This is a genomic window from Sphingomonas phyllosphaerae (assembly GCA_036946405.1).
In the GTDB taxonomy this organism is placed as follows: Bacteria; Pseudomonadota; Alphaproteobacteria; order Sphingomonadales; family Sphingomonadaceae; genus Sphingomonas; species Sphingomonas phyllosphaerae_D.
This window is the reverse complement of sequence record JAQIJC010000001.1, coordinates 3,133,459-3,189,363: the sequence shown is the minus strand read 5'-3', so window position 1 is coordinate 3,189,363 and position 55,905 is coordinate 3,133,459. Positions and strand designations below refer to the sequence as shown.

The 55,905-nt window shown below is 67.8% G+C and carries 56 protein-coding genes, 1 tRNA gene and 1 riboswitch (2 of these 58 cut by a window edge); of the genes, 26 read left to right on the top strand and 31 right to left on the bottom strand.

What is annotated here, in order from left to right:
- Positions 1-575, top strand: the 3' portion of a protein-coding gene (locus PGN12_14910; protein ID MEH3105177.1) for an outer membrane protein transport protein. 727 nt of this gene lie to the left of the window's left edge; 575 of the gene's 1,302 nt are visible here — the last part of the coding sequence; its start codon lies beyond the left edge, outside the window; it ends in the stop codon at positions 573-575.
- Between the two features lie 261 nt (positions 576-836).
- Here PGN12_14910 and PGN12_14905 read toward each other — a convergent pair whose 3' ends face one another.
- The gene (locus tag PGN12_14905; GenBank protein ID MEH3105176.1) at positions 837-3,989 is read right to left on the bottom strand and encodes a helicase-related protein; all 3,153 of its coding nucleotides are present in this window, start codon (positions 3,987-3,989) and stop codon (positions 837-839) included.
- Between the two features lie 133 nt (positions 3,990-4,122).
- Between PGN12_14905 and PGN12_14900 the strand changes: the two genes are divergently transcribed.
- A complete protein-coding gene (locus PGN12_14900; protein ID MEH3105175.1) occupies positions 4,123-4,521 on the top strand; it encodes a hypothetical protein in 399 nt (132 codons plus the stop codon).
- An 18-nt stretch (positions 4,522-4,539) separates the two neighbouring features.
- Here the strand turns inward: PGN12_14900 and PGN12_14895 are convergent, their stop codons facing one another.
- The 8 genes from PGN12_14895 to PGN12_14860 form a co-directional block, all read right to left on the bottom strand.
- A complete protein-coding gene (locus PGN12_14895) occupies positions 4,540-4,719 on the bottom strand; it encodes a hypothetical protein (GenBank protein MEH3105174.1) in 180 nt (59 codons plus the stop codon).
- Between the two features lie 34 nt (positions 4,720-4,753).
- Complete coding sequence (locus tag PGN12_14890) at positions 4,754-5,932, bottom strand: VWA domain-containing protein (GenBank protein MEH3105173.1); 1,179 nt, start codon at positions 5,930-5,932, stop codon at positions 4,754-4,756.
- Complete coding sequence (locus tag PGN12_14885; GenBank protein MEH3105172.1) at positions 5,932-6,783, bottom strand: MoxR family ATPase; 852 nt, start codon at positions 6,781-6,783, stop codon at positions 5,932-5,934. Before PGN12_14885 ends, PGN12_14890 begins: the two co-directional genes overlap by 1 nt.
- Positions 6,784-6,855: 72 nt before the next feature.
- Entirely contained in the window at positions 6,856-7,515 is a 660-nt protein-coding gene (locus PGN12_14880) for a hypothetical protein (protein MEH3105171.1), read from the bottom strand.
- A gap of 177 nt (positions 7,516-7,692) precedes the next feature.
- Positions 7,693-9,720 (bottom strand): RNA polymerase sigma factor RpoD, encoded by a 2,028-nt coding sequence (gene rpoD / locus PGN12_14875; protein MEH3105170.1) that lies wholly within the window; start codon positions 9,718-9,720, stop codon positions 7,693-7,695.
- Positions 9,720-11,615, bottom strand: a complete 1,896-nt coding sequence (dnaG, locus tag PGN12_14870) for a DNA primase (protein MEH3105169.1) — start codon at positions 11,613-11,615, stop codon at positions 9,720-9,722. Before dnaG ends, rpoD begins: the two co-directional genes overlap by 1 nt.
- Positions 11,612-11,986 (bottom strand): endonuclease domain-containing protein, encoded by a 375-nt coding sequence (locus tag PGN12_14865; GenBank protein MEH3105168.1) that lies wholly within the window; start codon positions 11,984-11,986, stop codon positions 11,612-11,614. Before PGN12_14865 ends, dnaG begins: the two co-directional genes overlap by 4 nt.
- A 44-nt stretch (positions 11,987-12,030) precedes the next feature.
- Positions 12,031-12,486: a GatB/YqeY domain-containing protein gene (locus PGN12_14860; GenBank protein ID MEH3105167.1), complete on the bottom strand. Its 456-nt coding sequence runs from the start codon at positions 12,484-12,486 to the stop codon at positions 12,031-12,033.
- A 95-nt stretch (positions 12,487-12,581) separates the two neighbouring features.
- Between PGN12_14860 and carA the strand changes: the two genes are divergently transcribed.
- From carA to PGN12_14835, 5 genes are all read left to right on the top strand, one after another.
- Positions 12,582-13,850: a glutamine-hydrolyzing carbamoyl-phosphate synthase small subunit gene (gene carA, locus PGN12_14855; protein ID MEH3105166.1), complete on the top strand. Its 1,269-nt coding sequence runs from the start codon at positions 12,582-12,584 to the stop codon at positions 13,848-13,850.
- Entirely contained in the window at positions 13,847-14,188 is a 342-nt protein-coding gene (locus tag PGN12_14850; GenBank protein ID MEH3105165.1) for a hypothetical protein, read from the top strand. Before carA ends, PGN12_14850 begins: the two co-directional genes overlap by 4 nt.
- Positions 14,181-17,549, top strand: a complete 3,369-nt coding sequence (gene carB, locus PGN12_14845; GenBank protein MEH3105164.1) for a carbamoyl-phosphate synthase large subunit — start codon at positions 14,181-14,183, stop codon at positions 17,547-17,549. Before PGN12_14850 ends, carB begins: the two co-directional genes overlap by 8 nt.
- 87 nt (positions 17,550-17,636) lie before the next feature.
- Positions 17,637-18,113, top strand: a complete 477-nt coding sequence (gene greA, locus PGN12_14840; GenBank protein ID MEH3105163.1) for a transcription elongation factor GreA — start codon at positions 17,637-17,639, stop codon at positions 18,111-18,113.
- Positions 18,113-18,898 (top strand): aminoglycoside 3'-phosphotransferase, encoded by a 786-nt coding sequence (locus tag PGN12_14835; protein ID MEH3105162.1) that lies wholly within the window; start codon positions 18,113-18,115, stop codon positions 18,896-18,898. The genes greA and PGN12_14835 overlap by 1 nt, the downstream gene beginning before the upstream one ends.
- Positions 18,899-18,995: 97 nt before the next feature.
- Here the strand turns inward: PGN12_14835 and PGN12_14830 are convergent, their stop codons facing one another.
- The 5 genes from PGN12_14830 to PGN12_14810 all read right to left on the bottom strand — a co-directional run bounded on the left by PGN12_14830 (position 18,996) and on the right by PGN12_14810 (position 21,072).
- Positions 18,996-19,226: a DUF4170 domain-containing protein gene (locus tag PGN12_14830; protein MEH3105161.1), complete on the bottom strand. Its 231-nt coding sequence runs from the start codon at positions 19,224-19,226 to the stop codon at positions 18,996-18,998.
- A 185-nt stretch (positions 19,227-19,411) separates the two neighbouring features.
- Positions 19,412-19,861, bottom strand: a complete 450-nt coding sequence (locus PGN12_14825) for a hypothetical protein (protein MEH3105160.1) — start codon at positions 19,859-19,861, stop codon at positions 19,412-19,414.
- Entirely contained in the window at positions 19,858-20,190 is a 333-nt protein-coding gene (locus PGN12_14820) for a phosphatase (protein ID MEH3105159.1), read from the bottom strand. Before PGN12_14820 ends, PGN12_14825 begins: the two co-directional genes overlap by 4 nt.
- Positions 20,187-20,525: a phage holin family protein gene (locus PGN12_14815; GenBank protein MEH3105158.1), complete on the bottom strand. Its 339-nt coding sequence runs from the start codon at positions 20,523-20,525 to the stop codon at positions 20,187-20,189. Before PGN12_14815 ends, PGN12_14820 begins: the two co-directional genes overlap by 4 nt.
- A 16-nt stretch (positions 20,526-20,541) precedes the next feature.
- A complete protein-coding gene (locus PGN12_14810) occupies positions 20,542-21,072 on the bottom strand; it encodes a hypothetical protein (protein MEH3105157.1) in 531 nt (176 codons plus the stop codon).
- Positions 21,073-21,206: 134 nt separating this feature from the next.
- Here PGN12_14810 and eno point away from each other — a divergent pair, with 134 nt between their 5' ends.
- Both eno and PGN12_14800 read left to right on the top strand, forming a co-directional pair.
- Positions 21,207-22,487, top strand: a complete 1,281-nt coding sequence (gene eno / locus PGN12_14805) for a phosphopyruvate hydratase (protein MEH3105156.1) — start codon at positions 21,207-21,209, stop codon at positions 22,485-22,487.
- Positions 22,488-22,532: 45 nt separating this feature from the next.
- Entirely contained in the window at positions 22,533-22,847 is a 315-nt protein-coding gene (locus PGN12_14800; GenBank protein ID MEH3105155.1) for a septum formation initiator family protein, read from the top strand.
- 166 nt (positions 22,848-23,013) lie between these two features.
- On the opposite strand, the gene PGN12_14795 is transcribed toward PGN12_14800, so the two are convergent.
- The 3 genes from PGN12_14795 to PGN12_14785 all read right to left on the bottom strand — a co-directional run bounded on the left by PGN12_14795 (position 23,014) and on the right by PGN12_14785 (position 25,690).
- Positions 23,014-23,838 carry an alpha/beta hydrolase gene (locus PGN12_14795; GenBank protein ID MEH3105154.1) on the bottom strand — a complete coding sequence of 275 codons (825 nt, stop codon included), beginning with the start codon at positions 23,836-23,838 and terminating at the stop codon, positions 23,014-23,016.
- A gap of 191 nt (positions 23,839-24,029) precedes the next feature.
- A complete protein-coding gene (gene aroB / locus PGN12_14790; GenBank protein ID MEH3105153.1) occupies positions 24,030-25,130 on the bottom strand; it encodes a 3-dehydroquinate synthase in 1,101 nt (366 codons plus the stop codon).
- A complete protein-coding gene (locus tag PGN12_14785; GenBank protein MEH3105152.1) occupies positions 25,127-25,690 on the bottom strand; it encodes a shikimate kinase in 564 nt (187 codons plus the stop codon). Before PGN12_14785 ends, aroB begins: the two co-directional genes overlap by 4 nt.
- Positions 25,691-25,788: 98 nt before the next feature.
- Between PGN12_14785 and PGN12_14780 the strand changes: the two genes are divergently transcribed.
- The 4 genes from PGN12_14780 to PGN12_14765 are packed head-to-tail and all read left to right on the top strand — an operon-like array spanning position 25,789 to position 29,532.
- Complete coding sequence (locus PGN12_14780) at positions 25,789-25,926, top strand: hypothetical protein (GenBank protein ID MEH3105151.1); 138 nt, start codon at positions 25,789-25,791, stop codon at positions 25,924-25,926.
- Positions 25,907-27,679, top strand: coding sequence for a hypothetical protein (locus tag PGN12_14775; GenBank protein MEH3105150.1), 1,773 nt, complete (start codon positions 25,907-25,909; stop codon positions 27,677-27,679). The genes PGN12_14780 and PGN12_14775 overlap by 20 nt, the downstream gene beginning before the upstream one ends.
- Positions 27,676-28,572, top strand: a complete 897-nt coding sequence (locus PGN12_14770; GenBank protein MEH3105149.1) for a tyrosine-type recombinase/integrase — start codon at positions 27,676-27,678, stop codon at positions 28,570-28,572. Before PGN12_14775 ends, PGN12_14770 begins: the two co-directional genes overlap by 4 nt.
- A gap of 9 nt (positions 28,573-28,581) precedes the next feature.
- Positions 28,582-29,532, top strand: coding sequence for an acetyl-CoA carboxylase carboxyltransferase subunit alpha (locus PGN12_14765; GenBank protein ID MEH3105148.1), 951 nt, complete (start codon positions 28,582-28,584; stop codon positions 29,530-29,532).
- 202 nt (positions 29,533-29,734) lie between these two features.
- Here PGN12_14765 and PGN12_14760 read toward each other — a convergent pair whose 3' ends face one another.
- The gene (locus tag PGN12_14760) at positions 29,735-29,896 is read right to left on the bottom strand and encodes a Flp family type IVb pilin (GenBank protein MEH3105147.1); all 162 of its coding nucleotides are present in this window, start codon (positions 29,894-29,896) and stop codon (positions 29,735-29,737) included.
- Between the two features lie 146 nt (positions 29,897-30,042).
- Positions 30,043-30,243, bottom strand: a complete 201-nt coding sequence (locus PGN12_14755; GenBank protein MEH3105146.1) for a Flp family type IVb pilin — start codon at positions 30,241-30,243, stop codon at positions 30,043-30,045.
- Positions 30,244-30,288: 45 nt separating this feature from the next.
- On the opposite strand from PGN12_14755, the gene PGN12_14750 reads away from it, so the two are divergent.
- The 4 genes from PGN12_14750 (at position 30,289) to PGN12_14735 (ending at position 33,502) form a co-directional block, all read left to right on the top strand.
- On the top strand, positions 30,289-30,675 hold the full coding sequence (locus tag PGN12_14750) for a (deoxy)nucleoside triphosphate pyrophosphohydrolase (GenBank protein MEH3105145.1): 387 nt from the start codon (positions 30,289-30,291) through the stop codon (positions 30,673-30,675).
- Positions 30,657-30,854: riboswitch (cobalamin riboswitch) on the top strand. (Overlaps the previous gene by 19 nt.)
- Before the next feature lie 82 nt (positions 30,855-30,936).
- Positions 30,937-31,770, top strand: coding sequence for an ABC transporter substrate-binding protein (locus PGN12_14745; protein MEH3105144.1), 834 nt, complete (start codon positions 30,937-30,939; stop codon positions 31,768-31,770).
- On the top strand, positions 31,767-32,729 hold the full coding sequence (locus tag PGN12_14740) for an iron ABC transporter permease (protein MEH3105143.1): 963 nt from the start codon (positions 31,767-31,769) through the stop codon (positions 32,727-32,729). Before PGN12_14745 ends, PGN12_14740 begins: the two co-directional genes overlap by 4 nt.
- Complete coding sequence (locus PGN12_14735) at positions 32,726-33,502, top strand: ABC transporter ATP-binding protein (protein MEH3105142.1); 777 nt, start codon at positions 32,726-32,728, stop codon at positions 33,500-33,502. The genes PGN12_14740 and PGN12_14735 overlap by 4 nt, the downstream gene beginning before the upstream one ends.
- A gap of 10 nt (positions 33,503-33,512) precedes the next feature.
- On the opposite strand, the gene PGN12_14730 is transcribed toward PGN12_14735, so the two are convergent.
- Positions 33,513-33,586 (bottom strand) — tRNA-Cys (locus PGN12_14730).
- A 218-nt stretch (positions 33,587-33,804) separates the two neighbouring features.
- Positions 33,805-35,160, bottom strand: coding sequence for an O-antigen ligase family protein (locus PGN12_14725; GenBank protein ID MEH3105141.1), 1,356 nt, complete (start codon positions 35,158-35,160; stop codon positions 33,805-33,807).
- Between the two features lie 346 nt (positions 35,161-35,506).
- Between PGN12_14725 and PGN12_14720 the strand changes: the two genes are divergently transcribed.
- From PGN12_14720 to PGN12_14705, 4 genes are all read left to right on the top strand, one after another.
- On the top strand, positions 35,507-36,181 hold the full coding sequence (locus tag PGN12_14720) for a protein-L-isoaspartate O-methyltransferase (GenBank protein MEH3105140.1): 675 nt from the start codon (positions 35,507-35,509) through the stop codon (positions 36,179-36,181).
- An 11-nt stretch (positions 36,182-36,192) separates the two neighbouring features.
- Positions 36,193-37,722, top strand: a complete 1,530-nt coding sequence (locus PGN12_14715) for a TolC family outer membrane protein (protein ID MEH3105139.1) — start codon at positions 36,193-36,195, stop codon at positions 37,720-37,722.
- Positions 37,723-37,752: 30 nt separating this feature from the next.
- Positions 37,753-38,349, top strand: a complete 597-nt coding sequence (locus tag PGN12_14710) for a DUF2497 domain-containing protein (protein MEH3105138.1) — start codon at positions 37,753-37,755, stop codon at positions 38,347-38,349.
- A gap of 307 nt (positions 38,350-38,656) precedes the next feature.
- The gene (locus PGN12_14705; GenBank protein ID MEH3105137.1) at positions 38,657-40,687 is read left to right on the top strand and encodes a S9 family peptidase; all 2,031 of its coding nucleotides are present in this window, start codon (positions 38,657-38,659) and stop codon (positions 40,685-40,687) included.
- On the opposite strand, the gene PGN12_14700 is transcribed toward PGN12_14705, so the two are convergent.
- Positions 40,684-41,025, bottom strand: a complete 342-nt coding sequence (locus PGN12_14700) for a hypothetical protein (protein ID MEH3105136.1) — start codon at positions 41,023-41,025, stop codon at positions 40,684-40,686. The two genes, PGN12_14705 and PGN12_14700, sit on opposite strands and share 4 nt — an antisense overlap.
- Positions 41,026-41,170: 145 nt before the next feature.
- Here PGN12_14700 and PGN12_14695 point away from each other — a divergent pair, with 145 nt between their 5' ends.
- The 3 genes from PGN12_14695 to PGN12_14685 all read left to right on the top strand — a co-directional run bounded on the left by PGN12_14695 (position 41,171) and on the right by PGN12_14685 (position 45,492).
- Entirely contained in the window at positions 41,171-43,918 is a 2,748-nt protein-coding gene (locus PGN12_14695) for a valine--tRNA ligase (protein MEH3105135.1), read from the top strand.
- A 64-nt stretch (positions 43,919-43,982) separates the two neighbouring features.
- Positions 43,983-44,390, top strand: a complete 408-nt coding sequence (locus tag PGN12_14690; GenBank protein ID MEH3105134.1) for a response regulator — start codon at positions 43,983-43,985, stop codon at positions 44,388-44,390.
- A gap of 100 nt (positions 44,391-44,490) precedes the next feature.
- Entirely contained in the window at positions 44,491-45,492 is a 1,002-nt protein-coding gene (locus PGN12_14685; GenBank protein MEH3105133.1) for a PAS domain-containing protein, read from the top strand.
- Positions 45,493-45,753: 261 nt separating this feature from the next.
- Here PGN12_14685 and PGN12_14680 read toward each other — a convergent pair whose 3' ends face one another.
- The 7 genes from PGN12_14680 to uvsE form a co-directional block, all read right to left on the bottom strand.
- Positions 45,754-46,023, bottom strand: a complete 270-nt coding sequence (locus tag PGN12_14680; protein ID MEH3105132.1) for a hypothetical protein — start codon at positions 46,021-46,023, stop codon at positions 45,754-45,756.
- Complete coding sequence (locus PGN12_14675; protein MEH3105131.1) at positions 46,020-46,700, bottom strand: class I SAM-dependent methyltransferase; 681 nt, start codon at positions 46,698-46,700, stop codon at positions 46,020-46,022. The genes PGN12_14680 and PGN12_14675 overlap by 4 nt, the downstream gene beginning before the upstream one ends.
- Positions 46,697-47,350 (bottom strand): PIG-L family deacetylase, encoded by a 654-nt coding sequence (locus PGN12_14670; protein MEH3105130.1) that lies wholly within the window; start codon positions 47,348-47,350, stop codon positions 46,697-46,699. The genes PGN12_14675 and PGN12_14670 overlap by 4 nt, the downstream gene beginning before the upstream one ends.
- Positions 47,347-48,321, bottom strand: a complete 975-nt coding sequence (locus tag PGN12_14665) for an acyl-CoA dehydrogenase (GenBank protein MEH3105129.1) — start codon at positions 48,319-48,321, stop codon at positions 47,347-47,349. The genes PGN12_14670 and PGN12_14665 overlap by 4 nt, the downstream gene beginning before the upstream one ends.
- On the bottom strand, positions 48,318-49,364 hold the full coding sequence (locus tag PGN12_14660; protein MEH3105128.1) for a glycosyltransferase: 1,047 nt from the start codon (positions 49,362-49,364) through the stop codon (positions 48,318-48,320). The genes PGN12_14665 and PGN12_14660 overlap by 4 nt, the downstream gene beginning before the upstream one ends.
- Entirely contained in the window at positions 49,361-49,795 is a 435-nt protein-coding gene (locus PGN12_14655) for a pyridoxamine 5'-phosphate oxidase family protein (protein ID MEH3105127.1), read from the bottom strand. Before PGN12_14655 ends, PGN12_14660 begins: the two co-directional genes overlap by 4 nt.
- Before the next feature lie 91 nt (positions 49,796-49,886).
- The gene (gene uvsE / locus PGN12_14650) at positions 49,887-51,080 is read right to left on the bottom strand and encodes a UV DNA damage repair endonuclease UvsE (GenBank protein MEH3105126.1); all 1,194 of its coding nucleotides are present in this window, start codon (positions 51,078-51,080) and stop codon (positions 49,887-49,889) included.
- Between the two features lie 159 nt (positions 51,081-51,239).
- Between uvsE and PGN12_14645 the strand changes: the two genes are divergently transcribed.
- Positions 51,240-52,385 carry an acyltransferase gene (locus PGN12_14645; GenBank protein MEH3105125.1) on the top strand — a complete coding sequence of 382 codons (1,146 nt, stop codon included), beginning with the start codon at positions 51,240-51,242 and terminating at the stop codon, positions 52,383-52,385.
- Between the two features lie 413 nt (positions 52,386-52,798).
- Here the strand turns inward: PGN12_14645 and PGN12_14640 are convergent, their stop codons facing one another.
- Together PGN12_14640 and PGN12_14635 are read right to left on the bottom strand one after the other, a co-directional pair.
- Positions 52,799-53,431 carry a PEPxxWA-CTERM sorting domain-containing protein gene (locus PGN12_14640; protein ID MEH3105124.1) on the bottom strand — a complete coding sequence of 211 codons (633 nt, stop codon included), beginning with the start codon at positions 53,429-53,431 and terminating at the stop codon, positions 52,799-52,801.
- Between the two features lie 179 nt (positions 53,432-53,610).
- Positions 53,611-55,644, bottom strand: a complete 2,034-nt coding sequence (locus PGN12_14635; protein ID MEH3105123.1) for a TonB-dependent siderophore receptor — start codon at positions 55,642-55,644, stop codon at positions 53,611-53,613.
- Between the two features lie 238 nt (positions 55,645-55,882).
- On the opposite strand from PGN12_14635, the gene PGN12_14630 reads away from it, so the two are divergent.
- Positions 55,883-55,905, top strand: the start of a protein-coding gene (locus PGN12_14630; GenBank protein ID MEH3105122.1) for a M14 family metallopeptidase. 1,729 nt of this gene lie beyond the right edge of the window; 23 of the gene's 1,752 nt are visible here — the first part of the coding sequence; it begins with the start codon at positions 55,883-55,885; the stop codon falls past the right edge of the window.

Genomic DNA, 55,905 nt, shown 5'->3' with positions numbered 1-55,905 from the left:
TTAAGGGTGACCTGACCGTCAGCGGGCTGCTCGGGCCGCTCGCCGGGCAGAACCGCACGGTGAACGACGTCGAGGCGAGCTTCTACACGCCCGCGCAGATCATGGTCGGCGGCCGCTTCCGCGCCACCGACCGGCTGACGCTCAACGCGCAGACGATCCGCTCGACCTGGGAGAAGTTCGATGCGATCCGGCTTGGCGCGCCGCTCAACGCCGCGCTGCCCGAGAACTACCGCAGCATCTGGAGCTATGCCGCAGGCGTCGACTATGCCGTGTCGCCCCGCCTGACGCTGCGCGGCGGTGCGCAGCGCACGCTGACCCCGACCCGCGACGGCGAGCGCGACGCGCGCGTGCCCGATGCGAACCGCTGGAATTACGCGCTGGGCGCGTCGTTCGACGTGACCCCGCATTTCTCACTGGATGCCGCCGCGAACTACGTCGACTTCGCCGACACGACGATCGACCGCACCACGGCGGCCTATGCCGGCACGGCGGTGCAGACGCCGATCCTCGTCAACGGCCGGCTGGAGGACGCCCGCGCCGTGGTGCTGTCGCTCGGCGGCCGCGTGCGCTTCTGAGGATTGTAAAGGGGGGGGGCTCGCTTCCTCCCCGTCCCGTCATTCCCGCGAAGGCGGGAATCCAGAAACTCTGACGTTGCGCCTCCTGCGACGACCTGCGCGTCTGGATTCCCGCCTGCGCGGGAATGACGAAAGCCGTTTGAGAATCGCTGTCCTACACGGCCCAACAAAAGCTACCATCAAAGCGCCTGCGCTAAAGCCAGCGCCACAGCGCGCGCTTCAACCCGCCGTTCTGCGCAACCTTCGCCAACATCGGCGCGCTCACGCCTCGGCCATCTCGCGCACCAGCTCGCCGGCGCGCTCCAGTCGGGCGAACGGATCGTCAATCCGCTCGCGCAGCAGGAAACGCCGCTCCTTTTGTTCCAGCCCGAACGCCGCCGCATCGATCGCGGTGCCGTTATGCGGCTCCAGCGCCACCGCCGCCGGCCCCGCGCTGACCTTGGCGATCCCCGCCGCCCGCGCATCCACCCGCAGCCGCGCGGTCGTCAGCAAGGTACGCGCCACGTCGGGCAGCGCCCCGAATCGGTCCTCAAGCTCGTCTTCGAGCGCATCAAGCGCCGCCGCCTCGGTAATCCGCGCCAGCCGCGCATAGGTCGTCACGCGCAATTCCTCGTCGGGGATCCACGTCTCAGGCAACCGCCCCTCGATCCCGAGGTGCAGTTCCGGGGTCCAGCGCTCGACCTCCTCGCCGCGTGCACGACGCAGCGCGCCTTCGAGCAACTGCTGATAAAGATCGATCCCGATCAACTTCATATGCCCGGCCTGCGTCTCGCCGAGCAGGTCGCCGGCACCGCGCATGTCGAGGTCGCGCGCGCTGATCGCGAAGCCGGCGCCGAGCCGGTCGAACGCCTCCAGCGTCCGCAGCCGCTTGAGCGTGCGCGGCGCAATTGCGTGGTCGGGATCGGTGAACAGCAGCACTTGCCCGCGCCGGCTGCCACGCCCGACGCGCCCGCGCAGCTGGTGGAGCTGCGACAGCCCAAAACGGTCGGCATGCGCGATCACCATCGTATTGGCGCGCGGCACGTCGAGCCCGGCCTCGATGATGTTGGTCGCGAGCAGCACGTCGCCTTCGCCACGCCCGAATCGCACCATCGCCGCGTCGAGATCGTCGGCGGGTAATTTGCCATGCGCCTCGATCACCTCGAGATCTGGGACGAGCGTGGCGAGCTGTTCGGCGAGCGGCGCCATGTCCGCGATCCGCGGCACGACCACGAAACTCTGCCCGCCGCGGCTTTTCTCGCGCAGCAGCGCGGCGCGCAGCGTCTCGGGGTTGAAGCTGCCCACGGCGGTGCGGATCGGCTGTCGGCGCGCTGGCGGGGTGGCGATGATCGACAATTGCTGCAGCCCGACCAGCGCCGATTGCAGCGTGCGCGGGATCGGCGTCGCCGACAGCGTCAAGACGTGGCCGGCCGACAGACCGCGCAGCTTGTCCTTGTCGGCCGCGCCGAACCGCTGCTCCTCGTCGATGACGACCAGCGCAAGATCCTTATAGGTCACGCCCTTGCCCGCGACCGCGCCGGTCCCGACGACGATCTGGATCGAGCCGTCCGCCAGCCCGGCCCTGACGCGCTTCTTCTCGGCGGCGCTCGACAGCCGCGACAGGCCGGCGACCGCGGTGCCGCTACCCTCAAAGCGCGTGGTGAAGGTGTCGAGATGCTGGCGCGCAAGCACGGTGGTCGGCGCGGCGATCGCAACCTGCTTGCCGGCCAGTACCGCGAGCGCGGCGGCGCGTAGCGCGACCTCGGTCTTGCCATAGCCGACATCGCCGATCACCAGCCGGTCCATCGGGCGTCCGGCGGCAAGATCTGTGCGCACCGCGGCGATCGCCTTTGCCTGGTCGGCGGTCTCGGTAAAGGCGAAGCCGGCCGCGAACCGCTCATAGGCGGCGGGATCGGGGTCGAGCACAGGGGCATCGCGCGCGGCGCGCTCTTCGGCGAGCGCGGTCAGGTCGCGCGCACTCTGCGCGATCGCGGCGTCGATCTCGCCGCGCCGCTTCTGCCAGCTCGAGCCGTCGAGCCGGTCGAGCGTCACCGCATCCGCCTCCGCGCCGTACCGCCAGATGCGATCGGCTTCACCGACCGGCACCAGCCGCACCCCGTCCTGCGCATAGGTCAGCTTGATCGCGTCGCCCCCCTCGTCAGGCAGTTGCTCCAGTCCGGCGACGACGCCGATCCCGTGATCCTCGTGGACGACGACGTCTCCGATCCGGATTTCGCCGAAGTCGAGCAGGCCGGCATCGCTCGGCGCGCCGGCGAGTTGCTCGCGCTCGGCGCGGCTCCCGAGCAGGTCGGCGGCGGCAATCGCGAGCACGCCCTTGCGCCGAAAGCCGCGGTCGGCGGCCCATTCGAGCGTCAGCAACGCGCCGCGCTTTGCCTTGCCGACCCTGGCCCAGGCATCGACCGCAGCAGGTTCCTCCCCAAGCGCCTTGGCGACCCGCGCACGCAGGAACCGCAGGTCGCGCGCGCTGCCGAGCAGCACGACGCGCTCACCCGCCGCGCGCGCCTCCTTGGCCAGTTTGGCGAAGGCGCGCAACGGGGCCTTATGCTCGGCGAACCGCGGCGGCGGCTCGCCCTCACGCGCCAGCGTCTGGCGAGCGCGCGAGGCGAGCGCCTTCTGCCATGTGGCGTCATCGATCACGTCGCGCGCGGCGCGCTTGGGCGCGCGGCGGGTCGCGTCGGCGACGAGCGTCAGGAAGCGGCGGCGGCGGTCGTCGGCGGCATCGTCGATAACGACGGTTGCGCCAGGCAGATGGTCGAGCAGGGTGGTGCGGTCATCGCCGGGCGCGGGTTCGGCGACGCGGCCGAGTTCGCGCTCGGCGACATCATCGATCGAGCGCTGGTCAGCGGGATCGTAGCAGCGCAGCGCGACCACCTTGCCATCGGCGACCTCGATGCGCAGTGGCAGCGCCGCATCGGCCGGGAAGACATCGAGCACCTGCCCACGCAACGCGACTTCGCCGGGTTCGTCGACGCGTTCGTCACTGACATAGCCGAGCTCCTCGAGTTCGGCGAACAGCGCTACGAGGTCGAGCGCCGCGCCATGCCTGATCGTCGGCGGCACCGAGTCGAACGCGGGCGGTGCGGGATAGGCGCGCGCCAACGCTTCGCCGGTGGTGACGAGCGCGATTCGCGGCGGCCGCTTCTCCGCGCCAAGCCGGCGTGCGCGACGCAATGCAGAGACGCGCTGCCCGACGTTGGCGGGCGAGGGGGGCGCGTCCTCGCCGGGCAGGGCGTCGCTGCCGGGACAGAACAGCACCGCCGCGGCTGGCATCGCCGCCTCCAGCGCCTGCGCCACCGCGGCGGCGCGGACGTCGTCGGCAAGCGCGACGATGAGGTTCTGCTTTACCAGCAGTTCGGCGAGCATCGCGGCCTGTTCGGCGACGGAAAGCGGGGCGGCCGGAGCGACGGCAGGCATCAGCGGGAAGCGTCCATAGGCCGCACGAACGGGCCGCGGGCCTTTGCCGTTCCGGGGCATCCGCTTGCTTCAGATCAGCCGTGGATCGACAAGGGTCAGCGCTGGTTCAGCCAATATGTGTCAGGAGGGTTCCATGAAGAAACGGATCGTCGCCGCGGCGCTGGTCGCCGCCCTTGCCGCCCCCGTGCAGGCCGCGCGGTCGACCCCCGATGAGGATCTCGCCAGATTGCTGAAAGGGAGGGTGGCGGAGGCGCCGGTACGCTGCATCCCGGTCAGCCCGACCGATCTCGGCTCGGTACAGATCATCTCGGAGCGCGCGCTCGCGTGGCGGATCGGCTCGCGCATCTACGTCAACGTACCGCGGGCGCGTGCCGAGACGCTCGACGATGACGATATCCTGATTACCGAGCCGTTCGGCGGGCAATTGTGCCGCAACGATCAGGTGCGACCGCTCAACCGTATGTCGCGCATTCCGAAGGCGTCGCTGCTGCTCGGCAACTTCACGCCTTATGTGCGCAGCACCGCCAAATAGGCGCTGCGCGGTCGCGGATCAGGCAGCGCGACGAACGTCGGTGTCATTGGCGGGCATGGCGCGCGCGCGGGTCTGGTTACGGTACTGGGCGATCAGATAGACGAGGTAGAGCATCACGGCCTCACAAAAAATGCTGGTTTGCTGCGGCGCAGCGTGTGCCAGCCATTTGGTGAAGGAAGCGTGTTGCAGCAATTGCAACCTGCGCGATCGTGGGTGCGTGAAGCGCAACCGTTCAGCGCTTGCGGGTTAGCTCGCGCATTGCCGCATCGAGCCCGTCCAGCGTCAACGAATACATGCGGCCACCCATCAGCTCCCGGATCATGCCGACCGAGGCGGTATAGTCCCAATGCGCTTCCGGTAGCGGGTTGAGCCACGCCGCGGCCGGATAGGTGGCGGTCAGCCGCTGCATCCACACCGCGCCGGGCTCATCGTTCATATGCTCGACCGATCCGCCGGGTTGCGTGATCTCATACGGGCTCATCGACGCATCGCCCACCAGCACCAGCTTGTGATCGTGCCCGAAGCGGTGGAGTACGTCCCAGAGCGGTGTGCGCTCCTGAAAGCGGCGGCGGTTGTCCTTCCACACGCCCTCGTACGGGCAATTGTGAAAGTAGAAGAATTCGAGGTGCCGGAACTCGGCGGTGGCGGCCGAGAACAGATCCTCGCACAGTCGGACATAGGGATCCATCGACCCGCCGACGTCGAGGAAGAGCAACAGCTTTACCGCGTTGCGCCGTTCAGGTCGCATGGCGACGGCGAGCCAGCCGCGCCGCGCGGTGCCGGCGATGGTCGCTTCGATGTCGAGTTCGTCCGCCGCGCCCTCGCGGGCGAAGCGACGCAGCCGGCGCAGCGCGACCTTGATGTTGCGCGTGCCCAATTCGCGGCTGTTGTCGAGGTCGCGGAATTCGCGCTGCTCCCAGACCTTGATCGCGCGGCGATGGTGTGACTCGCCGCCGATCCGCACCCCGGCGGGATTGTAGCCGCCGTTGCCGAACGGGCTGGTGCCGCCGGTGCCGATCCACTTCGAACCGCCCTGGTGCCGCGCGTGCTGCTCCTCCAGCCGCTGGCGGAGCGTGTCCATGATCTCGTCCCACGAGCCGAGCGCAGTGATCTTCGCCATCTCTTCCGGCGTCAGATAGCGTTCGGCGATCGCCTTAAGCCATTCGTCGGGGATCGCCGCGCCGGCTTCGGCGAAGCTCGTCTCCAGCCCGTTGAATACCTGTGCGAACACGCGATCGAAGCGGTCGTACAGACCCTCGTCCTTGACGTAGATCGCGCGCGACAGATGGTAGAATTGCTCGGGGCTGCGCTCGATCACCTCGGCCTGCAGCGCCTCGAGCAGCAGCAGATGCTCCTTCATCCCCGCCGGGATGCCGGCGGCGCGCAGCTGGTCGAGGAAGCCGAGGAACATCAGCCGCGAGAGCCCCGGCGCGCCATGAACGCCAGCCGCTCGAACAGCATCACGTCCTGCTCGTTCTTGAGCAGCGCACCGTGCAGCGGCGGAATCGCCTTGGTGGGATCGCGGTTCTGGAGGACGTCGAGCGGCATGTCCTCGTGGAGCAGCAGCTTGAGCCAGTCGAGCAACTCGCTGGTGGAAGGCTTCTTCTTGAGCCCGGGCACCTCGCGCACCTCGTAGAAGATATCGAGCGCGCGGCCGACGAGCAGCTTCTGGATGCCGGGGAAATGGACGTCGACGATCGCCTGCATCGTTTCGCGATCCGGGAAGCGGATATAGTGGAAGAAGCAGCGGCGCAGGAACGCGTCGGGCAGTTCCTTTTCGTTGTTCGAGGTGATGACGACGATCGGGCGTTGCGCGGCGCGCACCGTCTCGCCGGTTTCGTAGACGTGGAATTCCATCCGATCGAGTTCCTGCAACAGATCGTTGGGAAATTCGATGTCGGCCTTGTCGATCTCGTCGATCAGCAGCACCGGCGGGGTGGGGCGGGTGAACGCCTCCCATAATTTGCCGCGACGGATGTAATTGGCGATGTCGTGGACGCGCGGGTCGCCCAATTGCCCGTCGCGCAGCCGGGCCACCGCGTCATATTCGTAGAGGCCTTGTTGTGCCTTGGTGGTGGACTTGACGTTCCACTCGATCAATTCGGCGCCGACCGCGCGCGCGATTTCCTGCGCGAGGACGGTCTTGCCGGTGCCCGGTTCGCCTTTGACGAGCAACGGCCGTCGCAACGCGACCGCGGCGTTGACCGCGACTTTCAGATCGTCGGTCGCGACATAATCCTGCGTGCCCTCGAAGCGCTGCATCGCTCAACCCGTTCCTCATCGAAGATCGGGTATGGGATAACGGCAGCGCGCGGACGCGCAAGCGGCGAAGCGCTACATGCCTCGCCGCGCGGCGGCACGTGCTTCGAGCAAGTGCCACAGCCCGCGGTGCTGCGCGAGCATCTGCTGCGCGCCAAACGCCATCGCGCGCTCGACCGAGGCGGTGGCCTCGATGGTCTTGAGCAAGGCGATCGCCTGATTGGCAGCGGCAGTGAACGGCTCGCCGACCGGCAGCGCCATGCGGCGCGCGCAGCTGTCGAGCACGCCGCGCACCGCACACCAATCGAGCACGAAGGCGATCGCGGTGCCGGTCGCACAGCCGGCGCGATCGGAGCGCGACAACATTTCCAGCGCATTGCGTTGCCCGAGGATCGCCGTCTGCGAGGCGGCCTGTCCCGGCGTCGAGGGAAGCGGCCCGACAGCCGCGGTCAGCCGCACGAGCAACGCGCGTTCGCCGCTAACCGCCACCGCCGCTTGTTCCAGCCACCCGCGCGCGAACGGGTCGGCGCAACCGTTACGGGCATGGTCGACGATGCCTGGAAAGGTGCCGTGGATGACGCACAGCGCATGGATCGCATCGGCGATGTCGCGCAGCGTCGCAGCCGGCTGCATCAGCGCGGCGGCATAGGGCGCCGTCGCGGTGCCGTCGCTCGCGACCATCGCAAGGATCGTGCCGGCGCAGCCTTTCGGCTGCTTGTCGATGGCGATGGTCACGCTTTCCTCCGCTCGATGCGTGCCCTCCGTGCCGGCAGTGGCCCGGTGGTTGGCGATGAGGATAGAGCGGGGGTGTGAAGAGGCGGTTTACGACGGAGATGGTCCAGTCGACCCGCGGCACTTTGTGACCCAGATTGACGAGGATGGAGAGCGGGAACATCCGCTCTCCACCACAGCCTATTGGTCGAGGAAGCTGCGCATCTTGCGGCTGCGCGACGGATGCTTGAGCTTGCGCAGCGCCTTGGCCTCGATCTGCCGGATCCGCTCACGCGTGACCGAGAATTGCTGGCCGACCTCTTCCAGCGTGTGATCGGTGTTCATCCCGATCCCGAAGCGCATGCGCAGCACACGCTCCTCACGCGGGGTGAGCGACGCCAGCACGCGCGTGACCGTCTCCTTGAGGTTCGCCTGGATCGCGGCGTCGACCGGGATCACCGCATTCTTGTCCTCGATGAAGTCGCCGAGATGGCTGTCTTCCTCGTCGCCGATCGGCGTTTCGAGGCTGATCGGCTCCTTGGCGATCTTCATCACCTTGCGGACCTTCTCCAGCGGCATCGACAGGCGCTCGGCCATCTCCTCCGGGGTCGGTTCGCGGCCCTGCTCGTGCAGGAACTGGCGGCTGGTGCGGACCAGCTTGTTGATCGTCTCGATCATATGGACCGGGATGCGGATCGTGCGCGCCTGATCCGCGATCGAGCGCGTGATCGCCTGGCGGATCCACCAGGTCGCATAGGTCGAGAATTTGTAGCCGCGGCGATACTCGAACTTGTCGACCGCCTTCATCAGCCCGATGTTGCCTTCCTGGATCAGATCGAGGAACTGCAAGCCGCGGTTGGTGTACTTCTTGGCGATCGAGATCACGAGCCGCAGGTTCGCCTCGACCATCTCCTTCTTGGCGATGCGCGCCTCGCGCTCCGCCTTCTGGACCATGTTGACGATGCGCCGGAACTCGCTGAGCGCCATGCCGGTCTGCTGCGAGATCTCGCTGATCTCGGTCCGGATGCGATCGACCGCTGCGACCTCGTTGGTCGCGAATGCCGTCCACTTCTTGTCGAGCCCGGTCACCGAAGCGAGGAAACCCTCGTCCAGCTCATGCCCCATGTAGCGCTCGAGGAAATCCTTGCGGTTCACCTTGTGGCGCTCGGCGAGGCGCAGCATCTGCCCGCCCAGCGTCGTCAGCCGGCGGTTGTAGCTGTAGAGCTGGTCGACCAGATATTCGATCTTGGTCTGGTGGAACTGGACGCTCTCGACCTCGGCGGTGAGGTCCTCGCGCAGCTTCTGGTACTTGCGCTCCTCGGCGGCCGACAGCTCGATCCCGCCGCTCATCGCCTCCAGCCGGCTCTCCTGCATCTTAGAGAACTTGCGGTAGATGGCGGTGATGTTGGCGAACTTCTCCAGCGCCTGCGGCTTGAGCGTCTCCTCCATCTGCGCGAGGCTGAGGGTATTGTCTTCCTCTTCCTCGTCGGAGGGACGCGGCGCACGACGCTCGGTCATGTCGTCATCGTCGTCGGCGGGCGCTTCCTCGGGCTCGTCCTCTTCCTTGAACTGCGGCCCGGCGTTCGACGCGCTGATCTCGCCCGAATCGTCCTCGGCGCCCTCGACCTGCTCGGCCGACGGTCCCTTCGACAGCATCGCGTCGAGATCGACGATCTCGCGCAGCTGCATCGTGCCTTCGTTGAGCGCGGTCGACCAGTCGATGATCGCGTTGAAGGTGATCGGGCTTTCGCACAGCCCGAGGATCATCGTGTCGCGACCGGCCTCGATGCGCTTGGCGATCGCGATCTCGCCCTCGCGCGACAGCAGCTCGACCGCTCCCATCTCGCGCAGGTACATGCGGACGGGATCGTCGGTGCGATCGACCGTCTCCTTCTTCTTCTCGACCGCGGGGGCAGAGCCGTCGGACTCACCGTCGACCGCCTCCTGCTCCTCGTCATCGGCGCGCTCCTCGCTCTCGCCGTCCTCGCCCTGTTCCTCGTTCTCGACGATGTTGACGCCCATCTCGTTGAGCGCCGACATCACGTCCTCGAGCTGATCGGACGACATCTGATCCTGCGGGAGCGCTTCGTTGAGCTGGTCGTAGGTGATGTAGCCGCGCTTCTTGGCGCGCGCGATCAGCTTCTTGATGTTCGCGTCGTTCAGGTCGATCAGCGGAGCATCGGCCACTTCCGCGCCTTCGTCAGCACCGCCACCGTTCATCTTCGCCATCAATCGTCCTCGGGTCCAAGCGCGCGGGCGTCTTCGTTTGCCTGCACCAGATTTGCAAGCCGCTCGTCGAGCGCACGCTGTTCGTTCACCAATGCCACCTGTCGTTCGAACGCTTCGGCGGTCAAATGCGTCTGCATCGCCGAGGTTGCTTCGGCGAGCGCTGCATCCACCTCCGGCCGCGCGATCAGCACCGCAATCGCCTCGTCGAGGTCCTCGCGCGCCTGTTTCTCGTCGCCGCCGGCGCGGGTAAACGAATAGGGCATCGTATCGGCTCGCAGGAGATCGTGGGCGATCGCCTCGAAACCGGACCGCGCCAATATGGTGACGAGCCCGCCGCTATCAAGCGGCGCAGCGCGGCGGTCCTCCAGCGCGACGTCGACGACCGCCTCGAACAACCGTCCAAGCGCGCCGTCGGCGAGCTTGAGGCTGCCCAGCACCTCCATATGCCGCGCGATCTCCGCGGGATGGCGGATCAATCCGGCAAGCACCGCCTTGGCGAGCACGCGGTCGATATTGCCGGCCGCCCCGACTTTCTTGGCGTCCTCGGTGACCGGGGGCGGGGGCGGCGACCATTTCTGGCCGGGCTTACGCTGCCCCATCGGGTAGAAAGGCTGGCGCTGCTGGAACGGCTGGCGCTGGCGCGCGAACCGCTCGTCGAAGCGGTTGCGGAACTCGGCCTTGTACTCTGCCTTCACCGACGGGTCGGCGATCGTCTCGGCAAGATCGTTCAGCCGCTTCCTCAGCCCGGCGCGCTGCTCGGGTGTATCGAGCGGCTCGGCGGCGAGTTCGTGCTTCCACAGGCGATCGACGAGCGGCTCCGCCTCGCGCACCAGCGCCTCGAACCCCTGCGCGCCCTTCGCGCGCATCAGGTCGTCCGGGTCCTGTCCCTCTGGGAGCGTCGCAAAGCCGAGGCTGCGGCCGGGCGCGAGCATCGGCAGCGCGCGGTGCGCGGCGCGGATCGCGGCCTTCTGCCCGGGCTTGTCGCCGTCGAAGCACAGCACCGGCACGTCGACGACGCGCCATAGCCGCTCAAGCTGCTGCTCGGTCAGCGCGGTGCCGAGCGGGGCGACGGTCTCGCCGATCCCGCCCTGCGCGAGCGCGATCGCGTCCATATAGCCTTCGACCACGAACAGCCGCGCGGTCTTGCGCGCGGCGGGCAGCGCACGATCGAGATTGTAGAGCGTGCGCCCCTTGTCGAAGAGCGGGGTGTCGGGCGAGTTGAGATATTTCGGCTCGCCCTCGCCGATGATCCGCCCGCCGAACGCGATCACGCGCTCGCGCGGGTCGCGGATCGGGATCATCAGCCGGCCGCGGAAGCGGTCATAGGGCTCCTTGCCCTCGACCTGGATCAGCAGACCGGCCTCGACGAGCATCTCGTCGCCGAAGTCCTTGAGCGCGGTGCGCAGCCGGCCACGCGCATCCGGGGCATAGCCGAAGCCGAACGCCTTGCGCGTCGCGTCCTTGATCCCGCGGCGTTCGAGCAAGGCGCGCGCCTCCGCGCCGTCGATCCCGCCGAGTTGCTGCGTGAACCAGTCGGCGGCGGCCTGCATGACGTCGTGGAGTGACTTGGCCTTTTCGGCGCGCTGCGCGGCGCGCGCGTCGGGGGCGGGTACCTCCATGCCGGCCGCGGCGGCGAGTTCCTTCACCGCGTCCATGAACGGCAGGCCCTGATGATCGGTCAGCCAGCGAATCGCATCGCCATGCGCCGAGCAGCCGAAGCAATGATAGAAGCCCTTGTCGTCGTTGACGTAGAAGCTGGGCGTCTTCTCGTTGTGGAACGGGCAGCAGCCCTTCGACTCGCGGCCGGCGCGGGTGAGCTTCACCGTCTTGCCGACGAGCGCGGTCAGCGAGGTGCGCGCGCGAAGTTCGTCGAGGAAGGCGGGGGTGAGGCTCATGCGCTCCCCTCCCGCTTGCGGGAAGGGTTGGGGGAGGGAAGGGTCGCCAGCGCGGCCTCGATACGCTCCACCACGCCTTCGGTTCGTTCCGTCACGTCGTGGTTCCAGAAGCGTATCACTGTGTAACCAAGACCTTCTAGAAAGCGCGTCCGAGTCGCGTCTTTATCATCCTGCCATCCATGCTGCCCGCCATCCACCTCGATAACGAGCCTGACCGACCGCGCCACGAAGTCGCAGATATATGGTCCAACCGGCACTTGGCGGTTGAAGCGCGTGCCTGCAACCTTTCTGGCAGAGAGGTGCTGCCACAGCAGGCGTTCGGCCGGCGTTGGGGCACGGCGAAGCTGTTGCGCCTTTGTCCGTTGCTCCATCTGCCCTCCCCCAACCCCTCCCGCAAGCGGGAGGGGAGATTTGGTCACCCTGCCAACGCCGCCTTCACCAGCCCGCTCGCCTTGCTCATGTCGAGCGTCGTGGCGTGGCGGGCCTTCAGTTCGGCCATCACGCGGCCCATGTCCTTCATGCCGCTCGCGCCGAGATCGTCCTTGATCGACTCGATCGCCGCCTTCGTCTCGTCCTCGCTCATCTGCGCGGGGAGGTAGCGCTCGATCACCGCGACCTCGGCGGCCTCGGCGGCGGCGAGTTCGGCGCGGCCGCCCTGTTCGTACATCGCGATCGATTCGCGGCGCTGCTTCACCATTTTCTGCAGGACCTCGATCACCAGCGCATCGTCGTCCGCCGGCGCCGATCCGGTGCGCGCCTCGATGTCGCGATTCTTGATCGCCGCCTGAATCAAGCCGATAGCGCCGCGCGCTTCCTTGTCGCCGGCCTTCATCGCCGCGATCTGCGCTGCCTTGATGTCGTCGCGAATCATCTACTCGTCCTTAACAGATTGACGCATCGCCGATGCGTCTCTAGCGGGCGGGGCTTAGCGACATTGCCGACCCTTTCAAGGAGTGCCCGCCCATCATGGCCGAGCCTGAGTTTCCGCACGCCCCCATGCCCGAAGGCGCCACCGGCGTCCTCGTTCTGGCCAATGGAGAGGTCGCGTGGGGGCGCGGCTTCGGCGCGGAGGGCGCCGCGGTCGGTGAGGTGTGCTTCCACACCGCGATGACCGGCTATCAGGAGATCATGACCGACCCGTCGTTCGCGGGGCAGATCATCACCTTCACCTTCCCGCACATCGGCAACGTCGGCGCGAACCCCGACGACGTCGAGGCGGACAATCCGCACGCGCTCGGCATGATCGTCCGCGAAGACCCGACCGCGCCCAGCAATTTCCGCGCGATGGAGAATCTCGACGGCTGGATGAAGCGGCACACGCGCATCGGGCTGGCCGGCATCGACACGCGCGCGCTGACGCGACGCATCCGCTCGGGCGGCGCGCCGAACGGCGTGGTGGCGCATTCGCCGACCGGGGAGTTCGACCTCGACGCCTTGCTCCAGATGGCGCGCGGCTGGCCGGGGCTCGAGGGCATGGACCTCGCCAAGGACGTGACCCGCGAGACGCACGGGACGTGGGCGGGCGGCATCTGGAAGCTCGGCTTCGGCTATGACCTTGAAAAGCCCTTCCCCCTCGGGGGAGGGGTTGGGGTGGGGCAGTCTGGAGTCGGTTTCGATGAGACCTCCCCCACCCCCAACCCCTCCCCTGAAGGGGAGGGGCTTGCTGCGCGCGAGCGTCCGCACGTCGTCGCGATCGACTATGGCAGTAAGTTCAACATCTTCCGCAATCTGGTCCAAGCCGGGGCGAAGGTATCGGTCGTACCGGCGAATGCGACGTTCGACGAGATCATGGCGCTGAACCCGGACGGCATCTTCCTGTCGAACGGCCCCGGCGATCCCGCAGCGACCGGGGAATATGCGGTGCCGGTGATCCGGCAGTTGCTGGAGACGGGCAAGCCGCTGTTCGGCATCTGCCTCGGGCATCAGTTGCTGGCGCTGGCGGTGGGCGCGCGGACGACCAAGATGTTCCAGGGGCATCGCGGCGCGAACCATCCGGTCAAGCGCGTCGACGACGGCGCGGTCGAGATCACCAGCATGAACCACGGCTTTGCGGTCGAGCGCGACTCGCTGCCCGCGAACGCGCGCGAGACGCATGTGTCGCTGTTCGACGGGTCGAACGCGGGGCTGGAGCTGACCGACCGGCCGGCGTTTTCGGTGCAGTATCACCCCGAGGCGAGCCCGGGGCCGCAGGATAGTTTCTATCTGTTCAAGCGGTTTGTTGTGGGGCTGGGATGACGTTCGTTGCCGACGAGGATGCGGGGCGAACCTATGATGCTGAACGCGGCGCTGAGTTATTTTTGATCTCTGGCGGTTCGGATGGCTCGAAGCATTTTGAGTTGCGGTATGCCGACAGGACGAGCCCCTTCTCGGCGGAGCTACTGGTCGTCGCAAGTGACGATGGCCTGAGTTGGTGTGTTCGGCTCTGCGAGGTCGAGGATCGTACGATAATCGCCGAAGCACTTCGAGCATACGGTTGGGGTCACGGATTTTGGGCTGACAAAATCTGCGGGGTGAAATTTCTGGAGCGGCGCAAACGCCTCTTCAGCACAAGATATGAGTGGATCGATGCCTAAACGTACTGACATCTCCTCCATCCTCGTCATCGGCGCGGGTCCGATCATCATCGGGCAGGCGTGCGAGTTCGATTATTCGGGCACGCAGGCGATCAAGGCGCTCAAGGAAGAGGGCTATCGCATCGTCCTGGTCAATTCGAACCCGGCGACGATCATGACCGATCCCGAGCTGGCCGACGCGACCTATGTCGAGCCGATCACCCCGGAAGTTGTCGCGCGCATCATCGAACGTGAACGCCCCGATGCCGTTCTCCCCACGATGGGGGGACAGACCGCGCTCAACACCGCGCTGGCGTTGTTCCGCGACGGCACGCTGGAGAAGTTCGGCGTGACGATGATCGGCGCCGAAGCCGATGCGATCGACAAGGCCGAGGACCGGCTCAAGTTCCGCGACGCGATGGACAAGATCGGGCTGGAAAGCGCGCGCAGCCATATCGCGCATACCGAGAAGGAGGCGCTGGAGGGGCTGGAGAAGGTCGGGCTGCCCGCGATCATTCGCCCGAGCTTCACGCTCGGCGGCACCGGCGGCGGGATCGCGTATAATCGCGAGGAATTCATCGAGATCGTCCGCAAGGGGCTCGACGCGTCGCCGACCACCGAGGTGCTGATCGAGGAATCTTTGCTCGGCTGGAAGGAATATGAGATGGAGGTGGTCCGCGACCGCGCGGACAATTGCATCATCATCTGCTCGATCGAGAATGTCGATCCGATGGGCGTCCATACGGGCGACTCGATCACGGTCGCGCCGGCGCTCACGCTGACCGACAAGGAATATCAGATCATGCGCAACGCCAGCATCGCGGTGCTGCGCGAGATCGGCGTCGAGACCGGCGGGTCGAACGTGCAGTTCGCGGTCAATCCGAAGGACGGCCGCCTGATCGTCATCGAGATGAACCCGCGCGTGTCGCGTTCGTCGGCGCTGGCGTCGAAGGCGACCGGCTTCCCGATCGCCAAGGTCGCGGCCAAGCTGGCGGTCGGCTATACGCTCGACGAGATCGAGAACGACATCACCGGCGCGACCCCCGCGTCGTTCGAGCCGACAATCGACTATGTCGTCACAAAGATCCCGCGCTTTGCCTTCGAGAAGTTCAAGGGTGCCGAGGCGGTGCTGGGCACCGCGATGAAGTCGGTCGGCGAGGTGATGGCGATCGGCCGCAACATCCACGAATCGATGCAGAAGGCGTTGCGCGGGCTGGAGACCGGGCTGTCGGGCTTCAACCATGTCGAGCGGCTGGTCGGCGCGCCGCGCGCCGAGATCGAGGCGGCGCTCGCCTCGCCGACCCCCGACCGGCTGCTGGTCGCCGCGCAGGCGCTGCGCGAGGGCTTCACCGTCGCCGAGGTGAACGCGATCGCCAAATACGATCCGTGGTTCCTCGAGCGGATGGCGGAGATCGTCGCCGCCGAGAACGAGGTGATGAAGGACGGGCTGCCGATCGAGGCGGCGGGAATGCGCCGGCTGAAGGCGATGGGCTTCTCCGACAAGCGGCTGGCGTGGCTGGCGCTGCAATCGGCGAACCTGCGCGGCATGGAGCGCGGGATCGCGCGCGGCTCGGGGCTGATCCACGAGGCGGTCAAGGCGATGACCGGCGGCGTCACCGAGGACGAGGTGCGCGAGCATCGCCTGAAGCTGGGCGTGCGCCCGGTGTTCAAGCGCATCGACACCTGCGCCGCCGAGTTCGACGCCAAGACGCCGTATATGTACTCGACCTATGAGGCGCCGTCGTTCGGCGAGCCCGAGAACGAGGCGCAGCCGTCGGATCGTCGTAAGATCGTGATCCTGGGCGGCGGGCCGAACCGGATCGGGCAGGGGATCGAGTTCGATTATTGCTGCTGCCACGCCTGCTTCGCGCTGGCGGACGCGGGCTATGAGACGATCATGGTCAATTGCAATCCGGAGACGGTGAGCACCGACTATGACACCTCGGACCGCCTCTATTTCGAGCCGCTGACCGCCGAGGACGTGCTGGAGATCCTGCACGTCGAACAGTCGAAGGGCGAGCTGGTCGGGGTGATCGTGCAGTTCGGCGGGCAGACGCCGCTGAACCTTGCGCGCGCGCTGGAAAAGGCGGGGATCCCGATCCTCGGCACCAGCCCGGATGCGATCGATCTCGCCGAGGATCGCGAGCGGTTCGCGGCGCTGGTCAACCGGCTCAAACTGCTCCAGCCGTCGAACGGCATCGCGCGCAGCCGCGCCGAGGCGCTGAACGTCGCCAATCGCATCGGCTATCCGGTGCTGATGCGTCCGAGCTATGTGCTCGGCGGGCGCGCGATGGAGATCGTCGACAGCGACCAGCAGCTGGAGGATTATATCCAGACCGCGGTACAGGTGTCGGGCGACGCGCCGGTGCTGATCGACCAGTATCTGCGCGACGCGATCGAGGTCGACGTCGATGCGATCTGCGACGGCGAGGATGTGGTGGTCGCGGGCGTGCTCCAGCATATCGAGGAAGCCGGGGTCCATTCGGGCGACAGCGCCTGCTCGATCCCGCCGTACTCGCTGCCGGCCGAGATCATCGCCGAGATCGAGCGCCAGACCGAGGCGCTGGCGCGTGGGCTGAACGTCGTCGGGCTGATGAACATCCAGTTCGCGGTCAAGGCCACCGGCTCGGAGGCCGGCGCAGGCGCCCAGGTGTACCTCATCGAGGTCAATCCGCGCGCCAGCCGGACGGTGCCGTTCGTCGCCAAGGCGATCGGCGCGCCGATCGCCAAGATCGCCAGCCGCGTGATGGCGGGCGAGAAGCTGCGCGACCTGCCGAAGATCGACCGCGACATCGACTATTTCGCGGTCAAGGAAGCGGTGTTCCCGTTCGCGCGCTTCCCCGGCATCGACCCGGTGTTGTCGCCGGAGATGAAGAGCACCGGCGAGGTGATGGGCATCTCGCCCGATTTCACCACCGCCTTCGCCAAGTCGCAGCTGGGGGCTGGCACCGTGCTGCCGACCAGCGGCGCGGTGTTCGTCAGCGTGAAGTCCGGCGACAAGGACGCGATCGTTCCCGCGGTGCGTGCGCTGGTCGATGCGGGCTTCGCGATCGTCGCGACGACCGGCACCGCCGACCATCTGTCGCGCGCCGGGCTGCCGGTCGAGACGGTCAACAAGGTCGCGCAGGGCCGGCCGCATATCGTCGACCGGATCAAGGACGGCGCGATCGCGTTGATCTTCAACACGACCGAGGGCTGGCAGAGCCTGAAGGACTCGCAGCCGATCCGTGCCTCGGCGGTGAATGGCAAGGTGCCCTACTTCACCACCGCCTCCGCGGCGGTGCAGGCGGCGCAGGCGATCCATGCCGCGGTGATGGGCGACGGATCGCGCAACCTTGAAGTACGGCCGTTGCAATCCTATTATTCGCAGCCGCACAACTGATCCCCGGACATATGTGCTGATGTAGGGGGCGGCCTTCGCAGGGAGAGGGCCGCTTCCGGGGACGCGTTTTTACGAAGGACAAGGGCGATGGCGACGGTCGAAAAGATGCCGATGTTGCAGGAAGGCTATGAAAAGCTGACTGCCGACCTGAAGCGGCTGAAGACCGAGCGCCCGCTGATCGTCGATGCGATCGAGGAAGCCCGTGCGCACGGCGACCTGTCGGAAAACGCCGAATATCATGCCGCCAAGGAGCGGCAGGGGCAGGTCGAGGCTTCGATCGCCGATATTGAGGATAAGTTGAGCCGTGCGCAGATCATCGATCCGCGCGAGCTGTCGGGCGACAAGATCGTGTTCGGCGCGACCGTCACTTTGCTCGACGAGGACGAGAAGCCGGTGAAGTATCAGATCGTCGGCCAGACCGAGGCCGACGCCAAGACTGGCCGGATCAGCTACAATTCGCCGATCGGCCGCGCGCTGATCGGGCGCAGCCTCGACGACGAGGTCGAAGTGTCGGTGCCGGCGGGCGATCGCTATTATCTGGTGTCGAAGATCGAGTTCATCTGATGGTGGTTCCGCTCCCTCCTTCGTGGCGGGAGCGGCTGGCGGGCGCGACATGGGAGCGCGAGCCGGAAGGCGAGTCCGGCGGCGTGATCCACCGGATCGTGGCCGCGGACGGTAAGCGGCTGTTCCTGAAATATGGCGAAGGCGCGGTGGCGGACGCGGTCGCCGACGAGGCCATTCGGCTGCGCTGGCTGCAGGGGCGGGTGCCGACCGTCCGGGTCGTATCGACGGCCATCGAGCCCGATGCCGCTTGGCTGCTCACCACCGCCGCGCCGGGCAAGACCGGTGACGCGTGGATCGAGGAACGCCCCGATCTTCTGCGTCAGGTGATCCGCGGCTTTGCTTCATTCCTGCGGATGCTTCACGCGCTGCCGACGGACGAATGTCCGTTCGATGCCTCGGCGTCCGTTCGCCTCGCAGCGGCGCGCAAGCTTGTTTCGGCGGGGTCGGTGGACGAGACCGACTTTGGCGACGATCATCTCGGGATGAGCGCGGGTGCCGTGCTGGCGGAGGCCGAGTTGCTGGCGCATCACGCTGCCGGTCGGGTCGTCACGCATGGCGACTTTTCGCTCGGCAACGTCCTGCTCGATACGTTGGGGCGCGTGACGGCGTGTATCGACGTTGGGCGGATGGGTGTTGCCGATCCTTATCAGGACATCGCCATCTTCTGGGAAAATCTCGGCGATTTCGGCGAGGAGGCGCAGACGTGCTTTCTTGCCGAAATAGGTATCGACGTCCTCGACGAACGGCGACTCAACTTCCACCGGACGTTCGACGAACTGTTCTGACCTGTCCGTCGCCCCGGACTTGATCCGGGGCCCCGCTGCTTCACGAAACGGCGGAAAGAAGCGGGATCCCGGGTCAAGCCCGGGACGACGTCTCGAATTAAGCCGCCGGCTTGGCGAGCAGGTCGGGTTCAAGCAGGCGGTGGAGATGGACCACCACATACTTCATCTCGGCATCGTCGACGGTGCGCTGCGCAGCGGCGCGCCAAGCCTTTTCGGCGCTGGCGTAGTCCGGAAAGACGCCGACGATGTCGATCGACGACAGGTCGCTGAATTCGAGGGTGCGCGGATCGCTGACACGACCGCCGAACACCAGATGAAGCTTGCTCATGCACGCGCTCCCGCTTGGGATTGAACCACCGCCACACCACCCGCCCGCGTCGCCACCGGAACGAGGAAGAGCCGCCGGCAGCGTTGGCGCAAACCCGGCGGCTCTCCCTCAAACTCCGATCAGCGCCGCGTTTACGCGGTCGGCCAGACCGTCCCCTAGCGCGACCCGCTGCGGGTTTGAAGGGGTCAGGATGCGCTCTTGACCTGTTCCTTGCCGGCCTGTGCCGCCGCGGACCCTGCGGTGCCCGCCGCCTTCAGCACGCCCTGAAAAAGCGACTTCGCCTGATCGCGCGCGGCATTCGGGGTCAGGCCCAGTTGGTCCAGCTCGGCGCGCCCCGCATCCTTCGCCGCCGCCAGCGCCGCGACCGCGGCGGTGTTGATCTTGCGCCCGACGCCGGACAGCAATTCCTTCTCGCGCTGGCTGCGCGGCAGGACCGCAGCGACCGCCGCCCCCAGTACGAGCCCGCCGACCAGCACGCCGAGCGGATTACCCTCCAGCGTTTCCGCGGTGGCGTGTGCCGCATCGCTGGCGCGATGCTTGGCGGTATCGAGCGCACTCGCCGCTGCCTCACGCGCGTGATCGACGCTGTCGCGCAGACGGCCGTGCTGCTCTTGATCGTTATTATGGTCGGTCATGATCCAATCCTTTCGGCGGGTTGGGCGATATCTTCGGGGGATGGCAGGCGCTTCTGCCGCTTCTTCTTGCCGAACAGGCGCGCGATCTGACGCCCGGTGACGAGGGCGACCAGTAGCGAGGCGCCGCCCGCAACCACCCCCGGATTGCGGCGCGCCACTTCGGTGCCGACGCGTACGGCCCGTTCGCCGCTGTCCGACACCTCGGCCAGCGCGGCCTTGGCGAGCCGACGCGGTTCGAGTTCGCTCTGCAAGCGTTCGACGGTGCCGTCGAAGCGGCGACGCGCCTCGGCGACACGCGCCTCGGCGAGGGTCACGTCGGCGGCGGTCATGTGTCCGACCCCGTGCGCAATGCCGACTTGCCGGACAGCGCGAGCAGTCCGGCGACGAGTAACACCACGCTGACCACGGCCAGCGTCGCCCAACCGGGGCCGATCAGTGTCGCTAGCGACAGGATCGCCCCGACCAGCAAGGCGATCAGTGCCGCGACCGCGAGGACGCCTGCGATCGCAAAGCGGATCGTCGCGGCCTTGTAGCGGCTGACCGCGAAGCCCGCCTTGGCCTTGGCCAGGGCGATCTCCGCCTTTGCCACGTCGCGCGCGTCGGTCGCGAGCTGAGTCACGAGCTGCGGGATGCTGTCCGGGAGAACGCGGTCACCTACGTCCATTCGTTCGGACATTCGATCAGGCATCGCGCTGGTCGACGGCGGCGCCGATCAGACGTGCCACCACGAAGCCGACCCCGGCTGCGAGGCCCACGGCCAGTTCGGGACTCTTGCGCACCAGCGCCCGGGCGTCCTCAAGCAGATCGTCGACGCTCTTCTGGTCGATCGTGCTGGTAAAGCCCTGCACGCGATCCGCCGCGGAGCGGGCATATTGCCCGTATTGCGCGCCGAGCTTCTCATCGACCTGCCCGGCGGCGTCGGTCAGCATCTGTGAAAGCTGCGTCAGCGCGTCGGTCGCCTTCGCCTTGCCGTCCTCGGCGAAGCTGCGCGCCTTGTCGGCGGCCTGCTCACGGCCCTTGGCGACATAGTCGCGTGCGGATTGTTTGGCGTCGGCGAGGGTGTTGCCCGTCGCGCTCGCGTCTTCCGGCGTGAAATCGACGCCGGCGTTCTTGAGCGGCTCTGCCGGCGTGAACGACGCGTCGGCGGGCGGCGGCGCGGCGTCCGCCGGAGTGGAATGCTGGAGCGTGTCGCGATCCTGCTCGTCGGCCATGATTCATCCTTCCCTGGTCGAGGTCAAACAACCCGGCGGTCGGGCCGCCGGTTCCATCGCGTTGCAGCATCGCCGGACGACCGCTAGGAGGCGCCATGTCCTGCCGCGCCGGCAGAAAATAGGAGGATCGTTTCGTGACCGCAATCATCGACCTGCACGGACGCCAGATCATCGACAGCCGCGGCAACCCGACCGTCGAGGTCGACGTGCTCCTCGACGACGGCAGCTTCGGTCGCGCGGCGGTGCCCTCGGGCGCGTCGACCGGCGCGCACGAGGCGGTCGAGAAGCGCGACGGCGACAAGACGCGCTGGGGCGGGAAGGGCGTCGACGAAGCGGTCGAGGCGGTCAACGACGAGATCGCCGACGCGATCATCGGGCTAGACGCCGAGGACCAGCTCGAAATCGACCAGACGATGATCGAGCTGGACGGCACCGAGAACAAGGGCCGCCTGGGCGCGAACGCGATCCTCGGCGTCAGCCTGGCGGTGGCGAAGGCGGCGGCGGACGCGCGCGGGCTGCCGCTGTACCGCTATGTCGGCGGCGTCGCGGCGCATGTGCTGCCGGTGCCGATGATGAACATCATCAACGGTGGCGAGCATGCCGACAACCCGATCGACTTTCAGGAATTCATGATCGTGCCGGTCGGCGCGGAATCGCTGGCCGAGGCGGTGCGCTGCGGTTCGGAGATCTTCCACACGCTCAAGAAGGGGTTGAGCGAAAAGGGCTTGGCGACCGCGGTCGGCGACGAGGGCGGGTTCGCGCCGAACCTCGCCAGCACCACCGATGCGCTCGACTTCATCATGACCTCGATCGAGCGCGCGGGCTACACGCCGGGCGACGACGTGATGCTGGCGCTCGATTGCGCGGCGACCGAGTTCTTCAAGGACGGCAAGTATGTCATTTCGGGCGAGAACCTGACGCTCGAGCCGGGCGCGATGGCCGAATATCTCGCCGATCTCGCCGCGCGCTATCCGATCTTCTCGATCGAGGACGGCATGGCCGAGGACGATTTCGAGGGCTGGAAGGCGCTGACCGACGCGATCGGCAAGAAGGTGCAGCTGGTCGGCGACGATCTGTTCGTCACCAACCCGAAGCGGCTGCGCGACGGGATCGGGCAGGGGCTCGCCAACTCGCTGCTGGTGAAGGTCAATCAGATCGGCACGCTGTCGGAGACGCTGGAGGCGATCCGCGTCGCCGAGCGCGCCGGCTATACCGCGGTGATGTCGCACCGCTCGGGCGAAACCGAGGATTCGACGATCGCCGATCTGGCGGTCGCGACCAATTGCGGACAGATCAAGACCGGCAGCCTCGCACGCTCCGACCGGCTCGCGAAGTACAACCAGCTGATCCGGATCGAGGAGGAATTGGGCGGCATGTCGCGCTATGCGGGCCGGGACGTGCTGCGGAACCGCTGATAGGGCTTGCAAAGGGCGAGGCGACTCGCGAGAATCGCTTGCGTTATGCCTCGCCCGTCCAACCGCCTCTCGCAAACGCTCCGGCGTGCCGCCGTCCCCGCCCTCGCGGTGGCGGTGATGGCGTTCTTCGGCGCCTATGCGGTGCTGGGGCCGAACGGGCTGATCGCGCTGGGCGATTACAAGCGGCAGCTGATCGCGCGCGAGAAGCAATATGCGCAGCTCGACCAGCGGCGGACGATGTTGCAGAACCGTGTGACCTTGCTCGATCCGCGCCATGCGAACCCGGATATGGTTGACGAGCTGGTGCGCAAGGAGCTGAACGTCGCGCATCCGGATGAGGTGATCGTTCCGTTGAAGTGAGGTTGAGGGCCAAGCTGCCCACTGCCCACTGCCCACCCCTCCCCCGTCACCCCGGCGAAGGCCGGGGTCCAGTTGCGCGACGCTGGTGACGACGCCCGTCGCGTGACAACTCACGCCTTCCCAGCTGGACCCCGGCCTTCGCCGGGTGACGGAAGTTGGTGACGGGTTACCTCCCGAGGAACGTCAGCAGATCCTCGGTCAGCCGCTCGCCTTCGGTCGCGAACAGCCCGTGCGGCGCGCCGTCGTATTCGACCAGTTGCGCGTTCGCGATCCCCGCCGCCGCGGCGCGGCCGCTGGTGTCGATCGGAACGGTCTTGTCCGCGGTGCCGTGCAGCACCAGCGTCGGCACCCGAAACGCCGGCAGGTCGGGGCGGAAGTCGGTGTGGCCGAAGCTTTCGGCGCATTTCAGCGTCGGCTGCAGCCCGGCCTGCATCGCCAGTCGCCACGCCCAGTCGAGCGTCGCCTCGCTGACCGGGCTGGTGACATAGCCGACCCCGAAGAAGTCCTTGAAGAAGGTGCGGAAGAAGTTCGGCCGATCTTTCAGGATGCCGTCGGCGATCTGTTGCAGCGTCTCTTCGGGTACGCCATCGGGATTGTCGTCGGTCTTGAGCATATACGGCACGACCGAGCTGATCAGCGCCGCCGAAATGACGCCCTTGCCGTCATAGCGGCTCTGGTAGCGCGCGACCTCGCCGCCGCCCATCGAAAAGCCGACCAGCGTGACGTCCTGTGTCGCACCGGCGGCTTCCAGCACGTCGTGGAGGTCGTCGGTGAGTGTGTCGTAATCATAGCCCGACCACGGCTGGCCCGAGCGGCCGAACCCGCGGCGGTCGTAGGCGATGGCGCGGAAGCCGGCATCGGCGAGCGCCTTCATCTGCGGGTCCCAGCTGTCCGAGGACAGCGGCCAGCCATGGATCAGAACGACCGGGCGACCCTCGCCCCAGTCCTTGACGTAGATGTCGGTCCCGTCGCGCGTCTTCACATACGGCATGTGGCTCTCCTTGGCAGAGCAGCCGTAACGGGCAGTTCGGAGCGGCGTTCCTCGCCATTGTCCCCGCGTGCTCCGTCATTCCCGCGAAGGCGGGAATCCAGACGCGCAGGTTTTCGCAAGAGGCGAAGCGTCAGAGGTTCTGGATTCCCGCCTTCGCGGGAATGACAAGGGGGAGGGGAGTAACGGTAGGCTTACCGTCCCGGTTCGCCGAGGAACGCCTCGACCTCATCCAGCGCTACCGTCTTGTCGAGGTAGGTCCGGCCGATGCCGTGCGCGAGCAGGAAGGGCAGCGTGCCGGCCGCCATCTTCTTGTCGTGGCGCATATGCTCGACCAGCCGCGCGGGCGGAGCGGTGATGCCCGACGCCGTCAGGCCATCGGGCAGTCCGCTGTCGCGCCAGTGCGCGGCGACGCGCGCGGCGTCGTCCGCCGAACAGCGCCCGGTCGCGGCGGAGAAGGCGAAGGCGAGGCCGCAACCGGCGGCGACCGCCTCGCCGTGCAGCAGCCGGTCGGAGAAGCCCGCTTCCGCCTCCAGCGCATGGCCGAAGGTGTGGCCGAGGTTGAGCAAGGCGCGGCGGCCGGTCGTCTCGAACTCGTCCTCGCCGACGATCCGCGCCTTGGCGGCGACCGCGTGCGCGATCGCGTGGACGCGCGCGTCGGGATCGCCCGCGAGCAGCTTTGCGCCATTCGCCTCGCACCAGGCGAAGAAGCCGGCGTCGTCGATCAACCCGTATTTGACGACCTCGGCATAGCCGGCGCGCACTTGCCGCGCAGGCAGGGTGTCGAGCACGTCGGGGTCGATCAGCACGATCTTCGGCTGGTGGAAGGCCCCGATCAGGTTCTTGCCGGCCCGCGCGTTGATTCCGGTCTTGCCGCCGACCGACGAATCGACCTGCGACAACAAGGTGGTGGGGATCTGCACGAAGCCGCAGCCGCGTTTGAGGATCGCGGTTGCGAAGCCGACAAGGTCGCCGATCACCCCGCCGCCGAGTGCCACGACATGGTCGCCACGTTCGACGCCGAGCGCGAGCAACTCGTCGGTGAGCCGCTCGAGCGTCGCCCAGCTCTTTGAGCCTTCGCCGGCGGGCAAAACGATCTCCGCGTGGCGGATCCCGGCAACGTCGAGCGCGGCGGTCAGCGTGGCGAGATGCGCGACGACATTGGCGTCGGCGACGATCACCACCGGGCGCGTGCCGACAATCGGCGCTAGCGCCTCGCCCGCGCGCGCGAGCAGTCCCGGTTCGATCCGCACGTCATAGCTGCGGTCGCCGAGCGCCACGGTCACGGTCGTCATTTGCTCAGGGCCTCCATGATCGCGCGCACCGTCATGTCGTGCGGGGTATTGGCGCTGGGGATGCGCAGATGCGCGAGCGCGTAGAGCGGGTTGCGGACCGCCGCCAGCTCGCGCAGCACGGTCGCGGGGTCCTTGCCGCGCAGCAGCGGGCGGGTGTCGCGACGCTTGACGCGCTCGGCGAGCACCTCGACCGGCGCGTCGAGCCAGATTGCCAGCGCGTCGGACAGGATCAGCGCGCGCGTTTCGTCGTTGACGAATGCCCCCCCGCCGGTCGCGATCACTTTCGGGCGACCGTCGATCAGCCGCTGGATCACCCGGCGCTCGCCGTCGCGGAAATAATCCTCGCCGAATTGCGCGAAGATATCGGCAATCGACATGCCGGCCGCGGTTTCGATTTCGGTATCCGCGTCGACGAACGGCAGCGCGAGGCGCATCGCGAGGCGGCGGCCGACTGTCGACTTGCCCGCGCCCATCAGTCCCACCAGCACGATCGGGCGGCCGGTCCAGCGATGCGGACGGCGCGACGAGCGGCGGGACGGAACGGGCGGGCTTTGCAACATCGTCCCTGCGGCTATACAGCGCGTTCCGGTCCCGGCAACAGCAGGCTCGTGCCGCACCGGGGCTGAGTGACAAGTCGCGCGCAAAGGTTGGGAATTACATGACCCGGTTGATTGTCTCCGTCGTCGTGCTGCTGGTGATCGTGGTGGGCGCGCTGTTCTTCTTTGCGGGCCGTGCGACCGAGCAGCCGGTCACGCGTGTCGAGAAGGCGGTCGAGCTTGGCAATCTCGCCGGCTAAACGCGCCGCGCTGGCTGGCGTCGCGGCGCTCGGCCTCGCGGCGGCGGCGATCGCGCAGGACCGCCCCGAATCGCTGTTGCCACCCGGCTTCGGCGACGCGGCGCCTGCGCAGGCACCAGCCGCCACCACCCCGGCGCCGGCCGCGACCGCCCCGGCCAACGCGCCGCGCGTGCAGGCGACGACACCGGCCGGGCCATTGCCGCCGCTCGCGCCGCTGCCGTTCCCGTCGCCGACCGCGAGCCCGAGCCCGCTGCCGACACCCCGCTATGTGCTGCCGGCGTTCGCGCGGCGGTCGCTGGCGACGGTGGGGGCCGATCAGGGCTTTGTGGGCGAGGCGTTCGGAAGCGCGGATGGCCGCTATGTCGAGCGACTGATGCGCTATCTGTCGGCGCCGTTGCCGTCGCGGTGGCTGTCGATCGGCCTGCGGCGGCTGCTGGCGGCGAAGATCGCCACGCCGTCGCGCGTCAACGGTGCCGATTTTGCCGCCGAGCGTGCGTGGTTGTTGCTGCGGATGGGCGAATCGGTGTCGGCGCGCGCGGTCGCGCAGTCGGTCGACAGCGATCGGGTGACGCCGAAGCTGCGCGAGGTCTGGATGCAGGCCGCGCTCGCGACCGGCGATCCGGCCGGGCTTTGCCCGCTGAGCGCGACGGCGGGCGACAGCGAGCGCGCGTGGATCGTCGCGCGCGCGATGTGCGCCGGATTGACCGGGGCGGGGCGGACTCAGCCGTTGATCGCCGACATTCGCCGCCGACGCGTGGCGAGCGGAATCGACCTGGCGCTGGCGCAGAAGGTGATGGGTGCGGGACTCAACAGCCGACAGGCGGTGACGATCGAATGGGCACCGGTCGTGCAGCTGACCGCGTGGCGGTTCGGGCTGGCGACCGCGACCGGGGTCGCGGTGCCCGACGAGCTGTACGGCACGGTCGGTCCGCAGGTGCGCGGCTGGCAGGCGCTGGCCCCGGCCGTGCCGCTTGCCGAGCGTGCCGCCGCCTCGGATCGTGCCGCGGCGCTGGGGGTGCTGTCGAGCGCGGCGATGGTCGATCTCTATGCCGCGATCGCCGAGGGCAGTGACGCGCCCGCTGCGCTGTCGAGCACCGCGGCGACGCTGCGCGACGCCTATGTCGGCAACGATCGCGCGACGCGGATCGCCGCCATGGTCAAGCTGTGGGAGGCGGCCGAGACGCCCGCGACGCGCTATGCGCGGCTGGTGCTGACCGCGCGCGCTGCCGCGCGGCTGCCGGCGCGCGCCAACGAGGCGCAGGCCGACCGGTTGATCGCGTCGATGCTGACGGCCGGGCTCGATCGCACCGCGCAGCGTTGGCAGGGCGCGGTGCCTGCCGGCAGCGATGGCTGGGCGATGCTGTTGCTCGCTGACCCGGATGCGATCGCGCAGCTGTCCGCGTCGACGATCACCGATTATGCGCCGAAGGGCGCGCTGGCCGAGCGCAAGCGGCAATTGTTCTTCGCCGGCATGGCGGGGCTGGGTCGTTTGCCGGCGGCGGCGGTCGACGATCTCGCCGAAAAGCTGGCGGTTCCGGTCGCGCAACGCAACGCCTGGACCAGCGCGCTCGAGCGTGCCGCGGGAGAGGGGCAGGCGGGAACGGTGCTGCTGCTCGCGGCGGTCGGGATGCAGGCGGATGGCTGGGCGCATGTCCCGCCCGCGGCCTTGTTCCACATCGTCCGGGCGTTGCGCGCGGTCGGGCTGGACGGCGAGGCGCGGATGATCGCGGCGGAGGCGATCGCGCGGCTGTGAGCGACGCCACCGCGATCGACCGCTTTCTGGAGATGATGGCGGCGCAGGCGGGGGCGGCGCAGAACACGCTGGCCGCCTATCGCCGCGACCTGACGCTCGCATCGGTCACGCTCGAGGGCGGGCTCGCGGGCGCGGACGGCGCGGCGCTGGAGCGGCTCGCGGATGGCTGGGATGCGCTGTCGAAAGCGACGGTGGCGCGCAAGGCGGCGGCGCTGCGACGCTTCTTCGGGTTTCTGATCGACGAGGGCGACCGTGCCGACGATCCCTCGCCGGCCTTGCCGCGGCCGGGAACGCAGCGGCGGCTGCCGCGGACGCTCGACCATGGCGACGTCGATCGACTGTTCGCGGCGATCGACGCGCGGCTGGCGCGCGATCCGGTGATCCCGACCGATCTGCGGCTATCGGCCTTGTTCGAGCTGCTCTACGGATCGGGGCTGCGCGCGACCGAACTCGTCTCGCTGCCGCGCGGCGCAATCCATCCCGACCGGCCGTTCCTGATCCTGAAGGGCAAGGGCGGGCGTGAGCGGCTGGTGCCGATCTCGGACCGCGCGCGCGCGGCGGTGGCGGCGTGGCGCGCGCATGTCGCGACCGACCGTGCGTTCCTGTTCCCGTCGGGCGCGACGCATATCTCGCGCGTGCGGCTGTTCCAGCTGGTACGCACGCTTGCCGCCGAGGCCGGTATCGCGCCCGAGCGGATCAGCCCGCACGTCCTGCGCCACGCCTTCGCGACGCACCTTCTCGAAGGCGGTGCGGACCTGCGCGCGCTCCAGACGATGCTCGGCCATGCCGATATCGCGACCACCGAAATCTACACCCATGTCGACAGCAGCCGGCTGGTCGAGCTGGTCAACGAGCGTCACCCGCTCGTTGACGCGTTGCGAAACCGCGCCTAGCTGCGCCCGATGCGTATTTTCCTCGACTTCGAGAAACCCATCGCCGAGCTGCAGGCGCGCATCGACGAACTGCGCGAAACCGGCGCCGAGGGCACCGTCGACATTTCCGCCGAGATCGCCAAGCTGCAGGCGAAGTCGGACAAGCTGCTGAAGGACACGTTCGGCAAGCTGTCGCCGTGGCAGAAGACGCAGGTCGCACGTCATCCCGAGCGCCCGCACTTCAAGCATTTCGTCGCCGGGCTGTTCGACGAGTTCGTGCCGCTGGCCGGCGATCGTGCGTTCGGCGACGATCAGGCGATCCTCGGCGGGTTCGCGACCTTCCGCGGTCAGCGCGTGATGGTGCTGGGCCATGAGAAGGGCGACGATACCGCCAGCCGGCTACGCCACAATTTCGGGATGGGTAAACCGGAGGGCTATCGCAAGGCGATCCGGCTGCTGGAGATGGCCGATCGCTTCGGCCTGCCGGTGGTGACGCTGGTGGATACCTCGGGCGCGTTCCCGGGCATCCAGGCCGAGGAGCGCGGGCAGGCGGAAGCGATCGCGCGTTCGACCGAGGCGTGCCTCGCGCTCGGCGTGCCGATGGTCGCGGCGGTGGTCGGCGAGGGCGGCTCCGGGGGGGCGATCGCGCTGGCGAGCGGCAACCGCGTGCTGATGTTCGAGCATGCGGTCTATTCGGTGATCTCGCCGGAGGGCTGCGCGTCGATCCTGTGGCGCACCGCCGACAAGGCGCCCGACGCGGCGGAAGCGATGAAGGTTACCGCACAGGATCTGAAAGCGCTGGGCGTGATCGACGCGATCGTGCCCGAACCGCTCGGCGGCGCGCACCGCGATCGCGACGGTGCGATTCGCGCGCTGGGCGATTGCGTCGAGCGAATGCTGCGCGATCTGGCGCCGCTGACGCCGGACGCGCTGCGGCAGGATCGTCGCGCGAAGTTCCTGAAGATGGGGCGCGCGGGCTGACGCCATCACGGTGCGGATTTGCATCGACGGGTGTGGCTTGATGACGATCCGACCCGGCGAGGGTTCATGCTGTCGCTTCGGTGTGGTCAGCGCGAAGATCGCATCCTCTTCGTAACGCCGCAGAGGAACGGAGAGGCGTAACAGAAAGGGCGGCGGAACCGATGTTCCGCCGCCCTGCCGGTAAACAGCCTATAAGGCTCGATTACTGCATCTGCGTCTTGACGTTGGTGAAGGTGCTGTTGAGCTGCGTGCCGATGCCCTTCATGGCGGCAACTGCGGCAACCGCGATTAGGGCAGCGATCAGACCGTATTCGATCGCGGTCGCGCCCTTGCTGTTCTTCAGAAACGAACGAATCTTCTGCATGTCGATCTCCAATGGCAACCTAAATTTCTGTACCCGCCGACGCACCGTTCAGGTCCATCACTGATGTTTCTAGAAGCGCAGGGTTGATAAAGGTTTAAGTGACAGCGTATGTTTTTGTTCAGCACCTTGGAGATTGAAAACAATCGCTAGCGTGCGGATTGCAGATTGCTGCTGATCGACGCGAACATGCCCGTCACGGGGTGGCCGAGCGCGGACATGCCGCCCACGGCGGTCAGCGCGATCAAGGCCACGATCAACCCATATTCGACCGCCGTCGCACCGCGTGTGTGTGGCGCGAGGGCGCGCAACCGGCTTGATAGCGGGCGGGGGGTGGATCGACGTGGCATGGCCAGCACGATAATCGCAACGGGTTAAGGAAGGATCGCAACACGATGCTGGTGGTGGCTGCGGCCTTGATCGATGCGACCGGACGCTGCCTGATGCAGCAACGTCCGCGCGACAAGCGGCACGCCGGCCTGTGGGAATTCCCCGGCGGCAAGGTGGAAGCCGGCGAGCATCCCGTCGCTGCGCTGGTGCGTGAGCTGGAGGAGGAGCTGGCGATTCGCGTCGCGGCCGAGGCGCTCGATCCGCTCGGCTTCGCGACCGACATGCCGGTGACGATGCTGCTCTATCGCTGTACCATGTGGCACGGCACGCCGCAGCCGCTTGCCGCACAGGCGCTGCGCTGGGATCGGCCGGCAGCGCTGATGCACCTGCCGATGCCGCCGGTCGACGTGCCGCTGCTGGCGGCGCTTGCCCGTGCCGTGGCGGACGGCTAGGCCGATCACGCGATCAGGAAAGGGAATCCGGTAGGCAACGATCCGGAGCTGCCCCCGCAACTGTGACCGGCGAGCCGCTCGCCCCTTTTTGTGCCACTGGATCGCTTGCGCTCCGGGAAGGCCGGACGAGCGACGACGACCCGGGAGCCAGGAGACCTGCCGGATCGCGGTTGTCCTTCGCGCGGACGGGGTGTGCCGGGCGATCGGGAATTGTTCCCGCGCGACGACGAGCGAGTCGAGTCGGCGTGGGGATGGACGAAGGTGAACGATCGTAGTTTTCGCGGGGCACGGCGCGCCGCGGCGGTGCTGGCGATGCCGCTGCTGGTCGGCGCGGCGCCGGCGCGCGCACCGCGCGTGGTGTCGATCAACCCGTGTCTCGACGCGATGCTGATGCAGGTCGCCGATCCGGCGCAGATCGCCGCGATCAGCCATTATTCGCACGATCCGCGCGCCACTTCGGTCCCGCTCGCCTGGGCGCAACGCTTTCCCGCCACGTCGGGCACCGCCGAGGAAGTGGTGGCGCTGCGTCCCGATCTGGTCGTGGCGAGCGGGCATGTCGCGCCCGCAACGGTCGCGGCGCTGACGCGGATGCATATCAAGCTGCGGCAATTCGCGTTGCCCGACACGATCGCGGAGAGCGCGCAGCAAGTCCGGGAACTCGCAGACGCGATCGGGCACCCGGCGCGGGGGGCGGCACTGGCCGCGCGCATCGCCGCCGCCGCGCGCGCGGAGGCGGTTACGCCGGTGTCCGCGGTGATCTTCGGGCCGGGCGGGCTGGTGCCGGGGGCGGGGACGCTGCCCGACGAAATGCTGCGCCGTGCCGGCTTCCGCAATGCCAGCGCCGGCTATGGCTTGAAGCGTTGGGACGTGCTGCCGTTGGAATATCTGCTCGCCGATCCGCCCCGCGTCGTGCTGTCGGTCGCGGCCGCGCAAGGGGCGGGGGAGCGGATCGAGCGGCACCGCGCGTTGAAGCGGCTTGGCACGCGGGTCGCGATCGCGCCGTTCGCGGGGCGGTTGATGAATTGCGGTGGTCCGACGATCATCGCCGGCATGGCGCGGCTGCGCGCGGTGCGCGCGCAGGTCGCCGCCCGATGACGCGCGCGACGCTGCTGCTGGCGTCGGGCGTGCTGCTCGCCGCTGCGCTCTCGATCGCTTCGGGGAAGGTATGGGTGCCGCTCGACGGATGGACCGCCGCCGATCCGCGCTCGATCATCATCGTCGAGCTGCGGCTGCCGCGCACCATCCTCGCGCTCGCGGTCGGCGCGGCACTGGGGATGTCGGGCGCGACGATGCAAGGCTATCTGCGCAATCCGCTGGCCGATCCAGGGCTGTTCGGCGTGTCGTCGGGCGCGGCGTTCGGGGCGGTGTGCTCGCTGTACTTCGGCTATGCGGCGCAGACGTGGCTGCTGCCGGGCTTCGCGCTGACCGGGGCAGCGGTCACGATGGCGGCGCTGGCGCTGATCGCCGGACGGTCGGGCAGCCTGATCCTGTTCACGCTGGCGGGCATGATCCTGACCAGCATCACCGGCTCGCTGACCGCGCTGGCGCTCAGTCTCGCGCCGACGCCCTTCGCCGCGTCGGAGATCATGACGTGGCTGATGGGCGCGCTGACCGACCGGAGCTGGGACGAGGTGCTGGTATCGGTGCCGCTGATCCTGCTCGGCATGATGGTGCTGGCGCGGACCGCGCGGTCGCTCGACGCGCTGACGCTCGGCGAGCAGGCCGCCCGCTCGATGGGGGTCGATCCGCGGCGGCTGCAACTGGCGGTGATCGTCGGGGTTGCGCTGACGGTCGGCGCGTCGGTGGCGGCGGCCGGGGTGATCGGGTTCGTCGGACTGATCGTGCCGCACCTCGTCCGGCCGTTCGCGGGGCACCGGCCGTCCGCGATCCTGCTGCCTGCGGCGCTGGGCGGGGCGTTGTTGCTGACGCTGGCCGACAGCCTCGTGCGACTGGCGCCGACCGTCAGCGAACTGCGGCTGGGGATCGCGATGTCGATGCTGGGCGGGCCGTTCTTCCTCTATCTCCTGATCGCGATGCGGCGGCGGCTGGCATGAGCGTGCTGGCAGCGGAAGGCGTCTCGCTGACGCTGGGAGGCAAGACGGTCCTGCGATCGGTCGATGCGGCCTTTGCGAGCGGGCGCGTCACGGCGCTGCTCGGGCCGAATGGCGCGGGCAAGAGCAGCCTGCTCGCCTGCCTAGCCGGGCTGCACGCGCCGGCCGGCGGAAGCGCGTCGCTGGAGGGCACCGACGTGCGGGCGCTGCCGGCGCAGACGCGGGCGCGGCGGATCGGCTTCCTGCCGCAGGCGGCGGACGTGCACTGGAACATCGACGTCGCGACGCTGGTCGCGCTGGGGCGGCTGCCTTGGCGCGGACGTTGGGGCGAGACGGGGCAGGATCGCGCGGCGGTGGAGACGGCTCTCGCTGCGACCGGCATGACCGCCTTCGCGCGGCGCGGGGTCGAGCATCTGTCGGGCGGCGAGCGCGCACGCGCGTTGCTGGCGCGGGTGCTGGCCGGACAGCCCGAATGGCTGCTCGCCGACGAGCCGCTCGCCAGCCTCGACCCGGCGCATCAGCTCGAGGTCGGCGCGCAGCTGCGCGCGGTGGCGGAGGGCGGCAGCGGGGTGGTGCTGGTGGTGCACGACCTGAACCTCGCGGCGCGGCTGGCCGACGATGTCGTGCTGCTGCGCGACGGCCGCGTGGTCGCGGCGGGGGCGGCGGAGGACGTGCTGACCGCCGCGCTGGTCGGCGAAACCTATGGGCTGACGGTCGAGACGGGCGTCACCGCCACGGGGCAGCGCTATATCGTTCCGATCGGGCGGCCCGGCTGACACGGGCCGCTGGAGGCGCGACCGGGAATCGAACCCGGGTGCAAGGATTTGCAGTCCTCTGCGTCACCACTCCGCCATCGCGCCTCGAGGCCGGTGAGGGCGCGCAAATGCTGAGGTTTTGAGGTCGCGTCAAGCCCTGCTGGAAATGAGTTCGGAGGCGAGGTCGCCCTGCGTCGTTGTGGTCCTTCTTTGTTCCATCCGGTCAAAGCGCTAGAGGCCGAAGCTGAAGCGTGATCTCTCAAAATCGAAGCGTCAGCCGCGCGATCTAGCCCTTCACGTCGGAGTCGTTCCCGCATCCACCGTCACGCAAAGGTGCCGTGCGATCCGTGGTCGGTCGAAGGCGCATAGATTCGGCGTGCGCTGGCTCTGAACTTCCCGCGGCGTTGCTGACGGGAGACCTGCTCGACGCGAAGGCTTGCGGCCGTAAAGCCGGTCGTCAGGATCACCCACAGCATCGACGTGTCCATTGCCTCGACGAGGCAATAGCTGATGCAGAAGAAGAACAGATACAGCGGCAGCCGTTGACGCGAGGACGCAGCGCTTCCGCCGGCCGCGACGAGCGCGAGGCCGATCCGCCACGCCGATGACGCGATGAGGCCGATTGCCACGGCGATCCCGATCAGGCCGCTCTCGGCGGGGACGCGGTTCTTCTCGCCATGAACGTTCATCGAAAAGCCGCGCGATGTCGTCAGGTCGCCGTAGCGCTTTCGCGCCCAGGCGCCATATCCCGTTGCGCCGACCCCAAAGATCGGATGCTGCTCGAACAACTGATGGGCGTTCCGGTTGACGAACGTCCTCACATAATCGCTCTGGTAACTGAAATCCCGAAGCGAGAAGAAGAAGCGGTTGCTCAGCTCGCCGGCATGGTTGCCGCCGCTGGTAAGCTGCCGCGTGACATAGGAATTGGGTAGCGCGGCGACGATCAACAGCGCTGCCGCGGCGGCGGTCGTCGCCACCGTCGACTTCTGGATGATCGACGCCCGCGAGGTGAAGAACAGCGCGACGAGCAGGACATATGCTTTCCGCTCTCCGCTCAAGAGCACGATGGCGGTCAAGGCGATCAGGCCGATGTACCAGTAAGCCGAGGACCTGCTTTTGACCTTGTCCTCGTATCCGAAGAAGATGACCGGGACCGACGATAGCACGAACTTGGTATCGAACAGGTATTTCCACGTCACCATCTGACCGCGCAGGACGTGATACAGCACCAGATGAACGAGCACGACGACGTTCAGGATGGTGAACTTCACGAGAAGCCTGCTTCTGGTGCGTTCGTCGATGATCGCGACATATTTGCACGTGCTGGCGACCGCCCCGACGACCAGGACGCACTGGACGGTCCGCGACGCGCCCTCGCCGAAGCCGACCAGAAAGGCGGTGACCGTCGCCAGAGCGGTGTAGACGATCGCGAGGCATAGCGGGACCGGCGACACCACCCAGCGCACCGCCTGCATCCGGAACCAGGCCAGGCCCAGAATGACGTGCAACACCAGGCCCAGTGCCACCTGCTTGTAGAGCAGGCTGAAGAAGAGCGTCAGGATGACATATTGAAACCACTCACCCGGATACGGCTGCTCGTCCGCCGACATCCGCGCCCGGTCGACAAGCCGGCTGCTCCTTTTCAGGCGCTCCGCGCGCGCGCCGAGCGGGGCTGCCACGAACGATGGCGCTCTGTCGGTCGTCGGAATAAGCTGTCTGTTACCGCGCATCGTCCCTCGCCGGTGCATGAACGGCTCTCACACCCGAGAGCGCCATGAAAGGCGCATTGTAGCAGCCTCCGCAATGGCTTGCACGGCGGAATGCCGCGCTGCAACAGGGCGGAGGCGCCCCGGTCCCTTTCCGGCACGTCGACCGGGGACCGTCGAGGCAAGGGCAGGGGCGTGCGCCGTGGGCGCGGTGGCGGCATGTCAAGCCGCCGATTGCAAAGTGTGTTCCGCGCGCGATACAAGCCCGATGGCGCAACGTGTGTTGCATCGATAAAACAGCTATGCCACAGGACGGCTCATGACCCTCTCCGCCCCCGCTCTCCGGAATGACGATTTCACCGCGATGCGCCAGGCGATGGTCGCCAGCCAGTTGCGCACCACCGCGGTCAACGATCCGCGCATTGTCGCCGCGATGGCGGAGGTGCCGCGCGAACGCTTCGTGCCTTCGCACGCCGCCGCGCTCGCTTATGTCGATCGCGCGGTCGATTTGGGGCAGGGGCGGGCGCTCAACACGCCGCTCGCCACCGCGCGGCTGCTGGTGCAGGCCCGGCTGCAGCCGGGCGACCGCGTGCTGCTGATCGGTGCGGCGGCGGGCTATACCGCCGCGGTGCTGGCGTCGCTGGTCGCCGAGGTGGTGGCGGTGGAGTCGCTGCCCGAGCTGGCCGCCCATGCGCGAGAGGCGTTGGCGCAGACGCCGAACGTCACGCTGGTCGAAGGGCCGCTGGAGCACGGTCATCCGGCCGGCGCGCCGTATGACGTGCTGATCGTCGATGGCGCGATCGAGGAACTGCCGTCGACGCTGGCGTCGCAGGTCGTCGATGGCGGGCGGATCGTCAGCGGGCTGGTCGATCGCGGCGTGTTCCGGCTCGCGGCGGGAACGCATCGCGGCGCGGCGACCGCGCTGGCGCCGTTTGCGGATATAGATTCGGTCCGGCTTCCCGGCTTCGCGCGCCCGCGCAGCTTCACCTTCTGAGGATCATACCTTTGCGCCTTCGCTCGCCGTCGCTGCTGTCATCGGTTGCCATCACCCTGGTGCTGGCCGGGGCGACCCCGGCGCCGGCGGAGACGCTCCGCGAGGCGCTGGTGCGCGCCTATCGCGACAACCCGACGCTCAATGCGCAGCGGGCGGCGCAGCGCGCCAATGACGAGAACGTGCCGATCGCGCGGTCGCAGGGGCGGCCGAGCGCGACCGCGCAGACCGGGCTGACCGACAATTTCCTGCGCGGGGGCAACAGCTTCACCACGCCCGAGCGGCGGCTGGACGCGCAATTGGGCGTGACGGTCCCGCTGTATCAGGGCGGCCGGGTGCGCAACGGCGTGCTGGCGGCGGAGACGCGCGTCGAGGCCGGGCAGGCCAATCTGCGCGGCACCGAGGCGACGACCTTCACCGACGTGGTCAGCGCCTACAACAACGTGATCCGCGACGAGGCGATCGTCGGGCTCAACACGCAGAACGTGCGTGTGCTGGAAACCAATCTGCGCGCCAGCCGCGACCGCTTTGAGGTCGGCGACCTGACGCGCACCGACGTCGCACAGTCCGAAGCGCGCTTGAGCCTTGCCCGCGCGCAGCTGCAATCGGCGCAGGCGACGTTGATCTCGAGCCGCGAGAACTACGTCCGGCTGGTCGGTTCGCCGCCGGGGGTGCTGGAAGCCCCGCCGCAGCTGCCGGCCTTTCCGGCTTCGGCGGACGGCGCAGTCGACGTCGCGATCCAGGACAATCCGAACCTGATCGCGGCGCGGCGTGTGCGGGACGCCACCGATTACGACATCCGCGTCGCGCGCGCCAACCGCCGCCCGCAGGTCAGCGCCACGCTCGGGCAGAATTATTTCAACTTCCTCGGCTCGCTCGGGCAGGGCAGCGCGGCCGGGCTGGGCAGCGTGCAGACCGGCAACGCGACCAGTGCGGGCGTGACGCTTAGCCTCCCGCTTTATCAGGGCGGGCGGCCGGGTGCGCTGGTGCGACAGGCGCAGGAGTTGCGTGGACAGGCGATCGAACAGGCCACCGCCACCGAGCGGCAGGTGATCGCCTCGGCGCGTTCGGCCTATGCGGTGTGGCGCTCCTCGCTGGAGGTGATCGCATCGAGCGAGGCGGCGGTGAACGCCAACAAGCTGAGCCTGGAGGGCGTGCGCGCCGAGAACAGCGTCGGCACGCGGACCGTGCTCGACATCCTCAATGCCGAGCAGGAGTTGCTCAACAGCCAGGTGACGCTCGTCTCCGCACGGCGCGATGCCTATGTCGCGGGCTTTGCGTTGCTGGCGGCGATGGGACACGCCGAGGCCGAGGATCTGGGTCTGGATGGCGGACCGCTCTACGATCCGACGATCCATTATGCGAAGGTTCGCGGCAAGCTCAACGATTTCGACGACGGGCAGCGGGCGGTTCCGGTGTCGCGCAGCACGGCCGACAGCCCGGCGCAGACCGCGGTCGTGACGCGTCCGCTCGATCCGCTGCTCGAAAGCAATGTTGACAGGACGCCTGCATTGACGACAGGTGTCGACACTCCACGCCCGTAGGACAACGGGCAGCGTTACGAGGTCGACCCGATGGGTGATGTGAGCGGCGAGCCGTCGATGGAAGACATTCTCGCCTCGATCAAGCGGGTCATCAAGGAGGGCGAGGCGCCCGCGCCGCGCCGCGCGCCCGCGCCGCCGCCGCGCGACGAGGACGAACCGGCCCGCGACCAGATCCTCGAACTCAACGAACCACTGTCAGCGCCGGAGCCGCTGCCGGCACCCGAGCCGGTGGCACCACCGCCAGCGTCATTCGCGCCGCCGCGCGCCTCACCGGCGTTCGACGGGCGCGTCACCGTTCCGGTCCCGCCGACGCCGATGCCGAGCGTCGCCCCCGACCCTGCGCCGGAATCGATCGCCGCACCGGCACCTGCCCCAACTTCGGCACCGTCGGCAGCGCTTGACGAGCCCCCGGTCGTGTCGCCGGCCACGGTGCAGGCGACGCGCGGGGCGCTGGGCGCGCTGTCGAAGCTGATCGTCAAGTCCGAGCCGGACGGCGACGGTACGCTGGAAGGGCTGGTGCGCGAGATGCTGCGCCCGATGTTGAGCGACTGGCTCGACCAGAACCTGCCGCATCTGGTCGAGCAGATGGTGGCGCGCGAGATTGCCAAGATCACCAAGCAGGGGTGATCTTACTGTCGTCCCGGACGTGATCCGGGATCCCGTTGCTTCTCTCCGACCGAGAAATGTGGGCCTTGGGGATCAATCCCGAGGCGATGGCCAGACTATGACGAGGTGAGGTCGGAGCACGCCGTCATTGCGAGCGAAGCGAAGCAATCCAGGGCGTCTTGGTCCGGTACTGGATTGCTTCGCTGCGCTCGCAATGACGGGTCAAACCGATGTCACAGCGCTCCAAGTGAGGGGACCGCCACCATCTGCGGCCGCGCCGCCCCGCGAGATTGTCTCGCGTGCGACCTTCTGCTTTATCATCGCGCGCATGAAGATGCTGACCACCGCGACTCTGCTCGCGCTTGCCGCCACCACCGCCGCGCCCGCTCTCGCCCGGCAGCTCACCATCGACGATGTCACCACGCTCAGCCGCGTCGGCGCGCCCGCCGTGTCGAAAGACGGGCGCTGGCTGGTCTGGGCGCAGCGCGAGACCGATGTCGCCGCCGATCGCGGCCGCTACGACCTGTGGAAGCTCGACCTGACGCGCAAGGGCGCGGCGCCGGTGAAGCTCGCCGCCGACCCGCAGCTTGACGAGAACGATCCGCAACTGGTCGGCAACACCGTCTACTTCACCGCCGACGATGCGCTCTGGTCCGTGCCGGTCACCGGCGGCACGCCGCGGCGGCTGACCGACTTCAAGGGCGGGTTCAACGGCTTCAAGGTCGCGCCGACCGGCGACCGTGTGCTGATCTGGGCGGATCGTCGCCCCGGTGCGCCGTCGCTGGAGCTGCCCGTCGAGAAGAAGGCGGCGAACGCCGGCAGCGGGCGCACCTACGACCAGTTGTTCGTGCGGCATTGGGACACATGGGCGGACGGCAATCGCTCGCAACTGTTCGTGCTGCCGCTGACCGCTGCCGGCGCGCGCGGCAACGGGCGGGCGCTGGCGCCGTCACTGCTGGGCGACACGCCGTCCAAGCCGTTCGGCGGCGCGGAGGAAGTAAACTGGAGCCCGGACGGCCGCACCGTTTATTTCGCGCTGCGCGAGCCGGGACGGATCGAGCCGCTGTCGACCAATCTCGACATTTTCTCGGTCCCCGCCGACGCCAGCGCCGCGCCGACCAACCTGACCGCCGCCAATCAGGCGACCGATACGCAGCCAGCCGTATCGCCCGACGGGCGCAAGCTGGCGTGGCTGGCGATGCGCCGAGCGGGCTACGAGGCGGATCGCTTCGTGGTGATGGTCCGCGATCTGGCGTCGGGGCAGACCGTCTCGCTGACCGAGCGCTGGGATCGCTCGCCGGGGTCGCTGCAATGGGCACCCGATTCGCGCTCGCTGTACGTCACCGCCGACGACACGCAGGAAACGCCGCTGTTCCAGGTCGATGTCGCGCATGGGCAGGTGACGCGGCTGACCGGCGACGGGCATGTCTCGGGCGTCGCGGTCGGCGCGCAGGGCGTGGTGGTGGCGATGAACAGCCTGACCGCGCCCGACGATTTCTACCGCGTCGGCCCGCAACGCAGTACGTCGCGGCTGACGCAGGTCAATGCCGCACGGCTGGCGGGCATCGACATGCCGACGGTCGAGCGGTTCAGCTTCAAGGGCGCGAACGGCGACACCGTCTGGGGCTATGCGGTGCGGCCTTATGGCGCGGCGGCCAAGGTGCCGGTCGCTTTCATGGTCCACGGCGGGCCGCAGGGATCGAGCAACAACAGTTGGTCGTACCGCTGGAACCCCGCGGTGTTCGCGGGGGCCGGTTACGGGTTGGTCGCGGTCGATTTCCACGGCTCGACCGGTTACGGGCAGGCGTTCACCGACGCGATCCGCAACAATTGGGGCGGCTGGCCGCTCGAGGACCTGCAAAAGGGGCTGGCCGCCGCGACCACCAAATTCGCGTGGCTCGATGGCGACAATGCCTGCGCGCTGGGTGCCAGCTACGGCGGCTATATGATGAACTGGATCGAGGGGCGCTGGCCCGATCGCTTCAAGTGCATCGTCCAGCACGATGGCGTCTTCGACGCGCGCGCGATGGCGTACGAGACCGAGGAACTGTGGTTCGACGAATGGGAACATGGCGGCAAGGCCTATTTCCAGGACCCGCAGGCGTTCGAGAAGTGGAACCCGGTCAATTATGTCGACAAGTGGAAGACCCCGCAGCTGGTCATCACCGGCGAGAAGGACTTCCGCATCCCTTATACGCAGGGGCTGGCGGCGTTCACCGCGCTTCAGCGGCGCGATATCCCGTCGCGGTTGCTGGTGTTCCCCAACGAGAACCATTGGGTGCTGAAGCCCGCCAACTCGCGGCAATGGTATCGCGAGGTGCTGGGCTGGATGGATCGCTGGACGAAAGGGGCGCGCTAAGCCGCCGACAGCCGTGGGAACAGCTCGCGCTCTTCCCACGCCAGCCGCATCCGCATCCGCTGCTGCAGCTTGAGCACCGCCTGCGTATAATCGTCCCATTCGCCCGGAATGCGCGACGGCGGCCACGTTCGCACGTGCGCGCTATATTCGGCCAGCAGCGCCCGCATGTCCGCCGCCAGCGCGGCGGCGAGCGGTGCGCCGGGCAGCGTCCGCCCGGTTTCGTTGTCCTCGTCGACCCGGTGCCGGTGCAGCAGGTGCGAGAAGATCACGCGCTCACGCAGCATTTCTGCCGCCACCGCATCGTGGCCGCGCGTCAGCAGCGCGGAAAACCGCTGCATGGCTGCGCGTATCTCGTCGTGATCGTTCTGGAATCGCCCCATCGGCCCGTTCGCCCCCCACTGGACCGACTGGTAAGCGGCGGGGGTTAAGCAAGTGTTGGCCAGCGGCTTCTCAGCGCGGGCCGGCGTGGCTACAGACACGGACATGACCGAGCTTCCGAAGACCTTCGACCCCGCCGCGATCGAATCCAGATGGTATGCCCATTGGGAGGACAAGGGCCTGTTCCGCCCCGACCGTCCCAACGCCGAGCCGTGGACGATCGTCAACCCGCCGCCCAACGTGACCGGCTCGCTGCACATCGGCCATGCGCTCGACAACACCTTGCAGGACATCCTGACGCGCCACGCGCGGTTGAAGGGCAAGGACGCCCTTTGGGTGGTCGGCACCGACCATGCCGGGATCGCGACGCAGATGGTGGTCGAGCGGCAGATGGCGCTGTCGCAGCAGAAGCGAACCGATTTCTCGCGTGAGGCCTTCGTCGACAAGGTGTGGGCATGGAAGGCGGAGAGCGGCGGGCAGATCACGCGCCAGCTCCGCCGGCTCGGCTGTTCGATGGACTGGGCGAACGAGCGGTTCACGATGGATGAGGGCTTCAGCAAGGCGGTGCTGAAGGTGTTCGTCGAGCTGCACGCGCGCGGGCTGCTGTATCGCGACAAAAGGCTGGTGAACTGGGATCCGGGTCTCGGCACTGCGATCAGCGATCTGGAGGTCGAGACGCGCGAGGTGCGCGGCAGCTTCTGGCACCTGCGCTATCCGCTCGCCGACGGGTCGGGGCATATCGACGTCGCGACGACGCGACCCGAGACGATGCTCGCCGATATGGCGATCGCGGTGCACCCCGAGGACGAGCGTTACCGCGCATTGGTCGGGCAGATGGTGCGGCTGCCGATCACCGGGCGGCTGATCCCGATCGTCGCCGACGAGCATGCCGATCCGGCGCTCGGCTCGGGCGCGGTGAAGATCACGCCGGGGCATGACTTCAACGACTTCGAGGTCGGTCGCCGCGCCGGGATCGAGGCGCGCGACATGCTCAACATGCTCGATGCGCAGGCGCGGGTGGTGCAGACCGCCGATGGACTGATCCCCGCCGAGTTCCTCGGGCTGACCACCGCCGAGGCGCGCAAGGCGGTCGTTGCGCGGCTTAAGGGCGATGGCGTGCTGATCCCGCAGGTCGACAAGGAGGGGGTCGCGCACGACGCCGAGGCGCGGACGATCCAGACGCCGTACGGCGACCGCTCGGGCGTGGTGATCGAGCCGTGGCTGACCGACCAATGGTATGTCGATGCCGCGACGCTGGCGAAGCCGGCGATCGAGGCGGTGCGCTCGGGCAAGATCAGGATCGTGCCGAAGACGTGGGAGAAGACGTTCTTCAACTGGATGGAGAATATCCAGCCGTGGTGCGTCTCGCGGCAATTGTGGTGGGGGCATCGCATTCCGGCGTGGTTTGCCGACGATGGCCGCATCTTCGTCGCCGAGAATGCCGAAGCGGCGCAGCGCCAAGCGGGCGAGGGCGTTGCGCTGCGGCAGGACGAGGATGTTCTCGATACGTGGTTCTCGAGCGCGTTGTGGCCGTTCGCGACCTTGGGGTGGCCCGATGCGGACAGCCCCTCCCCTTCAGGGGAGGGGTCGGGGGTGGGGGACGTCTCACCGAGACCGTCGCCCGAGACTGCCCCACCCCAAACCCCTCCCCTGAAGGGGAGGGGCTCAGAGGGCGCGCAACTCCACGGCCGCTATCCCAATGACGTGCTGATCTCCGGCTTCGACATCCTGTTCTTCTGGGACGCACGGATGATGATGCAGGGTATCGAGTTCATGGGCGACGTGCCCTTCAGGACGCTCTACCTGCACGGCCTCGTCCGCGCGGCGGACGGCGCGAAGATGTCGAAGTCGAAGGGCAATACCGTCGACCCGCTCGGGTTGATCGACGCATACGGCGCGGACGCGCTGCGCTTCTTCATGGCGGCGATGGAAAGCCAGGGCCGCGACATCAAGATGGATGAGAAGCGGGTCGAGGGCTATCGCAACTTCGCGACCAAGCTGTGGAACGCCAGCCGCTTCGCGCAGGCCAACGGCATCGGCGGGTCGACGACGATCGAGCCGCCGGTCGCTCGCCACGCGGTCAACAAGTGGATCATCGCCAAGACGGTGGCGACGGTGCAGGCGGTCGACCTCGCGCTGGCCGACTATCGCTTCGATGCGGCGGCCAACGCCATCTATCAGTTCGTATGGAGCCGTTTCTGCGACTGGTATCTCGAACTCATCAAAGGTGCGATCGACGACGAGACGAAGGCGGTCGCGGGCTGGGTGCTCGATCAGATCCTGATCCTGCTCCACCCGTTCATGCCGTTCATCACCGAGGAACTATGGCACGCGCTCGCCCCGCGGGAGCATGAGCTGATCGTCGCGCACTGGCCGATGGCGGACGCGCGCGCGCTCGATCCGGCCGCCACTGCGCAGATCGGGCGCGCGATCGAGTTGGTCGAGGCGGTGCGCGGCGCGCGCGCCGAACTCAACGTGCCCCCGGGCGCGAAGATCGCGCTGCATACCGGCGCGGGCGAGGTGCCGGCGGAGATCGCGCCCTATGTCGAGCGGCTGGCGCGGGTGACGCTGACCGCCGGCGAGGCGCAGGGGGCGCGGGCGCCGATCCTGTGGGGCGCGGAGACGTTCGCGCTCGCGCTGGAGGGCGTGATCGACCTCGATGCCGAGCGGCAGCGATTGCAGAAGTCGCTGGCGGCGGCGGAGAAGGAGCGCGATGCGCTGGCCGGGCGGCTGGGCAATGCGAGTTTCGTCGAGCGCGCCAAGCCCGAGGCGGTCGAGAAGGCCCGTGCCGATCACGCCGAGAAGAGCGCCGATGCGGAGCGGTTCGCGGCGGCGCTGGCACGGCTTGGCTGAGGCGCTACGCCGGTAATCGTCACCGGCGGGGCAACTACGAAGATCGACGGTGGTTAAGTGACTCATGTCGCTTTCCACCGTCCCCTATGCCGTCGTCGTCGAAGACGATCCCATCATCATGATGGAAACGACCTTCATCCTCGAGGATGCCGGATTTCGCGTTCACGAAAGCTTCGATGGCGACGAAGCCGTCGCCTTGCTCTCCAAGCATTGGGAGAGCACGGTGCTGCTGTTTTCCGACGTCGACATGCCCGGCGCGATGAACGGCTTCGCGCTGGCGCGGCATGTCGCCGAGCATTGGCCGCAGATCGAGATCGTCATCGCCTCCGGCCATGTCTGTCCGGTGGAGGGCGACATGCCGGAAAAGGCGACGTTCATCGCCAAGCCGTTCAACCAGCGGACGGTCCACGAACATCTCGCGGAGATCCTGCCCGACGAAAAGAAGCCGGAGCCGTTGCGCAAGGCGGTGTAGCCGCCCGCCGTCCGCTGGACCGAAGCGCGGCATCTTCATGCAGATCAATGCGCGCATCCCCACGCTCCGGAATATAGCCCGGAAAGCGATGGGGGACCGAATGAGCGACGATGCACCGACCGGTCTCGAGTGGCAGCCCGAACAGCTTCGTCGCGCGATCAAGGCGGCGGGCGTGGCAATGTGGTCGTGGAACGTCGACACAGATCATCTGACGATGGACGCGTTCGGCTTCGAACTGTGGGGGATGCCGTGGAGCAACGCGGTGACCTTCGAGGAACTGTCGTCGCATATCCATCCGGCGGATCGCAACAGGGTGCGTTCGGCGTTCGCCGCCACGCGCGCGATCCTCGGATCGTACGAAACCGACTTCCGGATTCTCGTCGACGGCGAGGTCCGCTGGGTCGCCGCGCGCGGAAAGGGTGACGATGCCGATATCGTCGAGCGTACGATGTTCGGCATCTTCCTCGACGTCACCGGGCGCAAGCAGGCCGAGGAGAGCAGCGAACTATTGGCCGGCGAGATGAGCCACAGGGTCAAGAACCTGCTGTCGATCGCGACCGGGCTGACCGCGATCACCTCACGATCGGCGACCAGCGTCGAGGATATGGCGCAGGATCTCACCGCTCGCCTGTCCGCACTGGGGCGTGCGCACGATCTGGTGCGCCCCCCGGTGAACGGGCAGGGCGCGGCCGCCTTGCTGGGCGACCTGTTGTCGATTCTTCTCGCCCCGTATGACGACCTCGGTGCCTTCAAGGGGCGCATCCGGGTGGCCGTCGAACGCACCGGGGTCGGCGAGGCATCGGCCACCGCGCTCGCGCTCACCATTCACGAGCTGGCGACCAATTCGATGAAATACGGGGCTTTGTCGGTGCCCTCCGGTACGCTCGACCTGTCGAGCAAGGCGGAGGACGAAGATCTCGTTCTCACCTGGTCGGAGCGGGGCGGACCGACCGTCGAGGCACCCGATGGAGCGGCAGGATTCGGCAGCCGTTTGGTCAACCGCAGCGTGGCGGGGCAGCTTGGCGGCTCGATCGATTATAATTGGTCGAAGGGCGGCTTGATCGTCACGCTGCGTATCAGACGCGACCGGCTGCTGCTTTAGGATCGATCGACATTCATGGTCGCATTTCCTGCCCTCGCCCCTCGCAGAGGGGAGAGGGTTGTGCAGACTTGGGCTTTGCGCAGCAAAGTCTTAGTCGGAGCTGGGTGAGGGGTGGCGCTCGCAAAAGCGAGCGCGCGAGCCTTCGGCTCGCTCGACCCCCTAACCCAAGCTGCGCTAGCCAGCAAGCTGGCAAGCTCCGCTATTCCTCTCCCCTGTCCAGGGGCGAGGGCAGCAGGACGCTACCATGAATGTCGATCCGCCCTACATGCCGTTCTTCAGGTTGGTGTCGGCGTCGTTGGTCCGCATGTCCTCGGCCTTCCTGTCGCCAAGCTCGCGTACCGCGTCGGCCTTGTTCTCCAGCCGATCCTCCGCGGCGTCGTTGTCGACGTTGTCGGCCGCCTCCTCGAGATTGTCCGCCACCGCTTCGGCGTTCGCCTCGATGTTGTCCGCGGCCTGCTCGCGCGGGCTCGAGTTGCACGCGCTCAATGACGCCACACCTGCCAGCATCGCGATCGCAAAAAGCTTCTTCATGGAAATCCCCTTCGTTGGAGGTGACACCTCAACAGCGTACAAGCATCGTCGTCAGCGGATTGTTCCGGGGCCGGCTTCGCACAGGCGTGCGACGGGGCGCCCGCCATCGTGCACGCAAGCACCACCCAGCGTCCGGTGCGACGGACGGTCCTGACCTGCCATTGCCGTCGCGTCTGGCGGAGGAAGGCGCGCTGCAGGTGCGCGGCATGTTGCGCGAAGTCGTGGAAGTCGATGCGATGATGCGCGAGCACCATCGTTCCGCCCGGGCGCAGCGCCCGTGCGCAATCGCGCGCAGTGCGCGCCATCGCCCCCGGGGTCAGATAGTAGAGCAGCTCGGCGATCAGAATCGCGTCGTAGCGTGCACGGGGCAGGCGTGCCGGCACCGCGAGCCGGAGCGCGCGGGCGCGGGGCGCATGGCCGCGGAGCGCCGCTGCCACCAGCCGGGTTCCCGCGGCGGTCGCCTCGGTGGCGTCCAGCCGCAACGCGCGCGCCGCCAGCGCGCGGCTGTTCGATCCGTTGCCCGCCGCCAGTTCGAGGATGCGGCCGTGCGCGCCGGGGCCGATCGCATGCAGGATCGCGGCGCGCTTGATCGCCTCGTCCCGGTCGGAGAAGGTCCGCCACGGATCGGGATCGTTCGAAAAGGTGCGCTCGAACCCGCCCAGCGTGATCGGCCTCACCGCCCGGTCGCCCGCGCGAACACCTCTTGCGGGCGACTGAATGCGGCGATCTGCTGCCTGCTCATCGCGAAGCCGCCCGGATCGTCGGTGATCCGTCCGGCCTGGGTGCGATAGCTGCGGATCGCATGGCGCTTGGCGAGGCGTTGCTGGGTGGACAGCGCCAGGACGCGCGCGCCGCGGAGCCGCTGCCCCGCCGGCCACACCGGATAGCGCCACCAATGCACGTTCGGCAGCCGCGCGGCCGCCGCCGCGACCACACGGTGATCGGGATGCGCGTCGGCGCAGGAGGGAGCGAGCGCCAGCAACGGCGTCGGCAAGGCGCGCGCCGCCCGCGCGATGCCGTGGCGGACGTCCGCGCGATGCGCGTCGAGCCGCCCGTCGGGCAGCCCGAGGAAGGTGAGGGCAGCGGCCGGCACGCCCAGCCGCCGCATCGCGCGCCGCGTCTCGCGCTCGCGCTCGCGGATCAGCCGCGCGCGCGGCCATGCCGTGCTGGCGGGATGCGACGCCGCGCCATCGCTGACGACGACGACCGCGATCCGCACCCCGCGCCGCGCGAGCCGCGCGATCAGGCCATGCGCAGCGATCGCTTCGTCATCGGGATGCGGCGCGACCACCAGCAGGGCGCGCGGTCGGCCAGCATCGAACCTCACAGCGTCGGCCGCAGGATACCGGACGCCACCGCCGCGCCGACCTGCATCCGCTGCGCATCGGGGCCGGGCTGGCGCAGGTACATTGCCAGGTCGGTGATCGTCGCGGCGAGCGGGTGGTCGAGAAACAGTGAGGACACACCCACCGCCTCCTGCGCGAGCCCGAGCGCTTCGCCGCCCGCGGCATAGACCGCTGCGCGCGCCGCGGCGACGTGCGGCAGCCGCGCGGCATCGTCGATGAACCAAGTCTCGGCGGCACGGCGTACCCCCGCGGCCGCGCTCTCCGCCAGTCCGAAGAGCCGCGCCAGCCGCCCGGCCTGATGCGGGTCCGCCGCGCGGTCGAGCGCCACCAGATGGTCGCGCACCGCATCGACCAGCCGCGCGATGCCACCAGCCTGCACCGCCGCGAACCGTAACGCGCCGCCGCTGAACCACGGCTCGCGCACGTAATCGCCGGGCGCGCCGATCCGCGCGTCGGCGGGAACGGGCACGTCATGCCAGCGCACGACATGCGACTCCGATCGCTGCATTCCGGCCACGCGCCAGATGCCGTGATCGATCGCCGGCGTTGCGGCGCGCAGATCGAGCAGCACCAATTGCCGCGCGTCCGCCACCTCGACGGTGACCAGCGCGTGCGTCAGGATACCTGCGCCCGATGCGAAGCTCTTTCCGCCGCTCAGCCGGTCATCGTCGAGCCGCAGCGGTTCGCCACGAAGGTCGGCGTTCCAGACGCCCAGCGTCGCCCCGGCGTCGATTGCCACGGCGAGCGCGCGATGCTGCGCCGGCGTGCCATAGCGCGTGACGATCTGCACCGCGTCGACATGGCCTTCGAACAGCCGACCGAGCGGCAGGTCTTCGCGCCCCACCGCGTATAACTGCCGCAACAGCCCGAGCAGCGCCGCGCTATCCTCCGGGTCTTGCGCCGCTCGATGATCCCTGGCCAGCGCCGCGAGGCGCGCGCGCACGTCGCTCATGCTGCCTGCGCCGGCATCGTACCGTCGATCAGCGCGGCGAGCGTGTGCTCGGCAACGGCGAGCGGCACCTGCCGCATTCCCGCAGGCGCCTCGGGAACCACCCGCATCGCGAACGCCTCCGCGTTCGGGCAGTCGCGCGCGACCCCACGCAGATGGTCGAGACTCAAGCGAAGCGCCGGGACGAGCGACGACAGCTCGGACGCCGCAAACGCGCGCCGGGCGAGCGCATGGTGGCGATATTGCCAGAGTTGGTCGTCCGGATCGGTGACGCGCACGCTCTCGCATCCCGTGCGATCGAGCATCTGGAGCGCGGTCGCCAGCCCGCCGACGGCGCGGCCGTGTCGCCGCGCCGATGTGTGCACGACGCTGGCCGCGTCGCGGCGAACCCGCAAGCCGGCGCGTGACGCATCGTCGAGCAGCCGCGCATCCTCGCCGCTCGCCACGGGAGCGAACCCGCCCACGGCCTTATAGGTGGCCACGTGCATCGCCATATTGGCGCCGCTGGCGTGATGATGCGTCGCGCACGTCTCCCATGTCAGTGGGTCGACCCGGCGGCGCAGCGCATGGAGGCGTGTGTAATATTGTTCGATGCGATCTTGCGCGCGATCGGGAACACCGGCGCGGCGGCGAACGTCACCGGCAACCACATCGGCCGCAGCGAGGGCAGCGAGCGTCGCGGGCAGCCAGTCGGTGGCGGGCCAGCTATCGGCATCGGTGCTGAGCAGGACATCATCGGCGTCCGACAAGGCTGCGATGCCGAGCGTCATCGCGGCGTGGCGCGCGATCCCGGCATTGGCGGCCGCCCCCTCGACGCTGGCGACATGCACCTGATGGCGGGCGCGCCCGGCATAGGCGCTCGCTACCGCGGCGCTGCCGTCGGTACACGTATCGAGCAGTACGCAGACGTGCACGGTCGTGCGGGCAGGGACGGCGAGCCGCTCCAACGCGTCGAACAGGCGCGGCAGTCGCGCCGCCTCGTTACGGGCCGGAACGCAGATCGCCATCGCGGGCGGAGCGTCGCCCGGTCCCGTCGCGTCGCTCAAGCGCGCAGCTCACCTTCGTCGCCACCGTCCCAATAGCGGATGCGATCGGCGCGCACCTTGATCATCACCACGTCCGGCGTGTCGATGCCTTCGGGGAAATAGCGGTCGAGATCCTTGGTCCAGTGCGCCTCGAACTGCGCCTTGTCGTCGATCAGTTCGGCCGCGCCCTCGACCGCGACGAACAGCGGCGGTCCGCCGAGCATTCCCGTCGCGCCCGTATAGCTGAGGCAGACCTGCGGCTTGCTGCGGATGTCCGCGACCTTGCGTGAATGCCCGTAGGAGAAGAAGTAGCTGTCGCCGCTGTAATCGACATCGCCGTTGTTGCTCATCGGGCGGGCGGTCGTCACGCCGTCGCCCGAATGCGTCGTCAACATCGCGAAGTCGAGTTTGGCCATCTTCTTCGACAGCTCGTCCAGCGTCAGCTCGGCCATGCCCGTCATCCTCGCTTGTCGACATTGTCGCGACGAACAGCCGCCACGCCATATCGGATCACCAACGAAACGGTCGTGGATCAACCTTTGTTCATGCCCTTTCTGCTTGATCGCCATCAATCTCCGTCGCCCCGATCGGTTCGCCCTCGTCGACGTCGCGCGTCGCCTCGGCCCCGACGCCGCGCTCCAGCCGTGCCTCGTCGGCGGCTAGGGTCGCGGCATCCTCATCGGTGATCCCGAAGCGCGCCGCGACATCGGGGGCGAAGCGCAACAGGTCCGGGCGCAGCCGCAGCAGGCTGAGATCCTTCGACTTGCCCTCCAGCATCACGTCGAACACCAGCCCCTCCGCCATCCGCATGAACGTCGCGAATTCGAAGGGGTTGGTGAAGTCGGCGTGTCCGGTCCAGATCGGCGGCCGCAGCACCGTCTTGATGCGCGCGCCGGCCTTGACCGGCGCCTTGAGCATTTCGCCCTTCCTCACCTTGGCCGTTCCCACCTTCGCCGCCGCACGCGCCTTCGGCGTGATCTTCTGCTTGATCTCCCGCAGTTCCGTGCGCGGTGAGGAAAAGTGGATCTTCGGTCGCACACCCTTCGGCCAGGTGGCGAGGAAGCGCTCCAGCGTCTCGCGCATGTCCAGCCGTTCGGGGTTGAGGCACCACATGTGCTGGTAATCAAAGATCAGACGCACGCCGGTGCGCTCGTGTATCCACAACACGTCGGCGGCCGAGAAGCGGATGTCGTCGTTTTCGAGCACCAGCCGTCGCCGGACGTGCTCGGGGCATTGCTCCCACCCCTCGATCCAGCGCGCGCGGCTCGCCTCATGGTCGTCGTACACGCCGCCGACATGCGTGATCATCACGGCTTCGTCGTCCAGCTCCATGCGGTCGAGCATCTCGGCCTGGCTCGACAGGTCCCAGATGCTCTTCTTCGTCAGCGCGGCGTCGGGCGAGTTGAGCAGGACATATTGCGACGGATGGAACGACAGGCGGATATCGTACGCTCTGGCCTTCGCTCCGAAGGCGCGCAGCTCCGCATCGCTGTCCGACACCATCGAGTGGAATTGCGGCATATCGGGATGCGTGGCGTAGGGCGCGATGTCCGACGACAGCCGGTACATGTCGAGTTTCTCGGACCTGAGATAATCGAGCACCGCGTCCAGCAGTTCGAGCGAGCATTTCAGATGCGGGTTCTTCTGCCAGCGCCGCGTGTCCTGGCTCTTGAGATCGGGGCGGCCCATCACCTTGACGGGAAACCCGAGACGAAGCGGACGATCGGAATCGGTCATCTACCTGTCCCCGCCTGCCGCACGCTTGCGTCATCCTGTTGCGAAAGCCTGTTCTTCATTCGCACGCCAACGCAGCATCGACCGTGCGGCTCCGCCCGACATTCGCGTTCCGACCACCCGGGCGTTGCGTCGACGCCACTGCTTCGTCATGCCGGTCGGATGATCGCCACCGCTGCTGCCTCGACCGATACGACCACCCCGCCGAAGGAGCATTTCGTCCTGCTCGACGGGCTACGTGGCGTGGCGGCGATCATGGTGGTGCTGTTCCATCTCTTCGAGCCATTTTCCGGCGGCAATCCGCAGCGGCAGATCGTCAACCACGGCTATCTGGCGGTCGACTTCTTCTTCACGCTGTCGGGCTTCGTCATCGCTTACGCTTATGATGGCCGCTGGGGACGCATGGGCTTCGGCGGGTTCGTCCTGCGGCGGCTTGTGCGTCTGCAACCGATGGTCGTGCTGGGCAGCGTGCTTGGGGCCGCGCTCTTTTCGATGCAGGCGTCGCCGGCCTTCCCCAAGGTCGCGGGGACATCGGTTGCGCAGGTGATCGGCGTCATGCTGCTCGGCTTCGCGATGATCCCGCTTCCCAAGAGTGGCGACGTTCGCGGTTGGGACGAGATCTATCCGCTCAACGGGCCGCAATGGTCGCTCTTCTACGAATATATCGCGAACCTCCTGTACGCGGCCGGGCTGCGCAAGCTCTCCGCTCGCGCGATGGCGGTGCTGGTGGCGGTGGCGGCGCTGGCGCTGGTCCACCTGCTGGTGTTCGGCCCGCGCGGCGATCTGATCGGCGGCTGGGCGCTTGATGCCAATGGTATCCGGATCGGCATGACGCGGGTCATGTTCCCGTTCTTCGCCGGCGTGCTGATGATGCGGCTGGGCGCGCGGCTTCGGGTCCGGCACGCCTTCCTCGTCAGCAGCGCGTTGCTGGTCATCGCGGTCAGCCTGCCACGGTTCGGCGGCACCGAGCGGCTATGGCTCAACGGCGTTTACGAGGCCGCGTGCGTCATCCTCGTCTTTCCGTTGATCGTCGCGATCGGTGCGGGCGAGAAGGCGGCGGACGGTCGTGCGATCCGGATCGCGCGGCTGTTCGGCGCGCTCTCCTTCCCGCTCTACATCACGCATTTCCCGTTCATCTATCTGTACACGGCATGGGTGACCGACCGCCAGCCGAGCGCGACGCTCGGCGCGGTCGTCGCCGCGGGCGTGCTGGTCGCCGCGCTGACCGTCGCGACGCTCAGCTTGATCTACTACGATCAGCCGGTCCGGCGCTGGCTGGGATCACGGCTGCTACGCACCCGGCGCTGATCGAGGATAGGGGCGGGCAGCAGAACGGGCGGAGGCCAGTGCAACAGGGTGAAGCATTTCGGCCAACGTGCAAGGGACACGCTATGAGCGGTTCCGGGGGCCGCATTCATTCCGCACCTGATGAACAGGCCCGCCAATTATGCAGGAGCATCCCGACTTGTCTATCGGCCTGTCAGTACCAAATCGAGACGAGTGACACTTTCGGTAGATGAAGCGTTTCCATATTGGCGACCGATCAAGAAAACACGGTTAATCTTCATCTTGATCTCATGGTCAAGGTCATCCCTTCCGCTTGCGTGACCTCGTTTCCCGGGCACGCGTGCCGCCGCGAATAAATGATTCTTTGGCGCAACGGCAAAGTGCCGCCGGTCTTGCGATCGACGGCACTTTCCTCATCCTGCGCGATGCGCCGATCAGGCGAAGGCGGTCGCCGTGCTGCGACGCCGGCGCACGGCGGCGCCCACCATGGCGAAGCCGGCGAGCATCATCGCCCAGGTGCCCGGCTCGGGAACCGCCCCGGCCGACGCGTTGCTGGTGAAGGTGAAGTTGACGTCGCTCGACATGCCGTTCTGCGACGACGTCGCCAGCGAGAAGGTGCCGACGGTCGCGTCCGCCGCGATCCCATTGGTGAACAGCCCCGTGCCGGTGATCGTCACGCTCGTCCCCAGCGGCGAGCGCGTCACCGAGGCATTGTCGAAGCTGAAGATGATGTTGCTGGCGGTGCCGAACTGGATGAACGGGTTCTGCGTGTACGGATTGGCGACATTGCCGATCAGGGCGAGATCGGCGATGCTGGCGATCATGCCGTTCAGGCCGGCGAAGCTGCCCTTCGCGTTGCCGATCAGCGCGCTGCCGTTGACGCCGTAGCCGTTGCCGGTGCCGCCGAACGCGTCGCCGAAGTCGAGGCCGGTCGCGTTCGCCGCGGTGCCGCCGGTGTAGCTGCCCGAAAACGACGCAAGGCTGAACGAGCCGATGATCGGAGCGGCCGAGGCCGGCGACACAGCGAGCAAAGCAGAAGCCGCGAGGAGCACTTTCATCATCTTCATTTGATCGATTCCCTGTCTACCCCGGGAAGAGTTCAGCCGGTTAAGTACCCGTTAATTGGCAATTTCCCAGCTGTCTCGTGCCATTGCGGCAGCAGATATGCTTAACGTCCCTTACCGGGATTCTTCGTTTTCCGTCATGCGGTTGGTCCGCCGGGGCGTCTTATCTTTCCCCGCTCGTCTCAGAGTTCCAGGCGCAGCGATGCGCGCACCGTCCGCGGCGCGCCGGGATAGATCCACAGCGCGCTGTATGAACTGGCGGCATATCGTTGATCGAGCAGGTTGTCGGCTTCGAGACGGACGCGTACGCCCTCGACGAGCGGTGCTTCGATGGCGGCTTTCAGCTTCGCATAGGCCGGCAGCACAATCGGTGTCGCCGTCAGCGATCCTGCGCGATCGCCGACATAGGCGGCACCGCCGCTGAGCTGCCAGTCGCCGCGGCCGGTCGGGATCCGGTGCACCACCAGCAGCGTGCCCGAATGTTCGGGCACGTTCAGCACGGCGGACGTCGGGAACGTCGCGTCATCCGCCTCGGCATCGAGCCACGCGAAATTGGCGACGATCTGCCAGCGCTTGCCGAGCCGGGCCGACGCGTCGACCTCGATCCCGCGGCTGACGATGCTCCCGACGGGCGCGAGGAAGTTCGCATCGACCGGATCGGTGGTCAGGATGTCCTGCTTGCGGATGTCGAACCATGTCGCGGCAAGATCGACGCCGGGCAGCTTGGCTGCGATGCCCACCTCGTAACCGCGTCCCTTTTCCGGACCGAAGCCGGCCCCGGTCCGATCGGTGCCGGTGTTCAGCGCGAAGTTCTCGCCCCAATTGGCGTGCACCGCGATCGCGTCCGTCACGCGGTAGCGCGCCCCGACGCGAAAGGTCACGGGCTCGTCGATGTTGCGGCCGACCGCGCCGGTGTTGTTGTTGACGATCTTCTGTCGGTACGGATCGATCCGCGCGCCGCCGACCAGCGTCAGCCGCTCGGTGACGTCCCACATGTCCTGCACATAGAAGGTGCCCGCCCACCGGCTCTCGTCGTTGTTGGTAAACGGCCGCAAGGCGGCGGCCTCCGCTCCATAGACCGGATCGAAGAGGTCGATCGCATAGGGTGCGCTGGCCGATGGATTGATGCGCATCCATCGTTCGCCGTAAAGGAAGCGATAGCCCTTTACGCCGGCGCTGATCCGGTGCCGTCCGATCCGGCCCGCCAGCTCCAGGCGCGCCGAGAGGTCGTCGACACTGAAGTCGCGCGACCGGCGCTGCCGCCACAACGCGCTTCCCACGATCCGCGACTGGTCGGCGGACAGCCCCTTCAGCGTTCCGGTCCGCCACACCGCACCGCCATTGATCGTCCAGCCTCCGCCCACGGCGGCCGATCCGGTGATCTGATGCTGGTCGTTGCGGGACCGGGTGATCCCGTTCGCGGGCTCGCCATAATAGTTCGAGCGTGGCAGCGCGTTGGCGTCGCCATCGATCGCGGGAATGCCACGATCGAACGGCGTGTCGAACTGGCTGAACTCGCCGGTATACGTCAGGCGGAGTGTCTCGATCGGCTGCCAGGTCAGCGATGGGGAGACCACGCGGCGCCGCAGGGTGACGGTGTCGCGCCAGCCGTCGCTGTCTTCACCGGCGACCACGATCCGCGCGGCCAGCGTGTCGCTCAACGGCCCGGTCGCATCCAGCTCGACGCGGCGCGTGTCGAACGAGCCGTAGCTGAGCAGCGCATTCGCCTGCGGCGTGAAGCGCGGAACCTTGGTCACGATGTTGACCCGGCCACCCGGATCGACGTCCCCGAACAATGCGCCCGCCGGTCCTTTGAGTACCTCGATCCGTTCGGTCGTGGCGGGATCGCGCGGCGGCGCCATGCCGCGGTTGGCGAGGAAGCCGTTCAGATAATATTCCGCCCCGCCATCCGGCGTGCCGAGGAAGCCACGGACCGCGAAATTGTCGATGACGCCGCCGCGGTTGTTCTGCTGGCTGAAGCCGCTGACCAGTTCGAGCGCGTCGCTCAGCCGGTACGTTCCGGCCGCGTCGAGGATATCGCGTTCGACCGAGCGGCTCGATTGCGACATGCGCTCGGTGACCCGGTCCGACGACAAGGCGCGATCCACCGTGTCGCGGGTGCCCAGCACGACGATCTCGTCGTCATCCTCTTGCGCCGGCGGCTGTTGTGCCTCGGCGGCGAAGGGCGTCAGCCCGAGTGCGAGCGTGTAGGCCACCGTTGACGCACGGCGTCGTGCTCGAAGGAAGATCAAGGACATTGCTGCTCCGGGACGCGGCGGCATTCTCGCCGCAGGTTGCGATATGATGCAACGTCTCATAAGGCGTCGGCGCGTCAGCGCAACAGCCTCCGGCGGCGTGGCCTTCGGTCGCGGCGGCATGTCGTCGGCACCCCATGTCGGCCAAAGGATCGAAGTGGATTTCTTCTTGTTTCCCAACGTCACTCGTCTCGCCGGTTTGCTCCTGATCGCCACCGGCGG

Coding starts and splice junctions, on each gene's coding strand:
- PGN12_14905 (MEH3105176.1), bottom strand. CDS start 3,989: ATGCCTGCCGTCGCTCCGGCCGCCCCGCTTTCCGTCGCCGAACAGGCC.
- PGN12_14900 (MEH3105175.1), top strand. CDS start 4,123: ATGAAGAAACGGATCGTCGCCGCGGCGCTGGTCGCCGCCCTTGCCGCC.
- PGN12_14890 (MEH3105173.1), bottom strand. CDS start 5,932: ATGTTCCTCGGCTTCCTCGACCAGCTGCGCGCCGCCGGCATCCCGGCG.
- PGN12_14885 (MEH3105172.1), bottom strand. CDS start 6,783: ATGCAGCGCTTCGAGGGCACGCAGGATTATGTCGCGACCGACGATCTG.
- rpoD (MEH3105170.1), bottom strand. CDS start 9,720: ATGGCGAAGATGAACGGTGGCGGTGCTGACGAAGGCGCGGAAGTGGCC.
- dnaG (MEH3105169.1), bottom strand. CDS start 11,615: ATGAGCCTCACCCCCGCCTTCCTCGACGAACTTCGCGCGCGCACCTCG.
- PGN12_14865 (MEH3105168.1), bottom strand. CDS start 11,986: ATGGAGCAACGGACAAAGGCGCAACAGCTTCGCCGTGCCCCAACGCCG.
- PGN12_14860 (MEH3105167.1), bottom strand. CDS start 12,486: ATGATTCGCGACGACATCAAGGCAGCGCAGATCGCGGCGATGAAGGCC.
- carA (MEH3105166.1), top strand. CDS start 12,582: ATGGCCGAGCCTGAGTTTCCGCACGCCCCCATGCCCGAAGGCGCCACC.
- PGN12_14850 (MEH3105165.1), top strand. CDS start 13,847: ATGACGTTCGTTGCCGACGAGGATGCGGGGCGAACCTATGATGCTGAA.
- carB (MEH3105164.1), top strand. CDS start 14,181: ATGCCTAAACGTACTGACATCTCCTCCATCCTCGTCATCGGCGCGGGT.
- greA (MEH3105163.1), top strand. CDS start 17,637: ATGGCGACGGTCGAAAAGATGCCGATGTTGCAGGAAGGCTATGAAAAG.
- PGN12_14835 (MEH3105162.1), top strand. CDS start 18,113: ATGGTGGTTCCGCTCCCTCCTTCGTGGCGGGAGCGGCTGGCGGGCGCG.
- PGN12_14830 (MEH3105161.1), bottom strand. CDS start 19,226: ATGAGCAAGCTTCATCTGGTGTTCGGCGGTCGTGTCAGCGATCCGCGC.
- PGN12_14825 (MEH3105160.1), bottom strand. CDS start 19,861: ATGACCGACCATAATAACGATCAAGAGCAGCACGGCCGTCTGCGCGAC.
- PGN12_14820 (MEH3105159.1), bottom strand. CDS start 20,190: ATGACCGCCGCCGACGTGACCCTCGCCGAGGCGCGTGTCGCCGAGGCG.
- PGN12_14815 (MEH3105158.1), bottom strand. CDS start 20,525: ATGGACGTAGGTGACCGCGTTCTCCCGGACAGCATCCCGCAGCTCGTG.
- PGN12_14810 (MEH3105157.1), bottom strand. CDS start 21,072: ATGGCCGACGAGCAGGATCGCGACACGCTCCAGCATTCCACTCCGGCG.
- PGN12_14800 (MEH3105155.1), top strand. CDS start 22,533: ATGCCTCGCCCGTCCAACCGCCTCTCGCAAACGCTCCGGCGTGCCGCC.
- PGN12_14795 (MEH3105154.1), bottom strand. CDS start 23,838: ATGCCGTATGTGAAGACGCGCGACGGGACCGACATCTACGTCAAGGAC.
- aroB (MEH3105153.1), bottom strand. CDS start 25,130: ATGACGACCGTGACCGTGGCGCTCGGCGACCGCAGCTATGACGTGCGG.
- PGN12_14785 (MEH3105152.1), bottom strand. CDS start 25,690: ATGTTGCAAAGCCCGCCCGTTCCGTCCCGCCGCTCGTCGCGCCGTCCG.
- PGN12_14780 (MEH3105151.1), top strand. CDS start 25,789: ATGACCCGGTTGATTGTCTCCGTCGTCGTGCTGCTGGTGATCGTGGTG.
- PGN12_14765 (MEH3105148.1), top strand. CDS start 28,582: ATGCGTATTTTCCTCGACTTCGAGAAACCCATCGCCGAGCTGCAGGCG.
- PGN12_14760 (MEH3105147.1), bottom strand. CDS start 29,896: ATGCAGAAGATTCGTTCGTTTCTGAAGAACAGCAAGGGCGCGACCGCG.
- PGN12_14755 (MEH3105146.1), bottom strand. CDS start 30,243: ATGCCACGTCGATCCACCCCCCGCCCGCTATCAAGCCGGTTGCGCGCC.
- PGN12_14750 (MEH3105145.1), top strand. CDS start 30,289: ATGCTGGTGGTGGCTGCGGCCTTGATCGATGCGACCGGACGCTGCCTG.
- PGN12_14740 (MEH3105143.1), top strand. CDS start 31,767: ATGACGCGCGCGACGCTGCTGCTGGCGTCGGGCGTGCTGCTCGCCGCT.
- PGN12_14735 (MEH3105142.1), top strand. CDS start 32,726: ATGAGCGTGCTGGCAGCGGAAGGCGTCTCGCTGACGCTGGGAGGCAAG.
- PGN12_14720 (MEH3105140.1), top strand. CDS start 35,507: ATGACCCTCTCCGCCCCCGCTCTCCGGAATGACGATTTCACCGCGATG.
- PGN12_14710 (MEH3105138.1), top strand. CDS start 37,753: ATGGGTGATGTGAGCGGCGAGCCGTCGATGGAAGACATTCTCGCCTCG.
- PGN12_14705 (MEH3105137.1), top strand. CDS start 38,657: ATGAAGATGCTGACCACCGCGACTCTGCTCGCGCTTGCCGCCACCACC.
- PGN12_14700 (MEH3105136.1), bottom strand. CDS start 41,025: ATGCAGCGGTTTTCCGCGCTGCTGACGCGCGGCCACGATGCGGTGGCG.
- PGN12_14695 (MEH3105135.1), top strand. CDS start 41,171: ATGACCGAGCTTCCGAAGACCTTCGACCCCGCCGCGATCGAATCCAGA.
- PGN12_14690 (MEH3105134.1), top strand. CDS start 43,983: ATGTCGCTTTCCACCGTCCCCTATGCCGTCGTCGTCGAAGACGATCCC.
- PGN12_14685 (MEH3105133.1), top strand. CDS start 44,491: ATGAGCGACGATGCACCGACCGGTCTCGAGTGGCAGCCCGAACAGCTT.
- PGN12_14680 (MEH3105132.1), bottom strand. CDS start 46,023: ATGAAGAAGCTTTTTGCGATCGCGATGCTGGCAGGTGTGGCGTCATTG.
- PGN12_14665 (MEH3105129.1), bottom strand. CDS start 48,321: ATGAGCGACGTGCGCGCGCGCCTCGCGGCGCTGGCCAGGGATCATCGA.
- PGN12_14655 (MEH3105127.1), bottom strand. CDS start 49,795: ATGGCCGAGCTGACGCTGGACGAGCTGTCGAAGAAGATGGCCAAACTC.
- uvsE (MEH3105126.1), bottom strand. CDS start 51,080: ATGACCGATTCCGATCGTCCGCTTCGTCTCGGGTTTCCCGTCAAGGTG.
- PGN12_14645 (MEH3105125.1), top strand. CDS start 51,240: ATGATCGCCACCGCTGCTGCCTCGACCGATACGACCACCCCGCCGAAG.
- PGN12_14640 (MEH3105124.1), bottom strand. CDS start 53,431: ATGAAGATGATGAAAGTGCTCCTCGCGGCTTCTGCTTTGCTCGCTGTG.